Source organism: Streptomyces sp. NPDC050264 (assembly GCF_040655895.1).
Taxonomy (GTDB): domain Bacteria; phylum Actinomycetota; class Actinomycetes; order Streptomycetales; family Streptomycetaceae; genus Streptomyces.
Genome location: NZ_JBFAKV010000005.1, coordinates 408025 through 450441 on the forward strand (window position 1 = coordinate 408025; position 42417 = coordinate 450441).

Genomic DNA, 42417 nt, shown 5'->3' on the forward strand with positions numbered 1-42417 from the left:
AGGGTCCTCGCCGAGACGACCTCACTGACGACCCACAGCGACCCGCCCTCGGCGAACACGTCGAAGACCTGGTCGAGCCGGGGATGGTCGGGTATCTGCGCGGCGGCCTGCGCGGCCTCGATGGCGCGCGCCACGGCGGGCTCGGCGGACGCCCGCGCGGCGGGAGCCCCGGGCCGAAACCCCTCGGGCAGCCCGTCCGCGTCGAGCACCTCGGCCTCGACGACCTCCGGCAACGGCACCTGGCGGACCAGGACTTCCTGCCCGCTGTACGTGTCGAACGCGCGGGACTCGGCGAACTCGTACGCGTCGGGCGCCGGGACGGGCAGGCGGTAACGGTCGGCGAGCACCCGTCCCGCGTACTCGTCCACAACGCCTCCCCCTGACCCGTCCTGCGGTCAATTCCGTTCGCTATGTGCCCAGTTATACGAACTGTTGCGTCACGACGCTTCCTGATACGGCTGCGTACGGTCCGCGAGCACTCACGATACGTGCCGAAGGCGCCCGGAGTTCAGGACTTGGGCTTGAAGCTCTGTGTGAATGTCTTCCACGTCGCCTTGCGCTGCGCTCCGCTCCAGTCCGCGTCCTTCGCGGTGTACATCATCCCGTAGCCCAGCGAGCCGTTGACCACGAACCCGCGGTCTATCGAGCGGTACTTGGTGCCCCCGTCGACGTAGGTGAACTCCCAGTCGGCCGTGTTCCAGCCGCGATAGTCCACCGCCTCTATGCGGATGCGGTCGTACTGGGAGCGCCGCATGTAGCTTTCCTGGTTCTGCCAGTCCTTGACCGGGTCGGACTTCGGCGTGCCGGTCCAGCCGACCAGCAGCTTCTGCCCGTCGGGGCCGGTGAAACGCGCCCCGGCCGAGCTGGTGGAGCCGTACTTCCACCCCTTGGGCAGATCGATCGAGAAGCCCTGGGAGTGCTTGTACGTCTTGGCTTCCTTGTCGACGCCGGAGCCGGAGCCGTCACTGCTGGGCGAGGCGCCCTGGCCGGGGGCGGTGGCACCGCCCTCGTTCTCGTCCGGCTCGTTCTCGTCGGGCTCGTCCTCGTCCTCGCCCGAGCCCTTGCCGCTGCCCGTTTCCTCGCCCTTGCCGTTGCTGGCGGCGCCGGTGGCACTGGCGGACGCGGCCTTGTCGCCGCCGTTGGCGTCCTTGGCGTCCTTGCCGGCGCTGTCGTCACCGCCGCTGAGAGCGATCCCCACGACGACGCCGATGACGGCGAGCGCGACGAGGACCGCGAGGATCACGAGAGTGCGGCGCGGCACGACATCCGTGATCGAGGCCTTGCGGACGGGCGTGCGCGGCGGCCCCGCGGGCTGCGCCGGGATCCGCGCGGTCGCCCTGGTGGACACCGGCGCGGAGGCGGAGGCGGAGGGCGCGGCAGCGCCCTCCCGGCCGGCCGGCTTCTCCCGTGCGGCCGTGGCGGCAGCGGCGGCCTTGCGCACCGACTTGAGCGCGCCCCGCAGCTTCTCCGCCGCTTCCTCGCCCCTGGCGGCGACGCCGGCCCCGGCCTTGCCCGAGGGCGGCACGGGCGGCAGCGGCACGACCTTGGTCGCGTCGGCCGCCTCCGGCGCCGGGGCGGGCTTCGGCGCGGGCGCGTGGATGACGTTGTTCAGCAGGGCGCGGGCGCCCGCGTCGTCGAGGCGCTGCGCGGGGTCCTTGGCGAGCAGCCCGTAGATCACCGGCTCCAGCGGGCCCGCGTTCTGCGGCGGGTCGACCGGCTCGGTCATCACGGCGGTCAGCGTCGCGATCGCCGACCCCTTGTCGTACGGGGGGACGCCCTCGACGGCCGCGTACAGCAGACCGCCCAGCGACCACATGTCGGCGGCGGGGCCCGGCTTGTGCCCACGGGCCCGCTCGGGCGAGATGTAGGAGGGCGCGCCGACGAGCATGCCGGTGGACGTGACGGAGGGGTCGCCCTCGACCTGGGCGATGCCGAAGTCGGTCAGCACGACCCGGCCGTCCTCGGCGATCAGCACGTTGGACGGCTTCACGTCGCGGTGCAGGATGCCTTCGCGGTGCGCCGAGCGCAGCACGTCGAGGACGGCGAGTCCGACCTCGGCGGCGCGCTTCGGTTCGAGCAGCCCGTCCTCCCGCACGGCCTCGGCGAGGGACTTGCCCTCGACGAGTTCCATGACGATCCACGGCCGGTCGTCCTCGTCGACGACGTCGAAGACGGTGACGGCGCCGTTGTTGCGGATCCGGGCGATCGCCTTCGCCTCGCGCAAGGTACGCGTGATGAGGCGCCGCTTCTCCTCCTCGTCGATGCTCGACGGGAAGCGCAGCTCCTTGACCGCGACCGTGCGCCCGAGCGTCTCGTCCTTGGCCCGCCACACGGTGCCCATGCCGCCGCGGCCGAGCACGTCGCCGAGCCGGTACCGCCCGGCGAGCAGCCGCCCGGTCACGTCATGGCCGGAAGAGGAGTCCCGACCGGAGGGCCCCTGCCCGTCCCGATCGTCGCGTACGTCCTGAACGTCCTGCGCGGACGAGTCCTGACGAGCGCTCTTGCCTTGACGGGTCTCGCCCGCCCGCTCCGCCTCCGACATGCGTCCCCTCTGCAACCCGCCCTGACAGAGCCTTCATTGTCCCTCACGTGAGGACCGTCCGACGCCCAGGGTCACCCCTGGCACACCGTTCACCCCTACGTCCCGCGTGAGGGACCGCGCTGTCGAAGGGACCGTCGTGCCCGCACTGAAACGGACACTCCCGGCCATACCTGTGGCGGCGGTTCTTCTCCGGCTGGATCCGGGCAGCACGCCACCCGTTGATCCATGTGTGGACGCCACTCTTCCGTTGCTCGTCACCAAGGGCAAGGCCCCGGCCACAACCCTCCTGACCTCCGGGGGAACAGCGACGCCTCACATACGGGACTCAACGCCCGTGCCGCACAGGGCCACTGCGGCACGGGGCCCGCGAACACGGCTTGTTTCTTGCCTAGTTCCGTCAGCGGTCCGTCACAGCGGCGCGATGTCCGGCGCCCCGAGCCGGGCCGCGTCGGCCGTGAGGTCGTCCGGCTGCAACTGCGACTCCCGCTCCGCCTCCACCCGCTTCTCGTAGTGCTGGACCTCACGCTCCACCTGGTCCTTGTCCCAGCCGAGCACCGGCGCCATGAGTTCGGCCGCCTCGCGCGCGGACCGCGTCCCCCGGTCGAAGGTCTCGATGGAGATCCGGGTCCGCCGCGTCAGCACGTCGTCGAGGTGCCGGGCCCCTTCGTGCGAGGCCGCGTACACGATCTCCGCCCGCAGATAGTCGTCGGCGGCGCTCAGGGGCGCCCCGAGGCCGGGATCCGCGCTGATCAGCTCCAGCACTTCCTGCGCCAACGCCCCGTACCGGTTGAGCAGATGCTCGACGCGCACCACGTGCAGCCCGGTGCGGGCGGCGATCCGTGCCCGCGCGTTCCACAGCGCCCGGTACCCCTCGGCGCCCACCAGCGGCACGTCCTCGGTCACGCACTCGGCGACCCGCTGGTCGAGCGCGTGCACGGCCTCGTCCACGGCGTCCTTCGCCATGACCCGGTACGTCGTGTACTTGCCGCCCGCGACGACGACGAGCCCCGGCACGGGATGCGCCACGGTGTGCTCGCGCGACAACTTGCTGGTGGCGTCGGACTCCCCGGCGAGCAGCGGCCGCAGACCGGCGTACACCCCTTGCACGTCGTCGCGGGTGAGGGGCGTGCCGAGCACGGAGTTCACATGCTCCAGCAGATAGTCGATGTCGGCGCTGGACGCCGCCGGATGGGCCTTGTCGAGATCCCACTCCGTGTCCGTCGTGCCCACGATCCAGTGCCGCCCCCACGGGATGACGAACAGCACGCTCTTCTCGGTCCGCAGGATCAGCCCGGTCGTCGAGTTGATCCGGTCCTTCGGCACGACGAGGTGGATTCCCTTGGAGGCGCGTACGTGGAACTGGCCGCGCTCCCCGACCATGGCCTGCGTGTCGTCGGTCCACACCCCCGTGGCGTTGACGACCTGCTTGGCGCGGATCTCGTACTCGCCGCCGCCTTCTACGTCCTGCACCCGCGCCCCGACGACCCGCTCGCCCTCCCTGAGGAACCCGGTGACGCGCGCCCGGTTGGCGGCCTTCGCCCCGTACATGGCGGCGGTCCGCACCAGCGTCGCGACGTACCGCGCGTCGTCCATCTGCGCGTCGTAGTACTGCAACGCGCCGACCAGCGCGTCCTTCTTCAGGCACGGCGCGACCCGCAGCGCGTGCTTGCGCGACAGATGCCGGTGCATCGGCAGCCCGCGCCCGTGTCCCCGGGCCATGGCCATGCCGTCGTACAGGGCGACGCCAGAACCCGCGTACAGCCGCTCCCACCCCTTGTGCTGCAAGGGGTACAGGAACGGCACGGGCTTCACGAGGTGCGGCGCGAGCCGTTCGAGCAGCAGCCCCCGCTCCTTCAGCGCCTCCCGTACGAGCGTGAAGTCCAGCATCTCCAGATACCTGAGCCCGCCGTGGATCAGCTTGCTGGACCGGCTCGACGTGCCCGAGGCCCAGTCCCGCGCCTCGACGAGGCCGGTGGACAGGCCGCGCGTCACCGCGTCCAGGGCCGTTCCCGCGCCGACCACCCCGGCGCCCACGACAAGAATGTCCAGCTCGCCCTCGGCCATCGCCGCGAGGTCCTCCGCGCGCTGCTCGGGTCCCAGTGTCGCTGCCTTCACTGCTGCCTCCCGCTGTCGTCGGCGCCGGCCTCACCGGCAGATGTACCCGGGCTCACGGGACGCAAGCAGGGCACCTGATGCGGCATGTCCCGATTCTTCCCTCGATGCCCGCTTTCGGCCACCACGAGAACGGTCGGACATGACCCGGCGGCGACGGTCGGGCAACACTCCACAACCCAAGGCGGCGCAATACCGTATATCGGTCATATTTACTCCTAGTCTGACATTGCGCTCGTCCATCCTGTCCACCGGGCTTGCGCACTCGTCCCACTCCGGCTAAAAGCCGGGTCCGCCTCCGGGAAGGACGGCCATCGCCATGCCCGCAGATCTCGCCGTCGTCGGCCTCGGCCACCTCGGCCTGCCGCTCGCGCAGGCCGCCGTCGCCGCAAGGATCGCGACAGTCGGCCACGACCCGGCCCGCGCCCAGGACCTCGCCGCGGGCCGCGTCCCCGGTATCGGCGACGACGCGGCCCTGACCGCCGCCGACGTCCGCCGGATGCTCGCCGGCGGTTTCCGCCCCACCGCGAACCCCGCCGAACTGGGCCGCGTCCGCACCGCCGTCATCTGCGCCCCCACCCCGCCCGGGGCGGACGGCACCCCCTCCCTCGCCCCTGTCATCGAGGCGACCCGCACCCTGGCCGCCCACCTCCGCCCGCACACCACGGTGATCATCGAATCGCCGGTCCCCCCGGGCACCACGGAGACCGTCCTCCTCCCCCTCCTCGAAGAGGGCTCGGGGCTGCGCGCGGGCCGCGACTTCCACCTGGCCCACGCCCCGGGCCGGCTCGACCCCGGCAACCGCACCCAGCCCTACGCCGCCACCCCCAAGGTCATCGGCGGCCACACCCCCGCCTGCACGGAATCGGCGGCGGCCTTCTACGGCCGCCTCACCGACAAGGTCGTCCGCGCCCGCGGCCCGCGCGAGGCGGAGACCGTCCACCTCCTGGAGACGAACTACCGCCACGTCAACATCGCCCTGGTCAACGAGATGGCCGTCCTCTGCCACGACCTGGGCGTCGACCTCTGGGACGTCATCCGCTGCGCCGAGACCAAACCCTTCGGCTTCCAGGCCTTCCGCCCGGGCCCCGGCGTCGGCGGCCACGCCCTCCCCCAGGACCTCTCCTCGCGCCACCTGCCCGCCCGCCCCCTGCGCATGGTGGAAGTGGCCCGCCAGGTCAACAACCACATGCCGGCCTACGTGGTCCAGCGCGCGGCCACGCTCCTCAACGAGCACGGCAAGTCCGCCCGCGGCGCCCGCGTCCTGCTCCTCGGCATCACGTACAAACCCGACCTCGCCGACCAACAGGCCGCCCCCGCCCAGGAGATCGCCACCCGTCTCATGCAACTCGGCGCGTCCGTCAGCTACCACGACCCGTACGTCCCGTCCTGGAACGTCCTGGAACGCCCGGTCCCACGCGCCGACTCCCTCTACGAGGCCGCGGCCGACGCCGACCTGACGATCCTGCTCCAGCACCACCGCACGTACGACCTCCAGGGCCTGGCGGTCAAGGCCCAACTCCTCCTGGACACCAGAGGAGCGACACCGGCGGGCGCGGCCCACCGCCTCTGACTGCTAATCTGCGGCCCCTCTGGGCACACCCGTGCCCATGCTCACTCTTCGGGGGACCGCATGACCCAGCCACCACCGCCACAGGACAGCAACCCGTACGCCCAGCAGCCGCCGCAGCCGGGCTACGGCCAGCAGCAGCCGTACGCCCCGTTCCCGCAGCAACAGCAGCCCCAGCCGGGCGGCTTCGCACCCCCGGCTCCGCCGGCCCGTAGCGGGAACGCCGCCCTCGGCATAGTCGCCGCCGTGGTCCTGGCCCTCGTCACGGCCTGGATCTACGGCGCCGTCATGAAGGCGACCGAGCACGAGATCGGCTACGCGGCCGTGGCGGTCGGCGCCGTCATCGGCTTCGCCGCGGGCAAGATCGGCGGCCGCAACCAGGTCCTGCCGTTCGTCTGCGCCGTGCTGGCGCTCGGCGCGGTGTACCTGGGTCAGCTCACCGGGTACGCGATGGTCATCGCCGAGATGGGGAACGTCTCGTTCCTTGACATCCTCACCGACCACTTCGGCGACCTCAGCAAGGGCTGGAAGGAGGAGGCCGACTTCATGACGTACCTCTTCCTCGTCATCGGCGCCGTCGCCGCGTTCGGCAGCTCGAAGAAGGCAGCCCTCTGACCGACGCTCCAGAAATGGGTGGGGCCCCGCCGATCCGGCGGGGCCCCACCCATTTCCTGCTACGACACGGCGTCAGCGCCGGTGCTGGGAGTCGGCCACCGTGACCTCGACCCGCTGGAACTCCTTGAGCTCGCTGTACCCGGTCGTGGCCATGGCCCGCTTCAGCGCGCCGAAGATGTTCATCGACCCGTCGGGCGTGGCCGAGGGACCGGTCAGAACTTCCTCCGTGGTCCCCACGGTGCCCAGGTCGACCTTCTTGCCGCGCGGCACGTCCTCGTGGACGGCCTCCATGCCCCAGTGGTGACCGCGGCCGGGCGCGTCCGTGGCGCGGGCCAGCGGCGACCCCATCATCACGGCGTCGGCGCCGCAGGCGATGGCCTTGGGCAGGTCGCCGGACCAGCCCACGCCACCGTCGGCGATGACGTGCACGTACCGGCCGCCGGACTCGTCCATGTAGTCGCGCCGGGCGGCGGCCACATCGGCCACAGCGGTCGCCATCGGCACCTGGATGCCCAGCACGTTCCGCGTGGTGTGCGCGGCGCCGCCGCCGAACCCGACCAGGACACCCGCGGCACCGGTCCGCATCAGGTGCAGCGCGGCGGTGTACGTGGCGCAGCCGCCGACGATCACCGGCACGTCGAGCTCGTAGATGAACTGCTTGAGGTTGAGCGGCTCGGCGGCGCCCGACACGTGCTCGGCGGAGACGGTGGTCCCGCGGATCACGAAGATGTCGACGCCCGCGTCCACCACGGCCTTGGAGAACTCGGCGGTGCGCTGCGGGGAGAGCGCGGCGGCGGTGACGACACCGGAGTCGCGCACCTCCTTGATGCGCTGCCCGATCAGGTCGGCCTGGATGGGAGCGGCGTAGATCTCCTGGAGGCGACGCGTGGCGTCGTCGGTGTCCAGCTCGGTGATCTCGTCGAGCAGCGGCTGCGGGTCCTCGTACCGGGTCCACAGACCTTCGAGGTTCAGCACGCCGAGCCCGCCCAGCTCACCGATGCGGATCGCGGTCGCCGGCGAGACGACGGAGTCCATGGGAGCGGCCAGGAACGGCAGCTCGAAGCGATAGGCATCGATCTGCCAGGCGATCGAGACCTCCTTCGGGTCGCGGGTGCGCCGGCTCGGAACGACGGCGATGTCGTCGAAGGCGTACGCGCGGCGGCCGCGCTTGCCGCGCCCGATCTCGATCTCAGTCACGTTGTGTGGGCCTTTCCCTCTGGGTCTGCGTGTCCAGTATCCCCGACACGCGAGTGAGGGGCGGCCCCGGCAATCCGGGGCCGCCCCTCACACCGGCGTCGGTGTTACTTGCGGCTGTAGTTCGGCGCCTCGACCGTCATCTGGATGTCGTGCGGGTGGCTCTCCTTGAGACCCGCGGACGTGATGCGGACGAAGCGGCCCTTGGACTCCATCTCGTCCACGGCGGCGGCACCCACGTAGCCCATCGTCTGGCGCAGGCCGCCGACGAGCTGGTGCAGCACGTTGGCCAGCGGGCCGCGGTAGGGCACCTGGCCCTCGATGCCCTCGGGGACCAGCTTGTCGTCCGAGGCCACGTCGGCCTGGAAGTAGCGGTCCTTGGAGTACGAGCGGCCCTGGCCGCGGGACTGCATGGCCCCGAGGGAGCCCATTCCGCGGTAGGACTTGAACTGCTTGCCGTTGATGAACAGCAGCTCGCCCGGGGACTCCTCGCACCCGGCGAGCAGGCTGCCCAGCATGACCGTGTCGGCACCGGCGGCGAGCGCCTTGCCGATGTCGCCGGAGTACTGCAGGCCGCCGTCGCCGATGACCGGGACGCCGGCCGCCCGGGCGGCGAGGGCCGCCTCGTAGATGGCGGTGACCTGCGGGACGCCGATACCGGCGACCACACGCGTCGTACAGATGGAGCCGGGACCGACGCCGACCTTCACGCCGTCGACTCCGGCGTCGATCAGGGCCTGCGCGCCGTCACGCGTCGCGACGTTGCCGCCGATGACGTCGACGTCGACGCTGGACTTGATCTTCGCCATCCAGTTCAGCGCGTTGCTGTTGTGGCCGTGCGAGGTGTCGACGATGAGGAAGTCGACGCCCGCCCCGGCCAGCGCCTGGGCGCGCTCCAGCGCCTCGGGGCTCGCGCCGACGGCGGCACCGACGAGGAGCCGGCCCTCGGCGTCCTTGGCCGCGTTCGGGTACTGCTCGGCCTTCTTGAAGTCCTTGACCGTGATGAGGCCCTTGAGAATGCCCGCGTCGTCGACCAGCGGAAGCTTCTCGATCTTGTGGCGGCGCAGCAGCTCCATGGCGTCCACACCGCTGATCCCGACCTTGCCGGTGACGAGCGGCATCGGCGTCATGACCTCGCGGACCTGACGGCTGCGGTCGTTCTCGAACGCCATGTCGCGGTTGGTGACGATGCCGAGCAGCTTGCCCGCCGGGTCGGTCACCGGGACACCGCTGATGCGGAACTTGGCGCACAGCGCGTCGGCCTCGGCCAGCGTCGCGTCCGGGTGCACCGTGATCGGGTCGGTCACCATGCCGGACTCGGAGCGCTTCACGAGGTCGACCTGGTTGACCTGGTCCTCGATGGACAGGTTCCGGTGCAGCACACCGACGCCGCCCTGCCGTGCCATGGCGATGGCCATGCGCGCCTCGGTGACCTTGTCCATGGCCGCGGAGAGCAGCGGGATGTTCACGCGCACGTTGCGAGAGATGCGGGACGAGATGTCGACCGCGTTCGGGAGTACCTCCGAAGAGCCCGGCAGCAGCAGCACGTCGTCGTAGGTCAGCCCGAGTGTCGCGAATTTCTCGGGCACTCCGTCGACGTTTGCAGTCATGACACCTTCCCCAAATGGCCTTGATCGGTGCGGATGTCCATGCTAACGGGAACCAGAGGTGTCTCATTCCACGATCAAGATCATCGGCTTGGTTTGTACGTTCCCACGTAGGCGGCCGGCGCCCCGCGCCACCGCGCACTACTGCTCGGCGAGGGCCCGCAGGCGGCTCAGCGCCCGGTGCTGCGCGACACGCACGGCTCCGGGTGACATGCCCAACATCTGCCCGGTCTCCTCGGCGGTGAGCCCGACGGCGATCCGCAGAAGCAGCAGCTCCCGCTGATTGTCCGGAAGGTTCGCGAGGAGTTTCTTGGCCCATTCGGCGTCACTGCTCAGCAGCGCCCGCTCCTCGGGCCCGAGCGAGTCGTCCGGCCGCTCCGGCATCTCGTCCGACGGCACCGCCGTCGAACCGGGGCCGCGCATCGCCGCGCGCTGCAGATCGGCGACTTTGTGCGCGGCAATGGCGAAAACGAACGCCTCGAAGGGGCGCCCGGTGTCCTTGTAGCGCGGCAGCGCGAGCAGCACCGCGACACAGACTTCCTGGGCGAGGTCCTCCACGAAGTGCCGTGCGTCCCCGGGGAGTCGGGAAAGACGCGTACGGCAGTAGCGGATGGCCAGGGGATGGACGTGCGCGAGCAGATCATGCGTGGCCTGCTCGTCGCCGTCGACGGCGCGGCCGACGAGCGTACCGACGACCCCGCGCGGGGTCACTGCATCGTCGTCACGCATCGGTCCATGGTGCCTTGCCGACGCGCGGTCCGTGGCACCGCGCCCTTGGTTGTGCACCGAAGCGTTATGAGCGGGTGCGCCGGAACTCATCTCCTGCGCCCTCCCCTCTCGCTGACCCTGCTCGCCCGACTCGTCGTCCCCGAGGAACTCCACACCTCAAGGATGCGGCATCACTCGCGAAACCGGGGAACACCGCCGGACAGCGCCCCATCAAGGGGGACGGGGACCGGCGCGACCAGCAACGATGAAAGCCGCGCGAAACCACCGGCCCGTCACGGCACCCCGGCGGAGCGCTACCGCACCAGGCCCCAGCGGAAGCCGAGCGCCACGGCGTGCGCGCGGTCCGAGGCGCCGAGCTTCTTGAACAGCCGGCGCGCGTGCGTCTTGACCGTGTCCTCGGAGAGGAAGAGCTCGCGCCCGATCTCGGCGTTGGACCGGCCGTGGCTCATGCCCTCGAGCACCTGGATCTCACGCGCGGTGAGGGTGGGCGCCGCGCCCATCTCGGCCGAGCGCAGTCTGCGCGGGGCGAGCCGCCACGTCGGGTCGGCGAGGGCCTGTGTGACCGTGGCCCGCAGCTCGGCGCGCGAGGCGTCCTTGTGCAGATATCCGCGGGCACCGGCGGCGACCGCGAGCGCGACCCCGTCCAGGTCCTCGGCCACGGTGAGCATGATGATGCGCGCACCGGGGTCGGCGGAGAGCAGTCGCCGGACCGTCTCGACGCCGCCCAGTCCAGGCATGCGGACGTCCATGAGAATGAGGTCCGAGCGGTCGGCGCCCCAGCGGCGGAGAACTTCCTCGCCGTTGGCCGCGGTCGTCACGCGCTCGACGCCGGGCACGGTCGCGACCGCGCGGCGAAGCGCCTCTCGGGCAAGCGGGGAGTCGTCGCAGACGAGGACGGATGTCATGTCCGTCCTCCGCAGCTGATGCGCGTCACCTTGAGCCTCCAGGCTTTGTACGAATCGTCACCTGTGCGGTCGACGCTCTCGGACAGTTGCCCGAGCGCTTGTTCTTTCAACCGCCACCGCACTCTCAACGATGGTCACTCGAAAGAGTTACGGGTCGGACGGCCTCGTTCGGCACTCTACGTGAGGGGCCGGACACAGTGCAGACGGCGCAACAGACCCTCAAGTTTTCAACACAAGCTATGCCCCATTTAGCGGCTTTTCTTCCCTTTTGCTGGTGTCTGTAGCTAGATTCGCAATGAGTCATATTTTCATCTCCTTAGACAGTAGATGTACGGTCATGGGCACCGTATCCGCGTCACAACGGCTACAAGGGGACAACGCAATGGCAGATTTCTCCCGTCTTCCCGGACCGAACGCGGATCTGTGGGACTGGCAGCTCCTCGCGGCCTGCCGCGGGGTCGACAGCTCGCTCTTCTTCCACCCGGAAGGTGAGCGGGGAGCGGCGCGCAGCGCCCGTGAGAACTCGGCGAAAGAGGTCTGCATGAGGTGCCCGGTGCGCGCCGAGTGCGCTGCTCACGCCCTACAGGTGCGTGAGCCGTACGGCGTGTGGGGCGGCCTGACCGAGGACGAGCGCGAAGAGCTGATGGGACGGGCCCGCAACCGGCTCGTCACCGCGACGGCAACGGGTGGCGGTGGGATCGCGTCAGCTGCCGCTCACCACTGAAGGAACGTTTCTGCAAGGACGAGACCGCAGGCGGCGACCGCGGGCGCGGGCAGCCGCGCCCGCGCCCGGACTCAGCGGGTGGCGGCCTTCGCCAAGTGGTCGAGGGTCGCGGCGACCGCCGGAACCTGGGACAGATCGGGCAGGGTGAGCGCGACGATCTCGCGCAGCACGGGCGGCTCCACCGTCACTGTGCGTGCACCCTTGGGCCGAACAGACTCGATGGCCAGTTCGGGCAGAACGGCAACACCGAGCCCCGCGCCGACCAGGCCGACCACCGCCGGATAGTCGTCCGTGGCGAAGTCGATGCGCGGGGCGAACCCGGCGCCGCGGCACACGTCGACGAGCTGGCGGCGGCAGCGCGGGCAGCCCGCGATCCACGGGTCGTCCGCGAACGCGTCGATGGTCACCGAGCCCGCCCCGGCGAGCCGGTGGCCCTCGGGGACCAGGCCCACGAGCCGGTCGGCCAGCAGCGGGCGTACGACGAGGTCGTCCCACTCCTCCGCCGCGTGCGCGCCCTCGTACCGGAAGGCGAGAGCCACGTCGCAGTCGCCCTCGCGCAGCATCTCCACCGAGCGCGGGGGCTCCGCCTCCACCAGCGAGACGCGGGTGCCGGGGTGCGCGGCGCGCAGCGCGGCCAGGGCCGTCGGGACCAGGGTCGAGCTGCCGCTGGGGAAGGAGACGAGCCGGACGCGCCCGGCGCGCAGGCCCGCGATCGCGGCGACCTCCTCCTCGGCGGCGGTGAGCCCGGCGAGGATGCCCGCCGCGTGCCGGACGAGGGCCTCGCCGGCCTGGGTCAGGCGCATCTCGCGGCCCGTGCGGATCAGCAGCGGCGTACCGGCCGAGGTCTCCAGGGCCTTCATCTGCTGGCTGACGGCGGGCTGGGTGCAGCCCAGCTCGCGGGCCGCGGCCGAGAAGGAGCCGGTGGCGGCCACGGCGCGCAGGACACGGAGATGACGGGCCTCGATCATGGTTCAAGCATAAGCGGCGCTTGGGGATCGCGCCGAATAATGCGTGGCGACTTTGGTCACGGGTCCCGTACCGTGCGATGCCATGAAAATCTTGTCGCTGAATCTGGGGCGCGCCACGCCCGTCGCGTACACCGACCAGCCCGAGGGCGTGACCGGCATCGACAAGCAGCCGGTCGCGGGACCCGTGCGGGTGACCGCGCCCGGTGAGAAGGGGGTCGGCGCGAGCGGCCTCGCCGGGGACGCCGTGTGCGACCTGCGGCACCACGGCGGGGACGACCAGGCGGTGTACGCGTTCGCGCGCGAGGACCTGGACGCGTGGGAGCAACTCCTCGGCCGGGCGCTGCCCAACGGGGTGTTCGGCGAGAACCTCACCACCGAGGGCGTCGACGTCTGCGGGGCGAAGATCGGCGAGCGCTGGCGGATCGGCCCCGACCTGCTCCTGGAGGTGAGCTCCAGCCGGATTCCGTGCAAGACCTTCCAGGGGCATCTGGGCGAGAAGACCTGGGTCAAGCGGTTCACGCAGGAGAAGAGGCCGGGCGCGTACCTGCGGGTGATCGAGCCGGGCGAGATCCGGGCCGGGGACACCGTCGAGGTCGTGCACCGGCCCGCGCACGAGGTGACCGTCGCCTTCGAGTTCCGGGCCGTGACGACCGAGCGCGAGCTGCTGCCGCGGCTGCTGGCCGCCGGGGACGCGCTGCATTACGAGGTCGAGCAGCAGATACGGACGTACACCGAGAAGTACGACGCCCGGTCCGCCTGAACGGGGCCGGACGGCGCTCCGGTGATCACGAGCATCACCGGAGCGTCACTAACCTTGCCCCATGACTACGGCACTGATCACGGGATCCACCGCGGGCATCGGCGCCGCCTTCGCCCGGCGCCTCGCCGCCGACGGCCACAATCTGGTGCTCGTCGCCCGCGACACGAAGCGGCTCCAGGAGCAGGCGACCGAACTGCACGACCGGCACGGCATCGAGGCCAAGGTGCTGACCGCGGACCTCGCCACGGACAAGGGCATCGCGGCCGTCGAGAAGCGGCTGCGGGACCCCAAGGCCGCGGTCGATCTGCTCGTCAACAACGCCGGGTTCGGCAACAAGGGCCACTTCCTGGAAGTGCCCATGGCCGACGAGCTGACGATGCTGAAGGTGCACTGCGAGGCGGTGCTGCGGCTGACGTCGGCGGTGACGGCGGGGATGCGCGAGCGCGGGCGCGGCGGCGTCATCAACGTGGCGTCGGTGGCGGCTTTCGTGCCGCGCGGCACCTACGGGGCGTCGAAGGCGTGGGTCGTGCAGTTCACGCAGGGCGCGGCGAAGGATCTGGCGGGCAGCGGGGTGCGGCTGATGGCGCTGTGCCCGGGCTTCGTGCGTACGGAGTTCCACCAGCGGGCCGGGATGGGCACGGGCAACATCCCGAACTGGATGTGGCTGGACGCCGACAAGTTGGTCGCGGCGGCGCTCGCGGACCTCGCGCGCGGGAAGTCGCTGTCGATCCCGGACCCGCGGTACAAGGCGCTGATGGGCGTCGTGAAGGTGACGCCGCGCGCCCTGCTCGGCGGAATCACGTCGCGGACAGGGCGTAAGTACGGGCCGCAGTAGCGAAGGTTTGGCGCGAAGCGGCCGCCCCGCGCGAATTGCGAACGCTTCGTGTACGCGGATCCGGCGGCGCACACGGGTGCCCTCTCCGGGTCTGCCCCGGGACCCGACCGGAACGCACCGAGGCCCGGCCCCCGCGACGGGGACCGGGCCTCTGCTGTGCGTGGCGTCAGTGCGAGTGACCGTGGCCGTGACCGGCCTCGGGCTCTTCCTCGGCCGGCTTCTCGACGACCAGGGTCTCGGTCGTCAGGAGCAGGGAGGCGATGGACGCGGCGTTCTCCAGGGCGGAGCGCGTGACCTTGACCGGGTCGATGACGCCGGCCTTGACCAGGTCGCCGTACTCGCCGGTCGCGGCGTTGTAGCCGGAGCCCTTCTCGAGCTCGGCGACCTTGGAGACGATCACGTAGCCCTCGAGGCCCGCGTTCTCCGCGATCCAGCGCAGCGGCTCGACGGCGGCGCGGCGGACGACCGCGACACCCGTGGCCTCGTCGCCGGTCTTGTCGAGGTTGCCCTCGAGGACCTTGACGGCGTGGACGAGCGCGGAGCCACCACCGGAGACGATGCCCTCCTCGACCGCGGCGCGGGTCGCGGAGATGGCGTCCTCCAGACGGTGCTTCTTCTCCTTGAGCTCGACCTCGGTCGCGGCGCCGACCTTGATCACGCAGACGCCGCCGGCGAGCTTCGCGAGGCGCTCCTGGAGCTTCTCGCGGTCCCAGTCGGAGTCCGTGTTCTCGATCTCGGCCTTGATCTGGTTCACACGGCCGGCGACCTCGTCGCTGTTGCCGCCACCGTCGACGACCGTGGTGTCGTCCTTGGTGATGGTCACGCGGCGCGCGGTGCCGAGCACGTCCAGGCCGACCTGGTCGAGCTTGAGGCCGACCTCTTCGGCGATGACGGTGGCACCGGTGAGGGTGGCCAGGTCCTGCAGCATCGCCTTGCGGCGGTCACCGAAGCCGGGGGCCTTCACCGCGACGGCGTTGAACGTGCCGCGGATCTTGTTCACGACCAGGGTCGACAGGGCCTCGCCCTCGACGTCCTCGGCGATGATCAGGAGGGGCTTGGAGCCGCCGGCCTGGATGACCTTCTCCAGGAGCGGGAGCAGGTCCTGGATGGACCCGATCTTGCCCTGGTGGATCAGGATGTACGGGTCGTCGAGGACGGCCTCCATACGCTCCTGGTCGGTGACGAAGTACGGGGACAGGTAGCCCTTGTCGAAGGCCATGCCCTCGGTGAAGTCGAGCTCCAGACCGAAGGTGTTGGACTCCTCGACGGTGATGACACCGTCCTTGCCGACCTTGTCCATCGCCTCGGCGATGAGCTCGCCGACCTGCGAGTCCTGGGCCGACAGACCGGCGACGGCCGCGATGTCGGCCTTGTCGTCGATCGGACGGGCGGTGGCGAGGAGCTCCTCGGACACCGCCTTGACGGCGGCGTCGATGCCCTTCTTCAGGGCGGCCGGGGAAGCACCGGCGGCAACGTTGCGCAGGCCTTCCTTGACCAGGGCCTGGGCCAGCACGGTGGCGGTGGTGGTGCCGTCACCCGCGATGTCGTTGGTCTTGGTCGCCACCTCCTTCACCAGCTGCGCGCCCAGGTTCTCGTACGGGTCGTCGATCTCGACCTCGCGGGCGATGGTGACACCGTCGTTGGTGATGGTGGGGGCGCCGAACTTCTTGTCGATGACGACGTTGCGGCCGCGGGGGCCGATCGTCACCTTGACCGTGTCGGCAAGCTTGTTGACGCCGCGCTCGAGGGCGCGACGGGCGTCCTCGTCGAACTTCAGGATCTTCGCCATGGGAGCGGTTCAGCCCTCTCGGAAAACTAGGGGTGAAGCTTGGTGAACGAACCACGCCCCTGACCCCGGCTTCTTACGATCGCGGGTGCCAGGGGCGCTGTTCAAAGCAGAAAAAGCTTCTCGGCTTGCTTACTTCTCGACGATCGCGAGAACGTCGCGGGCCGAGAGGACGAGGTACTCCTCGCCGTTGTACTTGACCTCGGTGCCGCCGTACTTGCTGTACAGCACGATGTCGCCGGTCTTCACGTCGAGCGGAAGGCGCTCGCCGTTCTCGAAGCGGCCCGGGCCCACGGCGAGGACGACGCCCTCCTGGGGCTTCTCCTTCGCGGTGTCCGGAATGACCAGGCCAGAGGCCGTGGTCTGCTCGGCGTCGAGCGGCTGGACCACAATGCGGTCCTCGAGCGGCTTGATGGCAACCTTGGAGCTGGCGGTCGTCACGATCCGGTCTCCCCCTTCGGAGATCTACGGGGTTAACAGTCTGGGGTGGCGACCAGGTGGATCCGTCGTCGCGGGTGCCGGACCTGCCCGTCGCTGTTGGCACTCTCCAGTGGTGAGTGCCAGGGCCGAGACTATGACCGCGATTAGCACTCGGTCAAGCGGAGTGCCAATCGACTCCGTCGCGGCGCGGCATTTCGGTCGGCCCGCACGGGGTTGCGGCCGCTCAGAGATAGTCCTCCAGGCGCCCCACCGTGAAGCCCTGTTCCTGGATGCGGCGCAGCGTTCGCGCGGTCGTCCCGGTCAGGCTCTCGCCCTTCGGGGCGGAGGGGGCGTGGAGGATGTCGCCGGGGCGCAGGTCGTCGCTCCGCCGCGCGGCGCGCCACAGGACGATCGCGTCGATGCCGCACGCGCCCGCCGCGCGCAGGGTGTCCGCGTCGTAGTTGCCGTAGGGCGGGCGGAGCAGGCGCGGCGCCGTGCCGAAGCGGGCCTTGAGACGGTCCTGCTCGCCGCAGATCTCGGCGTGCTGTTCCACGTAACCGAGGCCGGGCAGGAACGGGTGCGTGAGGGTGTGGTTCCCGACGCCGGCGCCGAGCGCGCGGAGCCTGCCGAGACGGTCGTGGCCGGGGTCCGTACCGGAGTGCGTGAGAAAGACCGAGACCGGCAGGCGCAGGTCGCGGATCATGTCGGTGAAGCGCGGACCCTGCTCGGCGCCGTCGCCGATACTGCCGTCGTCGATGGTGAGGAAGACGACCTTGTCGCGGGTGGGTACGCGGTCGATCACCGGGGGGACCGCGCCGGGGGCGCGGGGCGGGAGCACCCGGTGGGCGCGGGGCGCCGGGGCCAGCGGGGTCCTGAGCCCCCAGCGGCGATGGGCTTCGGGCGCCGGCACCCCGGCCGCCGCGGTCCGCGGATGGTGGCGGACCTTCTGCGCGGCCTTCCTGCCCATCCGCTCGATCGGGTCGACGGACTGCGCGCACCCGGAGAGCAGCACGGCGGCCAGGGCGCAGGCGACCATCCGCCGCGCCCCGGCCGCGCCGACGGCAGCCTCCGCCCAGGGAGTTGTCACAGGTAGTCCTCCAGGCGGGCCACGGCGTACCCCTTGCCGGTGACGTACTTCAGGAACGTGCGGACCATGTCGGGCATCGTGCCGTTCCAGTCCTTACGGCCCCGGAAGTGCGTGAGGATGATGTCGCCCGGGTGGATGTCCCGGTCCCATTCGCGGTGGTCCATGCGGTCCACGAACGCCTCGGCGTTCCAGATCGGCGCGTACGTGATGCCGCACGCCTTGGCCGCCTTCAGGGTGTCCTGGTTGTAGTCGCCGAACGGCGGCCGGAAGAGCGTGGGCCGCTTGCCGTACTTCTTCTCGATGACGTCCTGCATGCCGCAGATCTCGTGCTTCTGCCGCTTGTAGGAGAGACCGGGGAGGTAAGGGTGGTGCAGCGTGTGGTTGTTGAGGGTGATGCCCAGGCTCTGCGCCTTCTTGAAGTAGTCGTACCCGGGCTTGACCTCGCGGTCGGTCAGGAAGGCCGTGTACGGGATCTTGAGGTCGCTCATCATCTTCAGGAACCGCGGGTCCTTGTCGGCCCCGTCGTCGATGGTGAGGAAGACGATCTTTTCCTTCGTGGGGATGGTCGTGAAGACCGGCGGCAGCCCGAGCGCGGCCTGGTCGTCGACCTCGAAGCCCTTACGGGGCTTGATGACGGGCTTCTTCGCGGGCGGCTCGGGCGCGGCGAGCGGCACCTTCGCGAGACCCCAGCGCCTGGCCGCTGCGACCCGCTGCGCCCGCTCGGCCTTGAGCCTGGTGGCGTACGAGTCGAGGGCGCGGGCGGGCGGCGCGTTCAGGGCCTGCTGCCCGGGGGCCGGTGTCACGGCACCTTCGTCGGATCCGGCGGCACAGCCGGTGGCGAGCGCGGCGGCGGCGAGGGCGGCGGCCGTGCCGCGGAGCGCCGCCCGTTTCCCGGATCTGGCGCGAGTCCCCTTTGAGGCGGTTTCCTCATTTTGTCGTACTAGTTGCATGGCGCCGGATCCTCGCAGCTCAAGGCCCTGATCACGGGCCGACACCGCCGCCGGGCGCGCGCCGTCCTCCGACTGGCCCACAATGTTCCGGTGAACGACTTCTCCGCCCTGCTCACACCGGCCGGCCAGGCCCTGCTCGACGCACTGCGCGACCACGACCCGGCACAGGAGCTCGCGCTCGCCACCCGGCTGCGCCGCGAGCACCCGGCCGAGCTCGTCTCGGCGGCGCTCGCCCAGGCGCGGCTGCGGCAGCGGGCGGTGGCGAAGTTCGGGCCCGAGGACGCGGCCCGCATGTACTTCACGGCGAACGGGGTCGAGCAGGCGACCCGGACGAGCGTCGCCACGTACCGCGCCGAATCCTTCCGGGCCCTCGGCGTCAGCTCCGTCGCCGACCTGTGCTGCGGCATCGGCGGCGACGCGATCGCGCTGGCCCGCGCCGGGATCTCGGTGCTCGCCGTCGACCGGGACCCGGAGACGTGCGCCGTGGCGCGGGCCAACGCGGCCGCCCTCGGCCTCGACGACCTGATCGAGGTGCGGGAGGCGGATGTGACGGAGGTGGACACCACCCCGTACGACGCCGTCTTCGTGGACCCGGCCCGGCGCTCCGACAAGCGCGGGCGGATCTTCGACCCCGAGGCCTACTCCCCTCCGCTGTCCTGGGCCGTCGCCACCGCGCGCAAGGCACCGCGCGCCGCGCTGAAGATCGCGCCGGGCATCCCGCACGAGGCGATCCCGGCCGAGGCCGACGCCGAGTGGATCTCGGACGGCGGTGACGTGAAGGAGGCCGTGCTGTGGTTCGGCACGGAACCCGGCCGGATGCGCGCCACCCTGCTGCCGGGGCCGCGGGAACTCGTCGGGCGCGGACTGCCGGACCCCGAAGTGCGGCCGGTCGGGCGGTACTTGTACGAGCCCGATGGAGCCGCCATCCGGGCGCACCTGGTCGCCGAGGTGGCCGAGCAGGTCGGCGGCGGGCTGATCGACGAGACCATCGCCTACGTCACCGGGGACGAGCGGCACCCGACCCCGTACGCCACCGCGTACGAGATCACCGACCAACTCCCCTTCAACGTGAAGAAGTTGAAGGCGCTGCTGCGGGAGCGGGAGGTCGGGGTGCTGACCGTGAAGAAGCGGGGTTCCGCCGTCGAGCCGGAGGAGCTGCGCCGCAAGGCCATGCCCAAGCCCTTCGGGAAGCGGGCGGTGACGGTGTTCCTGACCCGGGTCGGCGGGGCCCCGACCATGCTGGTGGGGCGGCCGGCCACAAGCTCCGGCGCCTGAGGAGCGCGCCTGACGCGGGTCAGCGGTCGATGCGCCCCAGCAGGAACCCCCCGTTCCCGTTCATCGCGGGCCGGCCCCGGCGCCCGCCGGAACTCCGCCCGCGCCTCCTCCACCCGCCCCAGCCGCTCCAGCAATCGCGTAGCCGCCGCCGACCTCCTTGGTCTCGGTGAACGGGCCGTCGGTGGCGGTGATCCCGCCCCTGTCGTCGTGCACGCGCTTGCCCCCGGCGGGGGCGTTCCGCTCGTCGATACGGATCATCGTCAGATAGCGCGGACGATCGTCTCCTACGTCTTCGGGGCGGGCCGGTGGCCGTACCCGCCGGCCTCTCACCCTTGCGTCGAACGGACGGCACCCGGATCGACACGGCCGCCCGATCTCCTCGAAGAATCTTTCCGGCCGTACGTCTTCGCAGGTCAGCGACGGACCCCACGTTGCTTACGCCCAGCTGATCCGCCGCCTGTCAGGGTGCTCCCCCATGCCGTTCGACCACAACGACCACTACCACCGCCTCCTGCTGCGCCACCTGCCGCCGGGCGGCCGCAGCGCACTCGACGTCGGCTGCGGCACGGGCCGCTTCGCGCGCCGCCTCGTCGCGCGGGGCTACCGGGTCGACGCGCTCGACCCGGACCCGGCCACGCTCGCCGCGGCTGAGGCGTCGGGCGGCGGCCCGCGCTACCGCCTGGCGGACGCCTCGACGGAGGGGCTCCCGGAAGCCCACTACGACGTGATCACCTGTCTGGCCAGCCTGCACCACATGCCGTTCGGGACGCTGACCCGCTTCCGCGAGGCCCTCGCGCCCGGCGGCCGTCTCCTGGTCCTCGGCTGCTACGCCGGCGTCACGCCCCGGGACCTGGCCGCGGTCCCGGTGAACGCGGTGGCCCGTGCGGCCGTGTACGGCGCCGAACGCGCCCGCGGCATCCGTACGCCCCCGCGCAGAGCACCGGTCCGGCAGCCGGAGATGACGCTGCCTCAGGTCCGCGCGGAGTCGGCGCGTCTGCTGCCCGGCAGCGAGCTGCGTCAACTGCTTTTCTGGCGCTACCTGTTGACGTACACGAAGTGAGGCGGGCCGGCCGGGACGGTGGAGCCGGTCACCGCAGCGACTCCCACAGCTCCTTCGCCTCCGGCTCGTCGGCCACCACCCGGTTCCCGTCCGAGGGCGCCCGCACCACCGGCATCATGACCGTCTTCAGGGAGTCCGCCGACAGGCCGCTCACGCTCCGCGCCAGGCCGCTCAGTTCGGTGAGGGAGTCGAGCCCGGTGTCCGCGGTGAGGCTGCCGGTGGCCGCGTCGGCGATCTTGTAGAGGCGGGCCGGGTCGGTCAGCAGGCCGTCGGCCGAGACCTGCCCGATCAGCGCCTTGACGAGCTGCTGCTGCAGCTTGATGCGGCCCAGGTCGCTGCCGTCGCCGATGCCGTGCCGGGTGCGGGCGAAGGCGAGGGCCTGTTCGCCGTCGAGGTGGTGGTCGCCGGCGTCCAGGTGGAGGTGGCTGAGGTCGTCGTCGATGTCCTCGGTGGTGGTGACGTCCACGCCGCCGAGCGCGTCGACGATCTTCGCGAAGCCCGCGAAGTCGACCTCCAGGTAGTGGTCCATGCGGACCCCGGTGAGCTGCTCGACGGTCTTCACGGCGCAGACCGGACCGCCCACCGAATAGGCGCTGTTGAACATGACGTTGTACGCGACCGCGGTCGTGCCGCCGGACTCCGTCGGGCAGGAGGGGCGTTCGACGAGGGTGTCGCGGGGGATGCTCACCACCGTCGCCGCGCTGCGGTCGGCGTCGAGGTGCACGACCATCGCGGTGTCGGAGCGGGCCCCGCCGCTGTCACCGCCGCCGAGCGCCTTGTTCGCCTTGCCGGTGCGTGAATCGGAGCCCAGGACAAGGATGTTGAGGACACCCTTCTCGACCGGCTCGGACGACGGTGACGCGGACGCCGAGGGCGAGGCGGCGGCGGCCACGGGCTTGACCGGGCGGTCGTCGCCGAGGGCGCCGTCGATGTCGACGCTGCGTATGTTGTGGTCGAGGTGCCAGTAGACCCATCCGGCCCCCGCCCCTCCGAGCACCAGGACGCAGCCGAAGGCGAGCGCCACCGCCTTCACCGCACGTGCGCGGAACCGTTTCTGCTCAGTCACACAGGGAACATAAGTCCGAATTATTACAGCGGTAAACCACTTGGCAGACGATTTTCGGAAATCTCAGTCAGTTCTCAGCTGCCCGCGGACCGGGCGGCGGACCCGATGTCAGACCGCCTCGAAACGCCACCTGTGCACGGCCCGGGTCACCAACTCGGCCCCGGGCTCGGGGAGTTCGGGCAGCACGGCGTCGTAGTCGGCATCCCACCACGTGATCACGAGGACCCGGTCCCGCGGAGCGCGCAACGTCTCGCGGCGCTCCGGCGCCCGCGCCAGGACCTGCGCCTTCACCCAGGCGAGCAGCTCCTCGCCGCGGCCCTCGACGGCCCGGGCCTCCCACATCAGCGCGACGCTCACGAGTACAGGTTCTCCTTGCTGACCTCGTGCACGTGGTCGTGCCCGTGGTGATGATGGCCGGGCACGTGCGGCTCCGTCACCGGCAGCGACGAGTCCGCCGACAGGTCCCAGGACGACGGCTCCCGGTTGCGCGCCACCATCTCGGCGCCGAGCGCGGCGACCATCGCGCCGTTGTCCGTGCAGAGCTTGGGGCGCGGCACCCGCAACCGGATCCCGGCCCGCTCACAACGTTCCTGGGCCAGCGCCCGCAGCCGCGAGTTGGCGGCCACCCCGCCGCCGATCATGAGGTGGTCGACGCCCTCGTCCTTGCAGGCACGCACCGCCTTGCGGGTCAGCACGTCGACGACCGCCTCCTGGAAGGACGCCGACACGTCGCGCACGGGCACGTCCTCACCGGCCGCCCGCCTGGCCTCGATCCAGCGGGCCACGGCGGTCTTGAGGCCGGAGAAGGAGAAGTCGTACGCGGCGTCGCGCGGGCCGGTCAGTCCGCGCGGGAAGGCGATCGCGTTCGGGTCGCCCTCCTTCGCGTACCGGTCGATGACGGGGCCGCCGGGGAAGCCGAGGTTCAGCACCCGCGCGATCTTGTCGAAGGCCTCGCCCGCCGCGTCGTCGATGGTCGCGCCGAGCGGCCGCACGTCCGAGGTGATGTCGCTGGACAGCAGGAGCGAGGAGTGGCCGCCGGACACCAGGAGCGCCATCGTCGGCTCGGGCAGCGTGCCGTGCTCCAGCTGGTCGACGCAGATGTGCGAGGCCAGGTGATTGACGCCGTAGAGCGGCTTGCCGAGGGCGTACGCGTACGCCTTCGCGGCCGAGACGCCGACGAGCAGCGCGCCCGCGAGCCCCGGCCCGGCGGTGACGGCGATCCCGTCGAGGTCCTTCGCGGTGATGCCCGCGTCCTTCAGGGCCCGGCGGATCGTCGGGACCATCGCCTCCAGGTGCGCGCGGGAGGCGACCTCGGGCACGACGCCGCCGAAGCGGGCGTGTTCGTCGACGCTGGAGGCGACGGCGTCGGCGAGCAGGGTGGTGCCGCGGACGATGCCGACGCCGGTCTCGTCGCAGGAGGTCTCGATACCGAGGACGAGCGGTTCGTCAGCCATCATTCTTCTCTTCGGTTCCTGGTACGGGAGTTGCCGGTGCGGGTTCTTGGGTGGTGGTCAGGCGCATCACGAGGGCGTCCACGTTGCCCGGCTGGTAGTAGCCGCGGCGGAAGCCGATCGGCTCGAAGCCGAAACGCTCGTAGAGCTTCTGCGCCCGCGTGTTGTCGACGCGTACTTCGAGCATCACCTCGGCGACCTCGAAGGCGGTGGCGTGCCGCAGGAGTTCGGTGAGCAGCCGGGCGCCGAGCCCGCTGCCCCAGTGGTCGCGGGCGACGGCGATGGTCTGCACGTCGGCGCCGTCGGCGGAGCCGCCTTCGGAACCGGTCCCGGAGACGGCGAGCCCGCCGTAACCCACGAGCCGGTCGTCCTCGTAGGCGACGACGTAGCGCCGCGTCGAACCGACACCGCGCGCGTGCGCGAGCTCGGACCAGAACATGCCGCGCGACCAGGCGTCGTCCGGGAAGAGGTCCTTCTCCAAAGCGAGCACGGGATCGATGTCCCACCAGCGCATCTCGCGCAGTTCCGCCGTCAGAGTCGTCACTTCGGGGTGACCACCTTGTAGTTCTTGGGGACCTGGGCGTCGGGGCGGCGCAGGTACAGGGGCCGCGGTTCGGGAAGTTCCTCGCCGGCCGCGAGCTTCTCGGCGGCGAGGGCGGCCAGCGCGGCGGCGGACACGTGCTCGGGGCCGCGCGGGTCCGTGAACGTGTCGGGGTAGAGCAGCGCGCCCGCGCCGACCGCGGGCAGTCCGGCGACTGCCTCGGCGAGATCGGCGGGCCGGTCGACGGCGGCTTCGGTGACCCGGGTGCGCCGGTCCGCGTAGCGCGCCCAGTAGACCTCCTTGCGCCGCGCGTCGGTGGCCACCACGAAGGGGCCCTCGACGTCCTTCGCGGCGTACGCGAGGCCGTCCAGCGTGCACAGTCCGTACACGGGAACGTCGAGCACGAGCCCGAAGGTGTCGGCGGTCATCAGGCCGACGCGCAGTCCGGTGTACGGTCCCGGGCCCATGCCCACGACGATCCCGGTGACGGCGTCGAGCTTCACACCGGCCTCGGAGAGCACCCGGTCGACGGCGGGCAGCAGCAGCTCCCCGTGTCTGCGGGCGTCGACCTGACTCGACTCGGCGACGGCGGCGGTGCCGTCGTGCAGGGCGACGGTGACGGCGGGGGTGGCGGTATCCACGGCGAGCAACAGCACGCAAACAGCCTACGGCTCCGACGGTGCGGACATGTCCGCGCTGTCGGCATCGGGGCCCGCGAGGCCCCGGCTGCTACCGTCACTCAGAGCCGTCACTGGCGTCGTACAGGCGTACATACGTACATGAGAGGCAGGCACCTGGTGGCACGGAGCAGCACCGGATTCGTGACCGCGCTGACCGTTGGCGCGCTCGCCGCGGTCGGCTTCCTCGCGTACCAGGCGTCGGCGAACACACCCGACGACTTCGGCAAGCCGAAGGCCGATGCCTCCCCCTCCGCGGCGGCGTCCCACTCCGCCAAGGACAAGAAGGACCCCGCCACGCTGCCCGCGCAGTCCGGCGCCGGCGAGCGTGTCGTCTACGCCCTGGGCGCCGACCGGGTCTGGCTGGTAGGGGCGGACGGCAAGGCGCAGCGCACGTTCCAGGTGATGCCCGGCACGGTCGAGCCGACCGCGGGCAAGTACACGGTGACCTCGCGCTCCGGTTCCGTCACCGGCACCGACGGGGTGCCGATCGAGCACGTCGTACTGTTCGCGAACACGGGCGGGGTACCGGTCGGGTTCAGCGCGGCGGTCGACGGCTCCACGCCGTCGCCGGATCCGTCGAAGCAGACCGGCGGCATCCGGGAGTCGCGGGCCGACGGTGCGGCGATGTGGGAGTTCGCGACGTTCGGCCAGAAGATCGTCGTCGTCCCCTGACGCCGGCGGTTTCCCGACGCAGGTCATTCGCCTAAGCGCAGCGCGGGCTCGCTTCTTCTTCGCGCCCGTGAACCGTACGCGGCTGCTCGCGCTCCGCGCCGCTCTGCCCTGGCGGGGTCGACACCGCCCGGGCCGCCGCGCACGAGGCCAGCAGCTCCCCCATCGACACCCCGCGCGCGACGTCCTGCCGGGAGGACGGCTCAGGGTGCCGCACAACACGTTCCGAAGCCGACATGAGCGCCTCCCGAGCAGGCGTGGTTAGGTAGACCTAACTAAGTCCGGTCTCCATGTGAACACGCCGAACACGCGCCGCGCAACATTTTGCCGACGCGTTGTCGGGATGTGGTCCGGAATACGGGTGACGGGGGTCCTGGATACGGACGTCTCAGCCGGTCAGGGACCCCAGATCGGCCTGGCCCCAGCGCTCGCCGATGCCGTGCAGCGTCACGACGCGCACCTCGTCCGTGGTGTCGCCCGTGGCCCGGTCGATGAGCACGTGCAGCCGGTCGTCGGACAGCTCCTCGACCTTGCCGTCGCCCCACTCCACGACGACGACGGAGTCCGGCAGGGACACGTCGAGGTCGAGGTCCTCCATCTCGTCGAGGCCGCCGCCGAGCCGGTACGCGTCGACGTGCACCAGGGCCGGCCCTCCGGCGAGGGGCGGGTGCACGCGGGCGATCACGAACGTCGGGGAGGTGACCGCGCCGCGCACGCCGAGCCCCTCGCCGAGCCCGCGGGTCAGTGTCGTCTTGCCCGCGCCCAGCTCGCCGGTGAGCATGACGAGGTCGCCCGGGCGCAGACGCTTGGCCAGGGCCAGGCCCAACTCCCGCATTTCGTCCGGGGAGTTGACCGTGACCGTGACGGTCGTGACGGGGGCGGCGGGATCAGCCGCCGGGCTGTGCGGTGCTGCCGGTGTCTCCATGGCTCCCCACGGTAGCGGCAGCGGCCGGCACTCCCGCGCGGGCCAGCAGGTCCGCGAGGCGGTCCGTGACGGCCTCCGGGTCCTCCAGCATCACGAGGTGCCCGGCGTCCGGCACCAGCACGAACTCGGCGTCCGGCAGCAGCGCCGCGATCGCCTCGCTGTGCCCGCTCGGCGTCACCAGGTCCTGCTCCCCGGCCAGCACCAGGACGGGCAGCCGTGCGAAGCGCTCCAGGGCGGCCGTCTTGTCGTGCTCCTGGAACGCCGGATAGAACTCGGCGACCACGTCGATCGGCGTGCCCTCGATCATCCGCTCGGCGAACCGGGCGATCGCCGGGTCGACGTCCCGCGTCGCGAACGAGTACCGCTTGATGATCCCGGCGAACAGGTCCGCCGTCGCGCGCCGCCCCTTCTCGACGAGGTCGGCCCGCTGCCCGAGCACCTTCAGGAGGCCGGGCAGCACGCGCCGCACCGCGGCCACCCCGGCGACCGGCAGCCCGTAGTTGACCTCGCCGAGCTTCCCCGACGACGTCCCCACCAGGGCCACGCCGATGACTCGCTCGCGGACCAGCTCGGGGCACCGGTCGGCCAGCGCCATCACCGTCATGCCGCCCATGGAGTGGCCGACCAGCACGATCGGGCCCTCGGGCGCGGCCGCGTCGATGACCGCCCTGAGGTCATCGCCGAGCCGGTCGATGGAGACGGGGATGCCCTCCTCCAGCTGCTCCGCCCCGCGCTCGGAACGGCCGTGGCTGCGCTGGTCCCAGTAGACGCTGCGCACGACGCCGCGCAGGGCCGCGCGCTGGAAGTGCCAGGAGTCCTGGTTGAGGCAGTAGCCGTGGCTGAAGACGACGGTGACGGGGGCCGGGGCCCTGCGGCCGAACAGCCGGCGTCTGCGCGCGCCGTCACCGGTGTCCGGCTCGACCTCGTCGACCTCGTAGTACAGCTCGGTGCCGTCGGCGGCGCGGGCCCGGCCGGGGACGCCGCGCAGCGCTCCGTAGGGTCCCGAGGCGTCGAGGGCGAGCCGGGCCCTGCGGCGCATGCCGCGGCCCACCGTCAGCCGCTCGACGGCGACACCGGCCGCGGCTCCCGCGGCGACCACGCCTATCGCGGCGCCGGCCAGTCCGGCCCGCCGCCAGCTCGCCGAAGCCGCGGCTTCGGCGACGGCCGCCGTGGCCTGTGCGCTGCTCTCGCTCACGTGCCGTTCCTCCTACGGAATGCCGTTCCCTGTCTCAAGCCGGGCCGTCGTCTCAGGTCGTGCGAGGCTGCCCCGCGTCCACGTAGACGCGGGGTACCCGGGAACCGATGCGCGTCACGATCTCGTACGCGATGGTCCCGGACGCGGCCGCCCAGTCCTCGGCGGTCGGCTCGCCCGCGTCCCCCGGGCCGAACAGCACCGCCTCGTCACCCGCGGCGGGCTCGTCCCCGCCGAGGTCGACGACGAACTGGTCCATCGCGATGCGTCCGGCGACCGTGCGCCGCTTGCCGCCGATCAGGAGCGGGCCCGTGCCGGAGGCATGCCGCGGGATGCCGTCCCCGTAGCCGAGCGGCACCAGGCCCAGCGTCGTCTCGCCGGGCGTGACGTAGTGATGCCCGTAACTGACGCCGAGTCCACCTGGCGCGTGCTTCACCAGCGCGAGGTTCGCCTTGAGCGTCATCACGGGGCGCAGCCCGAAGTCGGCGGGCGTACCGAGCTCGGGGCTCGGCGAGATCCCGTACATGGCGATACCGGGGCGGACCAGGTCGAAGTGGGTCTCGGGGAGGGTGAGCGTGCCCGGCGAGTTCGCGATGTGCCGCACCTCCGGGGTGACGCCCTGCCCCTCCGCGTACGCGACCATCTCGCGGAAGCATTCCAGCTGCGGCGCGATGGAGGGATGCCCGGGCTCGTCGGCGCAGGCGAAGTGCGACCACAGGCCGGTGACCGTGACGAGGCCCTCGGCCTGCGCCCGCAGGGCCTCGCGCACCAGCTCGGGCCAGTCGGCGGGCAGGCATCCGTTGCGTCCGAGTCCGGTGTCGGCCTTCAGCTGGACGCGGGCCGTGCGGCCCAAGTCCCGCGCCGCTTCCGTGACTTCGCGCAGCGCCCACAGGCCGCTCACCGACATGTCCAGGTCGGCCTCGACGCCCTCGCGCCAGGGTCCGCCGGGCACCCACAGCCAGCACATGATGCGGCCGGGCAGGCCCGCGGCGCGCAGCTCCAGGGCCTCCTCCGCGGTGGCGGTGCCGATCCATTCGGCGCCCGCCTCCTTGGCGGCGCGGGCGACCGGGATCATGCCGTGCCCGTACGCGTCCGCCTTCACGACGGCCATGAACGCGGCCCCCGGCGCATGGGCGCGCAGGGACCGCACATTGGCCTTCAGGGCGGCGAGATCGATCTCGGCGCGGGCCCGGAGCGGGGCAGTCACGTTCTCGTTCATCGTGCGCCCAGTGTCTCAGAGCGGTCCGACAAGCCCTCAGGTACCGGGCTTTCGGCCCCACACGTAAACCCGGTCGTTCTTCTTCAGAACACGCCACAGCTTCTTGGCGTCGGCGAGTCGCATGTTCACGCAGCCGCGCGATCCCGGCGGGTTGTACACGCTGCCGTAGATGGCGTGGAAGGCCTGTCCGCCGCTGAAGAACTGGCTGTACGGCATGGGGGTGTTGTAGATCGACGACCAGTGGTTCTTGTGCTTCCAGTAGACCTTGTGCCAGCCCGCACGGGTCGCGTTCCCGGCCCGCCCGCTGCGGATCGGGACCGGGCCGAGGACGGTCTTCCTTCCCTTGCTCACCCACATCAGCTGGCGTCGCAGATCGACGCAGGCGAGGCGGTACGCGCGCGTGGGGCACTTTTTCGCCGCGTTCGGGTTCTTGCGAGCGCTCAGCCACTGCATCCGGGACCAGGTGACGGGCCCGGCGTAGCCGATGGCCGGGCGGATGTCCTGCTCGGTCTGGAAGGCGCGGATGGCCCTGCAGTCGGCGGGCGACTGCTTGCCGTCGACCGTGCGCTTCAGCCAGCGCTCGACCTGCCGCTGGTGGGTGCCGGTCTTCCTGGTGCAGGAGGCGGCGGCGGGCGCGCCGAGGCTGCCCGGCACGGACTGCGCCTCGCTCGGCGGCACGTATTCGATGAGCGGGTCGGACCCGGCCGGCGGCTCGTACGGCTCGATGGAGTCCTCCGCCGCGCCCGGCTCGTGGACGCGGGGCGGCAGCGTCTGGTCCGTGGAGTCCAGGGGCCGGCTGTCGTAGGGCGTGGTGAGGATGCCGGGGACGAGCGCGGCGGCCGGGCCGGGGGCCGCGGGCCGGGGCGGTTCGGGGTCCGCGAAGGCCGGTCCGGCGGGCAGGACGGCGGCGAGGACGAGCAGCGCGGCGAGAGAGCCGCGCACGGGTGGGCTTGTCATGGGCCGAGGGAACCGGGCCAGGCGCCGGATCACCGTCAGCCGCGCGGCGGGATCTCCCGGAAATCCGTTGATCAGCCCAGCCGAACCTAGGTACCGTAACCAAAAACCTAGGGCATCTAGGTTTCCGGGACAGAAGAGGAGTTGGGGCGCTCATGATGGCCAGGGCAGGCCTGACCAGGGAGCGGGTGGTGGCGGCCGCCGCCGATCTCGCGGACACCGTCGGGTTCGAGCACATCACCGTCGCGGCGCTCGCCCGCGGCTTCGGCGTGAAGGACGCGAGTCTGTACGCACACGTCAAGAACCTCTCCGACCTGCGCGTTCGGGTCGCGATCCTCGCCGGACTCGACCTCGCCGACCGGATCGCCGACGCGCTCGCGGGCCGGGCGGGCCGTGACGCGCTCGTCGCCTTCGCGGACGCCTACCGCGATTTCGCCCTCGCCCACCCCGGCCGGTACGCGGCCACCCAGCAGCAGGAGCTCGACCCGACCGTCTACGACGACCATCCGGGCCTGCGCCGCAACCTCACCTGCACGTACGCGCTGCTCCAGGGGTACGACCTGGCCGAACCGGATCTGACCGACGCGGGCCGGCTGCTGCGCGGCACGTTCCACGGCTTCGTCAGCATCGAACTCGCGGGCGGCTTCCGCCATCGGCGCGAGGCGGGCGCGAGCTGGTCGCGCGCGGTGCAGGCCCTGCACGTAGCCCTCACCAACTGGCCGTCGCCCACCAACGGGCCATCTCCCGTCAACGGACAGGAAGGGGACGTCAGTTGATCACCGCCCACCGGCTTCGCGTGCCCGGCGCGACGCTGCACTACGAGACCCGGGGCGCCGGCCCTGCCCTCCTCCTGCTGCCCGGCGCGGGCGGCGACGCGGCCGTCCTCGATCCGGTCGCCGACGCCCTGGCCGACACCTTCACCGTGCTCACGCACGACCCGCGCGGGTACTCGCGCAGCACGCTGGACGGCCCGCCCGCCGAGCAGCGGGTCGGCGTCCACGCGGACGACGCCCTGCGCCTGCTCGACGCGGTCGCGCCCGGCGAGCCCGCCTACGCGGCCGGCGGGTCCAGCGGCGCGATCGTCACCCTCGACCTGCTGGCCCGCCACCCGGAACGGCTGCGCGGAGCACTGGCGCACGAGCCGCCGTCGTGGAGCGTGCTGCCGGACGCGGCCGAGCAGCTGGCGTTCTTCCAGGAGGTGTACGACACCTTCCGGACCGAGGGGCTGGGAGCGGCGGGCGAGCGCTTCATGAGGGGGGTCGGGCCGGTGCTGCTGCCGATGCCGGCGCAGGACCCGCTCCCGGAGCGCGCACGGGCCATGAGAGAGCGGCTGCTGGCGAACGCGCCCCTCGCGCTCCAATACGAACACCGCAGTTTCGCGGCCTACGTTCCCGATCTCGACGCCCTCGCGACGGCCTCCGACCGGCTGACCCTGGCGGCGGGCACGGGCACGCGCGGCCACCTCCCGTACCGCCCTGCGGCGCTGCTCGCCGACCGTCTGGGCCTGCCCCTCGCGGCGTTCCCCGGCGCGCACAACGGCTGGTCCACGCACCCCGCCGAAACCGCCGAGCTGCTCCGCACCCACCTCCTGGGGGACACTCGATGACATGCGTACTGCCTACGACGTCGAGACGATCCGGGCCGCCGAACGCGCGCTGATGGCGCGGCTGCCCGACGGAGCACTGATGCAGCGGGCGGCGGCCGGGCTCGCCGCGGCCTGCGCCGGCCTGCTCGGCAAGGTCTACGGCGCGCGGGTCGCCCTGCTGATCGGCTCCGGGGACAACGGCGGCGACGCCCTGTACGCGGGCGCCCGCCTGGCCCGGCGCGGCGCGGGCGTCACGGCGCTGACGCTGTCGCCGCAGCGGACGCACCCGGGTGGCCTCGCGGCGCTGCGGGCGGCGGGCGGCACGGTCCTCGACGCGGAGTCCGCCACCGCCGCGGACACCGTGGCCCGGGCCGACCTCGTGCTCGACGGCATCGTGGGCATCGGCGGCAAGGGCGGCCTGCGCCCGCGCGCGGCCCAACTGGCCGCTGGGGCAACGGAGTCCAGGGGCCTGGTCGTCGCCGTGGATCTGCCCAGCGGGGTGGACGCGGAGACCGGCGAGGTGCGCGGCGACGCGGTGCGGGCCGACGCGACGGTCACGTTCGGCACGTACAAGCCGGGGCTGCTCGTCGACCCCGCGCACGAGTACGCGGGGGCGCTCCGCCTGGTCGACATCGGCCTCGAACTGCCCGCCGCCGACGCGAGCCTCGGGGCACTGCAGCACGACGACGTGGCGGCGCTGCTCCCGAAGCCCACCGGCGAGAGCGACAAGTACCGGCGCGGTGTGGTCGGCGTCGTCGCGGGCTCGGAGCGGTACCCGGGCGCGGCGGTCCTGGCCACGGCCGGAGCGCTGCACGGCGGCGCGGGAGCGGTCCGCTATGTGGGCCCTGCCGCCGACTCGGTGCTGTCCCGCTTCCCGGAGACCCTGGTGTCGGCGGGACCGCCGTCGAAGGCGGGCCGGGTGCAGGCCTGGGTGATCGGCCCGGGGCTCGGCGACGACGCGGCGGGTCTGTCCGACGTCCTGGCGTCGGACGTCCCGGTACTCATCGACGCGGATGGCCTCCGGCTCGCCGACGTGGAAGCGGTGCGGAGCCGTTCGGCGCCCACGGTTCTGACCCCGCACGCCGGGGAGGCGGCGGCGCTGCTCGGCTGCGACCGGAAGCAGGTCGAGGCTGAACGCCTTTCGTCCGTAAGGGAGTTGGCGGCGCGCTACGGTGCCACGGTCCTCCTGAAAGGTTCCACGACCCTGATCGCGTCGCCGGACGGGGACGGCGTCCCGGTCCGGGTGAACCCCACGGGTACGCCCTGGCTCGCCACGGCGGGCAGCGGCGACGTCCTCTCCGGCCTGACGGGCTCCCTCCTGGCGGCAGGCCTCCGGCCGGCGGACGCGGCTTCGGTGGGCGCGTACCTCCATGGCCTGGCGGCCCGGCACGCGGCGCAGGGGGCGCCCGTGTCCGCGCAGGATGTGGCGTCGGCGGTACGCGTGGTGTGGCGGGACATCAGCGCGGCCCGGCCGTCTGCGCGGATGAGGTCTCGTGAGCGGCCTCGGCCCGGTGGAGGCTGAGCCCTGTGCGGCTCCGCCGCGATGCGCGACCAGCCACGACGCACCCCGCACCCCGCAACGCATCCGTGCGCCTGAGACGGCGCGGCGAAGCCGTGCAGCTCAGGGGCGCGGGGAACTGCGCGACCAGCCACGACGGCGCGGCAGTCGGCCGAGAACACGCACCCCCACGGCGCTACCCTTCCGCCACAACCACCGCGGACGCCACCCCCGCGTCATGACTCAGCGACACATGAAACCCGCTCACACCCAGCTCCGCGGCCCGCGCGGCAACCGTCCCGGTCACCCGGAGCCGCGGCTGCCCGCTCTCCTCGACGAAGACCTCCGCGTCGACCCACCGCAGCCCGGGCGGAGCCCCGAGCGCCTTCGCCACGGCCTCCTTCGCGGCGAACCGGGCGGCCAGCGAGGCGACACCGCGCCGCTCGCCGCCGGGCAGCAGCAGCTCGCCCGGGAGGAACAGCCGGTCGGCCAGCCCGGGCGTCCGCTCCAGCGACGCCCCGAACCGCTCGATCTCGGCCACGTCGATACCGACCCCGATGATGCTCATGCGCCGACCCTATGGGCTGAGGGCGGCGGGCTATTCCACCGTCACGGACTTCGCCAGGTTCCGCGGCTGGTCCACCTCGTTGCCCCGCGCGGTGGCCAGCTCGCAGGCGAACACCTGCAGCGGCACCGTCGCGACCAGCGGCTGCAGCAATGTGGGGGTGGCCGGCACCCGGACCAGGTGATCGGCGTAGGGGACGACGGCCTGGTCCCCTTCCTCGGCGATCACGATGGTGAGTGCCCCGCGCGCCCGGATCTCCTGGATGTTGGAGACCATCTTGTCGTGCAGGACGGACCGGCCCCGCGGTGACGGGACGACCACCACCACCGGCACGCCCTCCTCGATCAACGCGATCGGCCCGTGCTTCAGCTCACCGGCCGCGAACCCCTCGGCGTGCATGTACGCCAGTTCCTTGAGCTTCAGGGCGCCCTCCAGGGCGACCGGGTAGCCGACGTGCCGTCCCAGGAACAGCACCGTGTCCTGCCCGGCCAGCGAACGGGCCAGTTCCCGCACCGGCTCCATCGTCTCCAGGACCCGCTCGACCTCCTCGCCGATGCGCGCGAGGTCCCGTACGACCGGGAGGATCTCGTCGGCCCACTTGGTGCCGCGCACCTGGCCGAGGTACAGCGCCACCAGGTAGCAGGCGACGAGCTGCGTCAGGAACGCCTTGGTCGAGGCGACCGCGACCTCCGGGCCCGCGTACGTGTACAGCACGGCGTCCGACTCCCGCGGGATCGTCGAACCGTTCGTGTTGCAGATCGCGAGGACGGTGGCGCCCTGCTCGCGCGCGTGCCGCAGCGCCATCAGGGTGTCCATGGTCTCGCCGGACTGGGAGATCGCGATCACCAGTGAGCGGGCGTCCAGGATCGGGTCCCGGTAGCGGAACTCGCTCGCCAGCTCCACCTCGCACGGGACCCGCGTCCAGTGTTCGATGGCGTACTTGGCGATCAGGCCCGCGTGGAACGCCGTACCGCACGCCACGATGACGACCTTGTCGACCATCTTCAGGACCTGCGGGGGGATGCGCAGTTCGTCGAGCGTCAGCTGCCCCTCGGCGCCGATCCGCCCCAGGAGCGTGTCCGCGACGGCCTTCGGCTGCTCCGCGATCTCCTTGAGCATGAAGTAGTCGTAGCCGCCCTTCTCGGCGGCGGAGACGTCCCAGTCGACGTGGTAGCGGCGCACCTCGGCGGGCCGCCCCTCGAAGTCGGTCACCGTCACCGCGTCCCGGCGCACCTCGACGACCTGGTCCTGGCCGAGTTCGATCGCGGAGCGGGTGTGCGCGATGAAGGCCGCGACGTCTGAGGCGAGGAACGCCTCGCCCTCGCCCACGCCCACCACGAGCGGCGAGTTCCGGCGCGCCCCCACGACCACGTCCGGGGCGTCCGCGTGCGCCGCGACCAGCGTGAACGCGCCGTCGAGCCGACGGCACACCAGACGCATCGACGCGGCGAGGTCCCCGCAGGCCGAGAACTCCTCGGCGAGCAGGTGCGCCACCACCTCGGTGTCCGTCTCGGAGGCCGCCTCGTGCCCGCGTTCGGCCAGCTCGGCGCGGAGGGCGGCGAAGTTCTCGATGATCCCGTTGTGGACGACGGCGACCCGGCCGGCGTTGTCCAGATGCGGGTGCGCGTTGGCGTCCGTGGGGCCGCCGTGGGTGGCCCAGCGGGTGTGCCCGATACCGGCGGCGCCGGCCGGCAGCGGCCGGTCCACCAGCTCCTTCTCCAGGTTGGCGAGCTTGCCGGCCTTCTTGGCGGCGGCCAGCGACCCGTCCGCGAGCACGGCGACACCGGCCGAGTCGTAGCCCCGGTACTCCAGCCGCTTCAGTCCGGCCAGCACGACGTCGAGGGCCGACTGAGAACCTACGTATCCCACGATTCCACACATGGGCCGCAGCCTAGGACCGAGGTTCGCGCCCCCACAGGAGCCGGTCCCGCGCGTCCTGTACGAGGCCCAGGTACTCGACCTCCTCGCAGCGCGGCTTGCTGCCCATCTCGTAGAAGTCGAGGCAGTCGTCGAGGTCCTCGCCGATGTCCTCGTCGGGCAGTTCGAGCGCCAGCTCGCTGCGGACGTGTCCGGCCCAGTCCTCACCGGCCTCGCCGGCCTGTGCGGCGCCGGACAGCCGCCGCACGAAGCCCGGCAGGCGGAGTGCCGACATACGGTTTCCCTCCCGGTCCCTCCCGCCCCGCGGAGACGGCTCTGCCCCACGACGCGTCAGGGGAACGTATCGGTCATCTCCACCTCGGGTCCATACCTGTGCACAAGCTGTGACGATCGGCGGGACACGGCGGCGGCGCTGCGCCGCGTGACGCACCCCACCCCCCGCGCTGTCCATACAGCCGTAACAATGGACTGTGATCTCTCCGGTCTCCGAGCCCCTGCACTCGACCTCCCGGAGCGCCCACCGGCACAAGCCGGAGGCGACTCCCTACGTCGACCTCACCCGAACCGAGTGGAGTGCCCTGCGTGACAAGACGCCCCTGCCGCTGACCGCCGACGAGGTGGAGCGGCTGCGCGGTCTCGGCGACGTGATCGACCTCGACGAGGTCCGCGACATCTACCTGCCGCTCTCCCGCCTCCTGAACCTGTACGTGGGCGCCACCGACGGCCTGCGCAGCGCCGTGAACACCTTCCTCGGCGACACCGGCGAGAAGGCCTCCCAGGCCGGCACGCCCTTCGTCATAGGGGTCGCGGGATCGGTGGCGGTCGGCAAGTCGACGGTCGCCCGCCTCCTCCAGGCGCTGCTCTCGCGCTGGCCCGAGCACCCGCGCGTGCAGCGCGTCACCACCGACGGTTTCCTGCTGCCCACCAAGGAGCTGCAGGCCCGCGGCCTGATGTCGCGCAAGGGCTTCCCCGAGTCGTACGACCGGCGGGCCCTGACCCGGTTCGTCGCCGACATCAAGGCCGGCAAGGACGAGGTGACGGCGCCCGTTTACTCGCACCTCATCTACGACATCGTCCCGGACCAGCGGCTCACGGTCCGCCGCCCCGACATCCTCATCGTCGAGGGCATCAACGTGCTGCAGCCCGCCCTGCCCGGCAAGGACGGCCGCACCCGCGTCGGTCTCGCCGACTACTTCGACTTCAGCGTGTACGTGGACGCGCGCGCCGAGGACATCGAGCGCTGGTACCTCAACCGGTTCCGCAAGCTGCGCGCGACCGCCTTCCAGGACCCGTCGTCGTACTTCCGCAAGTACACGCAGGTCTCGGAGGAGGAGGCCCTGGACTACGCGCGCACGACCTGGCGCACCGTCAACCAGGTCAACCTCCTGGAGAACGTGGCCCCGACGCGCGCCCGCGCCGGCCTCGTCATCCGCAAGGGAGCCGACCACAAGGTGCAGCGGCTGCGCCTTCGCAAGCTCTGAGCGCCAGTACGCACACACACGCGCGGCCCCGCCCGGAATCACTCCGGGCGGGGCCGCGCGAACAACGGGAAGTGCGTCAGCCGAGCGCCGACTTCACGACGTCGGCCAGGCGGCCGGCCACGGCCCGCGCCTGCTCGATGTCGGCGGCCTCGACCATCACGCGCACCAGCGGCTCGGTGCCGGAGGAACGCAGCAACACCCGCCCGGTGGCGCCCAGTTCACGCTCGGCGTCGGCCACCGCGGTGGTCAGCTCGGCGGAGGTGGTCACCCGGGACTTGTCGACGTCCGGCACGTTGATGAGCACCTGCGGCAGCCGCTCCATGACGGACGCCAGGTCCTTGAGGCTCCGGCCCGTCTGCGCGACGCGCGCCGCGAGCAGCAGCCCGGTCAGCGTGCCGTCACCGGTCGTCGCGTGGTCGAGCACGATGACGTGCCCGGACTGCTCGCCGCCCAGCGCGTACCCGTGCTGCTTCATGGACTCCAGGACGTACCGGTCGCCGACCGCGGTCTGCACGAAGGTGATGCCCTCGCGCTCCATGGCCAGCTTGAAGCCCAGGTTCGACATGACGGTCGCGACCACGGTGTCCTCGCGCAGGACGCCCCGCTCGCGCATCGAGAGGGCGATGACGGCCATGATCTGGTCGCCGTCGATCTCGGAACCCGTGTGGTCCACGGCCAGGCAGCGGTCGGCGTCGCCGTCGTGCGCGATGCCGAAGTCGGCCTTGTGCTCGACGACGGCGGCCTTCAGCAGGTCGAGGTGGGTCGAGCCGCAGCCGTCGTTGATGTTGAGCCCGTCCGGCTCGGCGCCGATCGTGACGACCTCGGCGCCCGCGCGCGTGAACGCCTCGGGCGAGACCTGGGACGCGGCGCCGTGCGCCTCGTCGAGGACGATCTTCAGGCCGTCGAGCCGGTTCGGCAGGACATCGATGAGATGGGCGACGTACTGGTCGAGCCCTTCGTCGTACGCCTTCACGCGGCCGACACCGGAACCCGTCGGGCGGTCCCAGGGCGCGCCGGTGCTGTGCTGCTCGTAGACGTCCTCGATGCGGTCCTCCAGGGCGTCGTCCAGCTTGTGGCCGCCGCGCGCGAGGAACTTGATGCCGTTGTCCGGCATGGCGTTGTGGCTCGCGGAGAGCACCACGCCGAGGTCGGCCCCCAGCGCGCCGGTGAGATACGCCACCGCGGGGGTGGGCAGCACACCGACGCGCAGGACGTCGACGCCCGCGCTGGCCAGCCCGGCGACGACCGCGGCCTCCAGGAACTCGCCCGAGGCCCGGGGGTCACGGCCGACGACCGCGACCGGGCGGTGCCCCGCGAAGGTGCCCGCCTCACCGAGTACGTGCGCGGCGGCGACGGAGAGCCCGAGCGCCAGCTCGGCCGTCAGATCCGCGTTGGCCACACCGCGCACGCCGTCGGTGCCGAAGAGTCGTCCCACTTGATGTCCTCCGAAACTTCACGTCATCCATAAGCCGAACGCCCCGGCGGCACGCGAAGTGCCGCCGGGGCGAACAGGAAAAGACAAGCAGGCAGCGAGATTTAGCGCTTGCTGTACTGCGGGGCCTTACGGGCCTTCTTGAGACCGGCCTTCTTGCGCTCGACCGCACGGTCGTCACGCTTCAGGTAACCGGCCTTCTTCAGCGCCGGGCGGTTGTTGTCCACGTCGGCCTCGTTCAGCGCGCGGGCCACGCCGAGGCGCAGGGCACCGGCCTGACCGGAGACGCCGCCACCCGCGATGCGGGCGATGACGTCGTAGCGGCCGTCGAGCTCGAGCACCTTGAAGGGCTCGTTGACTTCCTGCTGGTGGACCTTGTTCGGGAAGTAGTCCTCGAGCGTGCGCCCGTTGACCTTCCACTTGCCGGTGCCGGGCACGATGCGAACGCGCGCGATGGCGTTCTTGCGGCGGCCCAGGCCGGCGGCCGGCTGCGGGTCACCGAAGCGGGCCGGGTTGGACTCCGAGGTGTACTCGCCCTCGACGGGCGCGTCCGACTCGGTGGTGTAGCTCTCGACGTCGACGATCTCTTCGACCGGCGTCTCGGCGGTGGTCTCGGCCACGATGCTCCTCAGATTCTTTTCTGTCTTTGGGGGTGTGGCCGGAACTACTGCGCGACCTGGGTGATCTCGAACGGCACCGGCTGCTGGGCAGCGTGCGGGTGCTGGTCGCCCGAGTAGACCTTCAGCTTCGAGAGCATCTGACGGCCGAGCGTGTTCTTGGGGATCATGCCCTTGATGGCCTTCTCGACGGCCTTCTCCGGGTTGTTCGCCAGGAGGTCGTCGTAGCGCACGGAGCGCAGACCGCCCGGGTAACCGGAGTGGCGGTACGCCATCTTCTGGGTCTTCTTGTTGCCGGACAGGTGAACCTTGTCCGCGTTGATGATGACGACGAAGTCGCCCATGTCCATGTGCGGGGCATAGGTCGGCTTGTGCTTGCCGCGCAGGAGGTTCGCGGCAGTGGTGGCCAGACGGCCCAGGACGATGTCCTGGGCGTCAATGACGTGCCACTGGCGAGTCACATCGCCGGGCTTGGGGCTGTACGTACGCACTTAGCAGCCTTCTTCTTCAGTGGATGGGTGCTGAAACGTGGCATCACTGAAGCGATCGTGCAGCTGGGGACGACACTGCCGGGTTCAGCGCCCGTATGCCGCCCACTGGTAACTGCTCCAGGGAACCTACGTAAGGGCCTCTCGCCTGAGAACGACCAGGCCGATACGTATAACAACTAGGCAGAGTACCCGGGGCGCCCCGGATGGGTCAAAACGCTGTCCGACCACGGCTCCGGGACCAGGGCCCGCCCGGTCACTTCCAGCCTAACGGCCCAGCGGAGCGCCCGGCCCCGCACCACAGTGACGGTCAGCACACACAGGGTCGGCCCCGACCGCATCAGGCGTCTCCCTGGCCCCATCCGAGCCGTCTAAGATGCGCCCCATGAGTTTCGGGCAGGGGGGACCCTCGTGGGGGTCCGGAGACAGCGGGGGCGCCCCGGACTGGGCGGCACTAGCCGAGGCCTCGGAGGCACGCGCGCGCAAGAAGCGCTGGATGATGATCGGCGGGGCCGTCGTCGCCACGCTGGCGGTCGGCTCGGTCGTCGCCTGGGGCATCGTCTCCGCGAACGGCAGCAGCACCGCCGACAAACCGGCCGGCCGGCTGCCCGGCACCGCGGACATCCCCAGCGCGGGAAAGACGCCGGGCCCCTCCTTCGCGGAGACGACACCGCCGCCGCCGCTGAATCCGAACGACTTCATCGACAGCGCGGCCAAGGACAAGGCGCCGCTCACCGCGGACACCCTGTACCCCGGCAAGACGCTCACCGTGGGCGGCCACGTCTACACCAAGGGCGCCACATCGCGTACGACGGACTGCGCCTCCGTCGCCACGAAGGGCCTGCCCGCCGTCCTGAAGAAGAACGGCTGCACGCAGGTCATCCGCGCCACCTACTACAAGAGCGGCGCGGCGGTCACCATCGGCGTCGCCGTCTTCGACACCAAGGCCGCGGCGACCCGGGCCAAGGAGCAGTACGACTTCGACGGCGCGATCCTGTCGCTCCCCGGCTCCGGTGTGCCCACGTTCTGCCGTACGACGGTGTGCCGCTCGACCGCGAACTCCGTAGGCCGCTACACCTACTTCACCAACGGCGGCCACACCACCGACAAGGACACCACCGTGAAGGACCCCGCGGTGTACCCCCTGGGCGACGACCTCCAGGAGTTCACGTTCCAGCAGATCAAGCGGCGCGGCGAGGCACAGGCCTCGGCAGCGGCCACGGCGGGCTGACCACGGCGCGCGGCGCCGTCGCACCCCGCCGCGCGTCTCAGCAGCAGCCCGCTCCCGGCAGCGTCCGCTTGTTCCGCGCCTCCTTGTTGCGGGCCGCCAGCAGCGCGTCGGCGGGGTAGCCCACCTCCTCCAGGGTCAGGCCGTGCGGCCGCACCACGTGCACGGCCGAATCCCGCACCCCGGCGGCCAGCACCTTGCCCGGCCAGTCGGCGCCCCGGTGCCCGTCCCCGACGAACAGCAACGCGCCGATCAGGGACCGCACCATGTTGTGGCAGAAGGCGTCGGCCCGCACGGTGGCGGTGATGATCCCGTCGTCGCCGCGCACCAGGCTCAGCTCCTGCAGCGTACGAATGGTCGTGGCACCCTCACGCCGCTTGCAGTACGCGGCGAAGTCGTGCTCCCCGAGCAGGTGCTCGGCGGCCGCGTTCATGGCGTCGACGTCCAGCGGCCAGTCGTGCCACAGCACATGGCCCCGCAGCAGCGGGTCGACGCCGCCCTGGTGGTCGGTCACGCGGTACGCGTAGCGCCGCCACACAGCCGAGAACCGGGCGTTGAAGCCGCTGGGCGCCTCCCGCACCGACCACACCCGCACGTCCTTGGGCAGCCGCCCGGCGAGCCGCTTCAGCAGCTTCTCGCTGTGCTCGGCCCACACGCCCTCCGGCAGGTCCACGTGCGCCACCTGCCCCCGCGCGTGCACCCCGGCGTCGGTCCGCCCCGCCACGGTCAGCTCGTACGCCGTCGAGGACCGGGTCACGGTGCGCAGCGCGTCCTCGATCTCCCCCTGCACGGTCCGCCGCCCGCCGGCCTGCTTGGCCCACCCGGAGAAGTCCTTGCCGTCGTACGACAGGTCGAGCCGTACGCGCACGAACCCGTCGGCTGCTTCGTCACTCACACCCAGATCCTTTCCACACCCGCACCCACGCGCCCACATGGCATGAACGCGAAAGCGGGCCCGCCCCGGAAGGGCGGACCCGCTCACACTGACAACGAGGCGGAGCCTCAGGCGTCCTTGGACTCCGTGTCGGCCTCGGCCGGCTTGGCGTCCTCGACGACCTCGGCGGCCGGAGCGGCAGCCTCGGCGTCCTTGGCGGAGCGCTTGGTGGCGGCCTCGGCCTCACCGGTGGCCTGCTGCGCGACCGTCAGGGCCTCGACCAGCTCGATGACAGCCATGGGCGCGTTGTCGCCACGACGGTTACCGATCTTGGTGATACGGGTGTAACCACCCGGACGGTTCTCGTAACGCGGGCCGATCTCGGTGAAGAGCGTGTGGACGACGCTCTTGTCCGTGATGACCGTGAGCACCTGACGGCGGTTGTGAAGGTCGCCCTTCTTCGCCTTGGTGACCAGACGCTCCGCGTACGGGCGCAGACGACGGGCCTTGGCCTCGGTCGTCGTGATCTTGCCGTGCTCGAAGAGCGACTTCGCGAGGTTCGCGAGAAGCAGCTTCTCGTGCGCGGCGCTGCCGCCCAGACGGGCACCCTTGGTGGGCTTCGGCATGATGTTTCTCCTTGGTGTCTGCCCCGGCCGTACTAGGTACCGAGGTCAGTATCCGAGCAGGCGGTCGCCTGTCGGAGATCCGGGGGACGTGGTGCGTGTCCCCCGGAGGGCGAGACCGATCAGTACTGCTCGGTCTCCACGAAACCCGCGTCCGCGTCGTCGTCGGCACCGAAGGCGTCGGCGGCGGCGGTCGGGTCGAATCCGGGCGGCGAGTCCTTCAGGGCGAGGCCCATACCGTGCAGCTTCGCCTTGACCTCGTCGATCGACTTCGCACCGAAGTTGCGGATGTCGAGCAGGTCGGCCTCCGAG

Annotated in this window: 44 protein-coding genes (1 of these 44 only partly in view); 13 read left to right on the forward strand and 31 right to left on the reverse strand. The window is 71.5% G+C overall.

The features are described from left to right. From AB0J02_RS11560 to AB0J02_RS11570, 3 genes are all read right to left on the reverse strand, one after another. Nucleotides 1–368, reverse strand: the start of a protein-coding gene (locus AB0J02_RS11560) for a protein kinase (RefSeq protein WP_363193386.1). 1960 nt of this gene lie to the left of the window's left edge; only the first 368 of its 2328 coding nucleotides appear in the window; its start codon is at nucleotides 366–368; the stop codon falls past the left edge of the window. A 140-nt stretch (nucleotides 369–508) separates the two neighbouring features. After that, on the reverse strand, nucleotides 509–2542 hold the full coding sequence (locus tag AB0J02_RS11565) for a serine/threonine-protein kinase (RefSeq protein WP_363193387.1): 2034 nt from the start codon (nucleotides 2540–2542) through the stop codon (nucleotides 509–511). A gap of 408 nt (nucleotides 2543–2950) precedes the next feature. Then, complete coding sequence (locus AB0J02_RS11570) at nucleotides 2951–4657, reverse strand: glycerol-3-phosphate dehydrogenase/oxidase (protein WP_363193388.1); 1707 nt, start codon at nucleotides 4655–4657, stop codon at nucleotides 2951–2953. A gap of 316 nt (nucleotides 4658–4973) precedes the next feature. On the opposite strand from AB0J02_RS11570, the gene AB0J02_RS11575 reads away from it, so the two are divergent. Both AB0J02_RS11575 and AB0J02_RS11580 read left to right on the forward strand, forming a co-directional pair. Next, a complete protein-coding gene (locus tag AB0J02_RS11575; protein WP_363193389.1) occupies nucleotides 4974–6227 on the forward strand; it encodes a nucleotide sugar dehydrogenase in 1254 nt (417 codons plus the stop codon). A 60-nt stretch (nucleotides 6228–6287) separates the two neighbouring features. Continuing rightward, nucleotides 6288–6839 carry a hypothetical protein gene (locus tag AB0J02_RS11580; RefSeq protein WP_363193390.1) on the forward strand — a complete coding sequence of 184 codons (552 nt, stop codon included), beginning with the start codon at nucleotides 6288–6290 and terminating at the stop codon, nucleotides 6837–6839. Between the two features lie 72 nt (nucleotides 6840–6911). Here the strand turns inward: AB0J02_RS11580 and AB0J02_RS11585 are convergent, their stop codons facing one another. From AB0J02_RS11585 to AB0J02_RS11600, 4 genes are all read right to left on the reverse strand, one after another. After that, nucleotides 6912–8036, reverse strand: a complete 1125-nt coding sequence (locus AB0J02_RS11585; protein WP_363193391.1) for a GuaB3 family IMP dehydrogenase-related protein — start codon at nucleotides 8034–8036, stop codon at nucleotides 6912–6914. Between the two features lie 104 nt (nucleotides 8037–8140). Then, on the reverse strand, nucleotides 8141–9643 hold the full coding sequence (gene guaB / locus AB0J02_RS11590) for an IMP dehydrogenase (protein WP_363193392.1): 1503 nt from the start codon (nucleotides 9641–9643) through the stop codon (nucleotides 8141–8143). A gap of 138 nt (nucleotides 9644–9781) precedes the next feature. Then, nucleotides 9782–10369, reverse strand: a complete 588-nt coding sequence (locus AB0J02_RS11595) for a sigma-70 family RNA polymerase sigma factor (protein WP_363193393.1) — start codon at nucleotides 10367–10369, stop codon at nucleotides 9782–9784. Nucleotides 10370–10662: 293 nt separating this feature from the next. Beyond that, the gene (locus AB0J02_RS11600; RefSeq protein ID WP_003948568.1) at nucleotides 10663–11274 is read right to left on the reverse strand and encodes a response regulator transcription factor; all 612 of its coding nucleotides are present in this window, start codon (nucleotides 11272–11274) and stop codon (nucleotides 10663–10665) included. A gap of 382 nt (nucleotides 11275–11656) precedes the next feature. Between AB0J02_RS11600 and AB0J02_RS11605 the strand changes: the two genes are divergently transcribed. Continuing rightward, nucleotides 11657–11998 carry a WhiB family transcriptional regulator gene (locus AB0J02_RS11605; RefSeq protein WP_363193394.1) on the forward strand — a complete coding sequence of 114 codons (342 nt, stop codon included), beginning with the start codon at nucleotides 11657–11659 and terminating at the stop codon, nucleotides 11996–11998. A gap of 71 nt (nucleotides 11999–12069) precedes the next feature. Here AB0J02_RS11605 and AB0J02_RS11610 read toward each other — a convergent pair whose 3' ends face one another. Beyond that, nucleotides 12070–12966 carry a LysR family transcriptional regulator gene (locus tag AB0J02_RS11610; protein WP_363193395.1) on the reverse strand — a complete coding sequence of 299 codons (897 nt, stop codon included), beginning with the start codon at nucleotides 12964–12966 and terminating at the stop codon, nucleotides 12070–12072. An 82-nt stretch (nucleotides 12967–13048) separates the two neighbouring features. On the opposite strand from AB0J02_RS11610, the gene AB0J02_RS11615 reads away from it, so the two are divergent. Both AB0J02_RS11615 and AB0J02_RS11620 read left to right on the forward strand, forming a co-directional pair. Further along, entirely contained in the window at nucleotides 13049–13726 is a 678-nt protein-coding gene (locus AB0J02_RS11615) for an MOSC domain-containing protein (RefSeq protein ID WP_363193396.1), read from the forward strand. A gap of 61 nt (nucleotides 13727–13787) precedes the next feature. Next, the gene (locus AB0J02_RS11620) at nucleotides 13788–14561 is read left to right on the forward strand and encodes an SDR family oxidoreductase (RefSeq protein WP_363193397.1); all 774 of its coding nucleotides are present in this window, start codon (nucleotides 13788–13790) and stop codon (nucleotides 14559–14561) included. Nucleotides 14562–14727: 166 nt separating this feature from the next. On the opposite strand, the gene groL is transcribed toward AB0J02_RS11620, so the two are convergent. The 4 genes from groL to AB0J02_RS11640 all read right to left on the reverse strand — a co-directional run bounded on the left by groL (nucleotide 14728) and on the right by AB0J02_RS11640 (nucleotide 18804). After that, on the reverse strand, nucleotides 14728–16350 hold the full coding sequence (gene groL, locus AB0J02_RS11625) for a chaperonin GroEL (RefSeq protein WP_363193398.1): 1623 nt from the start codon (nucleotides 16348–16350) through the stop codon (nucleotides 14728–14730). Between the two features lie 129 nt (nucleotides 16351–16479). Beyond that, the gene (gene groES, locus AB0J02_RS11630; RefSeq protein WP_016434667.1) at nucleotides 16480–16788 is read right to left on the reverse strand and encodes a co-chaperone GroES; all 309 of its coding nucleotides are present in this window, start codon (nucleotides 16786–16788) and stop codon (nucleotides 16480–16482) included. Nucleotides 16789–17011: 223 nt separating this feature from the next. Next, on the reverse strand, nucleotides 17012–17803 hold the full coding sequence (locus AB0J02_RS11635; protein WP_363193446.1) for a polysaccharide deacetylase family protein: 792 nt from the start codon (nucleotides 17801–17803) through the stop codon (nucleotides 17012–17014). Nucleotides 17804–17850: 47 nt separating this feature from the next. Further along, the gene (locus AB0J02_RS11640) at nucleotides 17851–18804 is read right to left on the reverse strand and encodes a polysaccharide deacetylase family protein (RefSeq protein ID WP_363193399.1); all 954 of its coding nucleotides are present in this window, start codon (nucleotides 18802–18804) and stop codon (nucleotides 17851–17853) included. A 90-nt stretch (nucleotides 18805–18894) separates the two neighbouring features. On the opposite strand from AB0J02_RS11640, the gene AB0J02_RS11645 reads away from it, so the two are divergent. Continuing rightward, entirely contained in the window at nucleotides 18895–20079 is a 1185-nt protein-coding gene (locus AB0J02_RS11645) for a methyltransferase domain-containing protein (RefSeq protein WP_363193400.1), read from the forward strand. A gap of 60 nt (nucleotides 20080–20139) precedes the next feature. Here the strand turns inward: AB0J02_RS11645 and AB0J02_RS11650 are convergent, their stop codons facing one another. After that, nucleotides 20140–20337: a hypothetical protein gene (locus tag AB0J02_RS11650; RefSeq protein ID WP_363193401.1), complete on the reverse strand. Its 198-nt coding sequence runs from the start codon at nucleotides 20335–20337 to the stop codon at nucleotides 20140–20142. Between the two features lie 217 nt (nucleotides 20338–20554). Between AB0J02_RS11650 and AB0J02_RS11655 the strand changes: the two genes are divergently transcribed. Next, nucleotides 20555–21139, forward strand: coding sequence for a class I SAM-dependent methyltransferase (locus AB0J02_RS11655; protein ID WP_363193402.1), 585 nt, complete (start codon nucleotides 20555–20557; stop codon nucleotides 21137–21139). 28 nt (nucleotides 21140–21167) lie between these two features. Here the strand turns inward: AB0J02_RS11655 and AB0J02_RS11660 are convergent, their stop codons facing one another. The 5 genes from AB0J02_RS11660 to tsaB all read right to left on the reverse strand — a co-directional run bounded on the left by AB0J02_RS11660 (nucleotide 21168) and on the right by tsaB (nucleotide 24853). Further along, nucleotides 21168–22172, reverse strand: coding sequence for an LCP family protein (locus tag AB0J02_RS11660; protein WP_363193447.1), 1005 nt, complete (start codon nucleotides 22170–22172; stop codon nucleotides 21168–21170). Nucleotides 22173–22313: 141 nt separating this feature from the next. Beyond that, entirely contained in the window at nucleotides 22314–22562 is a 249-nt protein-coding gene (locus AB0J02_RS11665) for a hypothetical protein (RefSeq protein ID WP_363193403.1), read from the reverse strand. Continuing rightward, on the reverse strand, nucleotides 22559–23659 hold the full coding sequence (gene tsaD / locus AB0J02_RS11670; RefSeq protein WP_363193404.1) for a tRNA (adenosine(37)-N6)-threonylcarbamoyltransferase complex transferase subunit TsaD: 1101 nt from the start codon (nucleotides 23657–23659) through the stop codon (nucleotides 22559–22561). The genes AB0J02_RS11665 and tsaD overlap by 4 nt, the downstream gene beginning before the upstream one ends. Beyond that, nucleotides 23652–24170 carry a ribosomal protein S18-alanine N-acetyltransferase gene (rimI, locus tag AB0J02_RS11675; RefSeq protein ID WP_363193448.1) on the reverse strand — a complete coding sequence of 173 codons (519 nt, stop codon included), beginning with the start codon at nucleotides 24168–24170 and terminating at the stop codon, nucleotides 23652–23654. Before rimI ends, tsaD begins: the two co-directional genes overlap by 8 nt. A 26-nt stretch (nucleotides 24171–24196) precedes the next feature. Next, the gene (tsaB, locus tag AB0J02_RS11680) at nucleotides 24197–24853 is read right to left on the reverse strand and encodes a tRNA (adenosine(37)-N6)-threonylcarbamoyltransferase complex dimerization subunit type 1 TsaB (RefSeq protein WP_363193405.1); all 657 of its coding nucleotides are present in this window, start codon (nucleotides 24851–24853) and stop codon (nucleotides 24197–24199) included. Nucleotides 24854–24976: 123 nt separating this feature from the next. On the opposite strand from tsaB, the gene AB0J02_RS11685 reads away from it, so the two are divergent. Continuing rightward, nucleotides 24977–25549: a hypothetical protein gene (locus AB0J02_RS11685; protein WP_363193406.1), complete on the forward strand. Its 573-nt coding sequence runs from the start codon at nucleotides 24977–24979 to the stop codon at nucleotides 25547–25549. 385 nt (nucleotides 25550–25934) lie between these two features. On the opposite strand, the gene tsaE is transcribed toward AB0J02_RS11685, so the two are convergent. Genes tsaE through AB0J02_RS11705 form a run of 4 tightly spaced genes read right to left on the reverse strand, consistent with a single transcriptional unit; the run spans nucleotide 25935 to nucleotide 29839 of the window. Next, nucleotides 25935–26471: a tRNA (adenosine(37)-N6)-threonylcarbamoyltransferase complex ATPase subunit type 1 TsaE gene (gene tsaE / locus AB0J02_RS11690; RefSeq protein ID WP_363193407.1), complete on the reverse strand. Its 537-nt coding sequence runs from the start codon at nucleotides 26469–26471 to the stop codon at nucleotides 25935–25937. After that, entirely contained in the window at nucleotides 26434–27666 is a 1233-nt protein-coding gene (locus tag AB0J02_RS11695; RefSeq protein ID WP_363193408.1) for an alpha/beta hydrolase, read from the reverse strand. Before AB0J02_RS11695 ends, tsaE begins: the two co-directional genes overlap by 38 nt. 52 nt (nucleotides 27667–27718) lie before the next feature. Next, nucleotides 27719–28882 carry an alanine racemase gene (gene alr, locus AB0J02_RS11700; protein WP_363193409.1) on the reverse strand — a complete coding sequence of 388 codons (1164 nt, stop codon included), beginning with the start codon at nucleotides 28880–28882 and terminating at the stop codon, nucleotides 27719–27721. Between the two features lie 36 nt (nucleotides 28883–28918). Further along, a complete protein-coding gene (locus tag AB0J02_RS11705; protein WP_363193410.1) occupies nucleotides 28919–29839 on the reverse strand; it encodes a L,D-transpeptidase in 921 nt (306 codons plus the stop codon). A gap of 155 nt (nucleotides 29840–29994) precedes the next feature. Between AB0J02_RS11705 and AB0J02_RS11710 the strand changes: the two genes are divergently transcribed. Genes AB0J02_RS11710 through AB0J02_RS11720 form a run of 3 tightly spaced genes read left to right on the forward strand, consistent with a single transcriptional unit; the run spans nucleotide 29995 to nucleotide 32943 of the window. After that, nucleotides 29995–30612 carry a TetR-like C-terminal domain-containing protein gene (locus AB0J02_RS11710; protein WP_363193449.1) on the forward strand — a complete coding sequence of 206 codons (618 nt, stop codon included), beginning with the start codon at nucleotides 29995–29997 and terminating at the stop codon, nucleotides 30610–30612. Further along, the gene (locus AB0J02_RS11715) at nucleotides 30609–31442 is read left to right on the forward strand and encodes an alpha/beta hydrolase (RefSeq protein WP_363193411.1); all 834 of its coding nucleotides are present in this window, start codon (nucleotides 30609–30611) and stop codon (nucleotides 31440–31442) included. The genes AB0J02_RS11710 and AB0J02_RS11715 overlap by 4 nt, the downstream gene beginning before the upstream one ends. 1 nt (nucleotide 31443) lies before the next feature. Continuing rightward, nucleotides 31444–32943 carry an NAD(P)H-hydrate dehydratase gene (locus AB0J02_RS11720; protein WP_363193412.1) on the forward strand — a complete coding sequence of 500 codons (1500 nt, stop codon included), beginning with the start codon at nucleotides 31444–31446 and terminating at the stop codon, nucleotides 32941–32943. Between the two features lie 172 nt (nucleotides 32944–33115). On the opposite strand, the gene AB0J02_RS11725 is transcribed toward AB0J02_RS11720, so the two are convergent. The 3 genes from AB0J02_RS11725 to AB0J02_RS11735 are packed head-to-tail and all read right to left on the reverse strand — an operon-like array spanning nucleotide 33116 to nucleotide 35636. Further along, complete coding sequence (locus tag AB0J02_RS11725) at nucleotides 33116–33487, reverse strand: holo-ACP synthase (RefSeq protein ID WP_363193413.1); 372 nt, start codon at nucleotides 33485–33487, stop codon at nucleotides 33116–33118. A 30-nt stretch (nucleotides 33488–33517) separates the two neighbouring features. Further along, nucleotides 33518–35365, reverse strand: a complete 1848-nt coding sequence (gene glmS, locus AB0J02_RS11730) for a glutamine--fructose-6-phosphate transaminase (isomerizing) (RefSeq protein ID WP_363193414.1) — start codon at nucleotides 35363–35365, stop codon at nucleotides 33518–33520. 10 nt (nucleotides 35366–35375) lie between these two features. Next, nucleotides 35376–35636, reverse strand: coding sequence for a hypothetical protein (locus AB0J02_RS11735; protein ID WP_363193415.1), 261 nt, complete (start codon nucleotides 35634–35636; stop codon nucleotides 35376–35378). A gap of 196 nt (nucleotides 35637–35832) precedes the next feature. On the opposite strand from AB0J02_RS11735, the gene coaA reads away from it, so the two are divergent. Continuing rightward, entirely contained in the window at nucleotides 35833–36843 is a 1011-nt protein-coding gene (gene coaA / locus AB0J02_RS11740; RefSeq protein WP_363193416.1) for a type I pantothenate kinase, read from the forward strand. Between the two features lie 76 nt (nucleotides 36844–36919). Here coaA and glmM read toward each other — a convergent pair whose 3' ends face one another. From glmM to rplM, 3 genes are all read right to left on the reverse strand, one after another. Further along, the gene (glmM, locus tag AB0J02_RS11745; RefSeq protein ID WP_363193417.1) at nucleotides 36920–38278 is read right to left on the reverse strand and encodes a phosphoglucosamine mutase; all 1359 of its coding nucleotides are present in this window, start codon (nucleotides 38276–38278) and stop codon (nucleotides 36920–36922) included. 101 nt (nucleotides 38279–38379) lie between these two features. Next, a complete protein-coding gene (gene rpsI, locus AB0J02_RS11750) occupies nucleotides 38380–38895 on the reverse strand; it encodes a 30S ribosomal protein S9 (protein WP_351458193.1) in 516 nt (171 codons plus the stop codon). Between the two features lie 44 nt (nucleotides 38896–38939). Continuing rightward, the gene (gene rplM, locus AB0J02_RS11755; protein ID WP_164303414.1) at nucleotides 38940–39383 is read right to left on the reverse strand and encodes a 50S ribosomal protein L13; all 444 of its coding nucleotides are present in this window, start codon (nucleotides 39381–39383) and stop codon (nucleotides 38940–38942) included. A 382-nt stretch (nucleotides 39384–39765) separates the two neighbouring features. On the opposite strand from rplM, the gene AB0J02_RS11760 reads away from it, so the two are divergent. Then, nucleotides 39766–40611: a hypothetical protein gene (locus tag AB0J02_RS11760; protein WP_363193418.1), complete on the forward strand. Its 846-nt coding sequence runs from the start codon at nucleotides 39766–39768 to the stop codon at nucleotides 40609–40611. Nucleotides 40612–40648: 37 nt separating this feature from the next. Here AB0J02_RS11760 and truA read toward each other — a convergent pair whose 3' ends face one another. From truA to AB0J02_RS11775, 3 genes are all read right to left on the reverse strand, one after another. Further along, nucleotides 40649–41503: a tRNA pseudouridine(38-40) synthase TruA gene (gene truA, locus AB0J02_RS11765; RefSeq protein WP_363193419.1), complete on the reverse strand. Its 855-nt coding sequence runs from the start codon at nucleotides 41501–41503 to the stop codon at nucleotides 40649–40651. A gap of 107 nt (nucleotides 41504–41610) precedes the next feature. After that, nucleotides 41611–42108: a 50S ribosomal protein L17 gene (gene rplQ / locus AB0J02_RS11770; RefSeq protein ID WP_363193420.1), complete on the reverse strand. Its 498-nt coding sequence runs from the start codon at nucleotides 42106–42108 to the stop codon at nucleotides 41611–41613. 119 nt (nucleotides 42109–42227) lie between these two features. Further along, a partial coding sequence (locus AB0J02_RS11775; RefSeq protein ID WP_363193421.1) for a DNA-directed RNA polymerase subunit alpha C-terminal domain-containing protein occupies nucleotides 42228–42417 on the reverse strand: 190 nt, incomplete at its 5' end.

Coding starts and splice junctions, on each gene's coding strand:
- AB0J02_RS11565 (WP_363193387.1), bottom strand. CDS start 2,542: ATGTCGGAGGCGGAGCGGGCGGGCGAGACCCGTCAAGGCAAGAGCGCT.
- AB0J02_RS11575 (WP_363193389.1), top strand. CDS start 4,974: ATGCCCGCAGATCTCGCCGTCGTCGGCCTCGGCCACCTCGGCCTGCCG.
- AB0J02_RS11580 (WP_363193390.1), top strand. CDS start 6,288: ATGACCCAGCCACCACCGCCACAGGACAGCAACCCGTACGCCCAGCAG.
- guaB (WP_363193392.1), bottom strand. CDS start 9,643: ATGACTGCAAACGTCGACGGAGTGCCCGAGAAATTCGCGACACTCGGG.
- AB0J02_RS11595 (WP_363193393.1), bottom strand. CDS start 10,369: ATGCGTGACGACGATGCAGTGACCCCGCGCGGGGTCGTCGGTACGCTC.
- AB0J02_RS11600 (WP_003948568.1), bottom strand. CDS start 11,274: ATGACATCCGTCCTCGTCTGCGACGACTCCCCGCTTGCCCGAGAGGCG.
- AB0J02_RS11605 (WP_363193394.1), top strand. CDS start 11,657: ATGGCAGATTTCTCCCGTCTTCCCGGACCGAACGCGGATCTGTGGGAC.
- AB0J02_RS11610 (WP_363193395.1), bottom strand. CDS start 12,966: ATGATCGAGGCCCGTCATCTCCGTGTCCTGCGCGCCGTGGCCGCCACC.
- AB0J02_RS11615 (WP_363193396.1), top strand. CDS start 13,049: ATGAAAATCTTGTCGCTGAATCTGGGGCGCGCCACGCCCGTCGCGTAC.
- AB0J02_RS11620 (WP_363193397.1), top strand. CDS start 13,788: ATGACTACGGCACTGATCACGGGATCCACCGCGGGCATCGGCGCCGCC.
- groL (WP_363193398.1), bottom strand. CDS start 16,350: ATGGCGAAGATCCTGAAGTTCGACGAGGACGCCCGTCGCGCCCTCGAG.
- AB0J02_RS11635 (WP_363193446.1), bottom strand. CDS start 17,803: ATGGTCGCCTGCGCCCTGGCCGCCGTGCTGCTCTCCGGGTGCGCGCAG.
- AB0J02_RS11640 (WP_363193399.1), bottom strand. CDS start 18,804: ATGCAACTAGTACGACAAAATGAGGAAACCGCCTCAAAGGGGACTCGC.
- AB0J02_RS11650 (WP_363193401.1), bottom strand. CDS start 20,337: ATGATCCGTATCGACGAGCGGAACGCCCCCGCCGGGGGCAAGCGCGTG.
- AB0J02_RS11655 (WP_363193402.1), top strand. CDS start 20,555: ATGCCGTTCGACCACAACGACCACTACCACCGCCTCCTGCTGCGCCAC.
- tsaD (WP_363193404.1), bottom strand. CDS start 23,659: ATGGCTGACGAACCGCTCGTCCTCGGTATCGAGACCTCCTGCGACGAG.
- rimI (WP_363193448.1), bottom strand. CDS start 24,170: ATGCGCTGGTGGGACATCGATCCCGTGCTCGCTTTGGAGAAGGACCTC.
- AB0J02_RS11685 (WP_363193406.1), top strand. CDS start 24,977: ATGAGAGGCAGGCACCTGGTGGCACGGAGCAGCACCGGATTCGTGACC.
- tsaE (WP_363193407.1), bottom strand. CDS start 26,471: ATGGAGACACCGGCAGCACCGCACAGCCCGGCGGCTGATCCCGCCGCC.
- alr (WP_363193409.1), bottom strand. CDS start 28,882: ATGAACGAGAACGTGACTGCCCCGCTCCGGGCCCGCGCCGAGATCGAT.
- AB0J02_RS11705 (WP_363193410.1), bottom strand. CDS start 29,839: ATGACAAGCCCACCCGTGCGCGGCTCTCTCGCCGCGCTGCTCGTCCTC.
- AB0J02_RS11710 (WP_363193449.1), top strand. CDS start 29,995: ATGGCCAGGGCAGGCCTGACCAGGGAGCGGGTGGTGGCGGCCGCCGCC.
- AB0J02_RS11720 (WP_363193412.1), top strand. CDS start 31,444: ATGCGTACTGCCTACGACGTCGAGACGATCCGGGCCGCCGAACGCGCG.
- AB0J02_RS11725 (WP_363193413.1), bottom strand. CDS start 33,487: ATGAGCATCATCGGGGTCGGTATCGACGTGGCCGAGATCGAGCGGTTC.
- glmS (WP_363193414.1), bottom strand. CDS start 35,365: ATGTGTGGAATCGTGGGATACGTAGGTTCTCAGTCGGCCCTCGACGTC.
- AB0J02_RS11735 (WP_363193415.1), bottom strand. CDS start 35,636: ATGTCGGCACTCCGCCTGCCGGGCTTCGTGCGGCGGCTGTCCGGCGCC.
- AB0J02_RS11760 (WP_363193418.1), top strand. CDS start 39,766: ATGAGTTTCGGGCAGGGGGGACCCTCGTGGGGGTCCGGAGACAGCGGG.
- rplQ (WP_363193420.1), bottom strand. CDS start 42,108: ATGCCGAAGCCCACCAAGGGTGCCCGTCTGGGCGGCAGCGCCGCGCAC.